Annotated in this window: 47 protein-coding genes and 3 pseudogenes; 7 read left to right on the top strand and 43 right to left on the bottom strand. The window is 38.3% G+C overall.

Annotation, left to right across the window (positions count from 1 at the left end; all coding sequences use genetic code 11):
- The 33 genes and pseudogenes from PCY71_RS14175 to tgt form a co-directional block, all read right to left on the bottom strand.
- Window positions 1-105: pseudogene (locus PCY71_RS14175) on the bottom strand (sigma-70 family RNA polymerase sigma factor); the annotation flags it as partial.
- A gap of 431 nt (window positions 106-536) precedes the next feature.
- Window positions 537-923 carry a 50S ribosomal protein L17 gene (gene rplQ / locus PCY71_RS14180; RefSeq protein WP_003071313.1) on the bottom strand — a complete coding sequence of 129 codons (387 nt, stop codon included), beginning with the start codon at window positions 921-923 and terminating at the stop codon, window positions 537-539.
- 11 nt (window positions 924-934) lie between these two features.
- Window positions 935-1873, bottom strand: a complete 939-nt coding sequence (locus PCY71_RS14185; protein ID WP_049493054.1) for a DNA-directed RNA polymerase subunit alpha — start codon at window positions 1871-1873, stop codon at window positions 935-937.
- Window positions 1874-1917: 44 nt separating this feature from the next.
- A complete protein-coding gene (gene rpsK, locus PCY71_RS14190; RefSeq protein WP_001118385.1) occupies window positions 1918-2301 on the bottom strand; it encodes a 30S ribosomal protein S11 in 384 nt (127 codons plus the stop codon).
- A 19-nt stretch (window positions 2302-2320) separates the two neighbouring features.
- A complete protein-coding gene (rpsM, locus tag PCY71_RS14195; RefSeq protein WP_002262317.1) occupies window positions 2321-2686 on the bottom strand; it encodes a 30S ribosomal protein S13 in 366 nt (121 codons plus the stop codon).
- 15 nt (window positions 2687-2701) lie between these two features.
- Window positions 2702-2818: a 50S ribosomal protein L36 gene (gene rpmJ / locus PCY71_RS14200; RefSeq protein ID WP_001808836.1), complete on the bottom strand. Its 117-nt coding sequence runs from the start codon at window positions 2816-2818 to the stop codon at window positions 2702-2704.
- A gap of 24 nt (window positions 2819-2842) precedes the next feature.
- Window positions 2843-3061 carry a translation initiation factor IF-1 gene (infA, locus tag PCY71_RS14205; RefSeq protein ID WP_001029883.1) on the bottom strand — a complete coding sequence of 73 codons (219 nt, stop codon included), beginning with the start codon at window positions 3059-3061 and terminating at the stop codon, window positions 2843-2845.
- A 116-nt stretch (window positions 3062-3177) separates the two neighbouring features.
- Entirely contained in the window at window positions 3178-3816 is a 639-nt protein-coding gene (locus PCY71_RS14210; RefSeq protein ID WP_003071318.1) for an adenylate kinase, read from the bottom strand.
- A 243-nt stretch (window positions 3817-4059) separates the two neighbouring features.
- Complete coding sequence (gene secY / locus PCY71_RS14215) at window positions 4060-5367, bottom strand: preprotein translocase subunit SecY (protein ID WP_301412793.1); 1308 nt, start codon at window positions 5365-5367, stop codon at window positions 4060-4062.
- A gap of 12 nt (window positions 5368-5379) precedes the next feature.
- Window positions 5380-5820 (bottom strand): 50S ribosomal protein L15, encoded by a 441-nt coding sequence (gene rplO / locus PCY71_RS14220; protein ID WP_006270493.1) that lies wholly within the window; start codon window positions 5818-5820, stop codon window positions 5380-5382.
- Between the two features lie 160 nt (window positions 5821-5980).
- A complete protein-coding gene (rpmD, locus tag PCY71_RS14225) occupies window positions 5981-6163 on the bottom strand; it encodes a 50S ribosomal protein L30 (protein WP_003029471.1) in 183 nt (60 codons plus the stop codon).
- A gap of 13 nt (window positions 6164-6176) precedes the next feature.
- Window positions 6177-6671, bottom strand: coding sequence for a 30S ribosomal protein S5 (gene rpsE, locus PCY71_RS14230; protein WP_006269137.1), 495 nt, complete (start codon window positions 6669-6671; stop codon window positions 6177-6179).
- An 18-nt stretch (window positions 6672-6689) separates the two neighbouring features.
- Window positions 6690-7046 (bottom strand): 50S ribosomal protein L18, encoded by a 357-nt coding sequence (rplR, locus tag PCY71_RS14235; RefSeq protein ID WP_003040651.1) that lies wholly within the window; start codon window positions 7044-7046, stop codon window positions 6690-6692.
- An 81-nt stretch (window positions 7047-7127) separates the two neighbouring features.
- On the bottom strand, window positions 7128-7664 hold the full coding sequence (gene rplF / locus PCY71_RS14240; protein ID WP_003071322.1) for a 50S ribosomal protein L6: 537 nt from the start codon (window positions 7662-7664) through the stop codon (window positions 7128-7130).
- Between the two features lie 351 nt (window positions 7665-8015).
- Window positions 8016-8414, bottom strand: coding sequence for a 30S ribosomal protein S8 (gene rpsH / locus PCY71_RS14245; protein WP_049493061.1), 399 nt, complete (start codon window positions 8412-8414; stop codon window positions 8016-8018).
- A 168-nt stretch (window positions 8415-8582) separates the two neighbouring features.
- Complete coding sequence (locus PCY71_RS14250; protein WP_001085699.1) at window positions 8583-8768, bottom strand: type Z 30S ribosomal protein S14; 186 nt, start codon at window positions 8766-8768, stop codon at window positions 8583-8585.
- 17 nt (window positions 8769-8785) lie between these two features.
- Window positions 8786-9328: a 50S ribosomal protein L5 gene (gene rplE, locus PCY71_RS14255; protein WP_003071324.1), complete on the bottom strand. Its 543-nt coding sequence runs from the start codon at window positions 9326-9328 to the stop codon at window positions 8786-8788.
- Between the two features lie 23 nt (window positions 9329-9351).
- Window positions 9352-9657, bottom strand: a complete 306-nt coding sequence (gene rplX / locus PCY71_RS14260) for a 50S ribosomal protein L24 (RefSeq protein ID WP_003071325.1) — start codon at window positions 9655-9657, stop codon at window positions 9352-9354.
- 76 nt (window positions 9658-9733) lie between these two features.
- Window positions 9734-10102 carry a 50S ribosomal protein L14 gene (rplN, locus tag PCY71_RS14265; RefSeq protein WP_003071326.1) on the bottom strand — a complete coding sequence of 123 codons (369 nt, stop codon included), beginning with the start codon at window positions 10100-10102 and terminating at the stop codon, window positions 9734-9736.
- Window positions 10103-10127: 25 nt separating this feature from the next.
- Window positions 10128-10388, bottom strand: coding sequence for a 30S ribosomal protein S17 (gene rpsQ, locus PCY71_RS14270; protein WP_003026542.1), 261 nt, complete (start codon window positions 10386-10388; stop codon window positions 10128-10130).
- A gap of 27 nt (window positions 10389-10415) precedes the next feature.
- Window positions 10416-10622: a 50S ribosomal protein L29 gene (gene rpmC / locus PCY71_RS14275; protein ID WP_003071328.1), complete on the bottom strand. Its 207-nt coding sequence runs from the start codon at window positions 10620-10622 to the stop codon at window positions 10416-10418.
- Between the two features lie 9 nt (window positions 10623-10631).
- On the bottom strand, window positions 10632-11045 hold the full coding sequence (gene rplP, locus PCY71_RS14280) for a 50S ribosomal protein L16 (RefSeq protein WP_003062852.1): 414 nt from the start codon (window positions 11043-11045) through the stop codon (window positions 10632-10634).
- A 3-nt stretch (window positions 11046-11048) separates the two neighbouring features.
- A complete protein-coding gene (gene rpsC / locus PCY71_RS14285; protein ID WP_003071330.1) occupies window positions 11049-11702 on the bottom strand; it encodes a 30S ribosomal protein S3 in 654 nt (217 codons plus the stop codon).
- Between the two features lie 12 nt (window positions 11703-11714).
- Window positions 11715-12059, bottom strand: a complete 345-nt coding sequence (gene rplV / locus PCY71_RS14290; RefSeq protein ID WP_003026550.1) for a 50S ribosomal protein L22 — start codon at window positions 12057-12059, stop codon at window positions 11715-11717.
- A 14-nt stretch (window positions 12060-12073) separates the two neighbouring features.
- On the bottom strand, window positions 12074-12352 hold the full coding sequence (gene rpsS / locus PCY71_RS14295) for a 30S ribosomal protein S19 (protein WP_000533765.1): 279 nt from the start codon (window positions 12350-12352) through the stop codon (window positions 12074-12076).
- 86 nt (window positions 12353-12438) lie between these two features.
- Entirely contained in the window at window positions 12439-13272 is an 834-nt protein-coding gene (rplB, locus tag PCY71_RS14300) for a 50S ribosomal protein L2 (protein ID WP_003071334.1), read from the bottom strand.
- A gap of 17 nt (window positions 13273-13289) precedes the next feature.
- Window positions 13290-13586, bottom strand: coding sequence for a 50S ribosomal protein L23 (locus PCY71_RS14305; RefSeq protein ID WP_003075202.1), 297 nt, complete (start codon window positions 13584-13586; stop codon window positions 13290-13292).
- Window positions 13586-14209: a 50S ribosomal protein L4 gene (gene rplD, locus PCY71_RS14310; protein WP_301412794.1), complete on the bottom strand. Its 624-nt coding sequence runs from the start codon at window positions 14207-14209 to the stop codon at window positions 13586-13588. The genes PCY71_RS14305 and rplD overlap by 1 nt, the downstream gene beginning before the upstream one ends.
- 24 nt (window positions 14210-14233) lie before the next feature.
- Window positions 14234-14860, bottom strand: coding sequence for a 50S ribosomal protein L3 (gene rplC / locus PCY71_RS14315; protein WP_301412795.1), 627 nt, complete (start codon window positions 14858-14860; stop codon window positions 14234-14236).
- A gap of 203 nt (window positions 14861-15063) precedes the next feature.
- Window positions 15064-15372, bottom strand: a complete 309-nt coding sequence (gene rpsJ, locus PCY71_RS14320) for a 30S ribosomal protein S10 (RefSeq protein WP_002894478.1) — start codon at window positions 15370-15372, stop codon at window positions 15064-15066.
- Window positions 15373-15887: 515 nt separating this feature from the next.
- Window positions 15888-17705 carry an acyltransferase family protein gene (locus PCY71_RS14325; RefSeq protein ID WP_301412796.1) on the bottom strand — a complete coding sequence of 606 codons (1818 nt, stop codon included), beginning with the start codon at window positions 17703-17705 and terminating at the stop codon, window positions 15888-15890.
- 179 nt (window positions 17706-17884) lie between these two features.
- Window positions 17885-18529: a uridine kinase gene (locus PCY71_RS14330; RefSeq protein WP_301412797.1), complete on the bottom strand. Its 645-nt coding sequence runs from the start codon at window positions 18527-18529 to the stop codon at window positions 17885-17887.
- 25 nt (window positions 18530-18554) lie between these two features.
- A complete protein-coding gene (gene tgt / locus PCY71_RS14335; RefSeq protein ID WP_301412798.1) occupies window positions 18555-19697 on the bottom strand; it encodes a tRNA guanosine(34) transglycosylase Tgt in 1143 nt (380 codons plus the stop codon).
- Between the two features lie 200 nt (window positions 19698-19897).
- Here tgt and PCY71_RS14340 point away from each other — a divergent pair, with 200 nt between their 5' ends.
- Window positions 19898-20743, top strand: a complete 846-nt coding sequence (locus PCY71_RS14340) for a DUF975 family protein (RefSeq protein ID WP_301412799.1) — start codon at window positions 19898-19900, stop codon at window positions 20741-20743.
- Window positions 20744-21000: 257 nt separating this feature from the next.
- Here the strand turns inward: PCY71_RS14340 and PCY71_RS14345 are convergent, their stop codons facing one another.
- The 6 genes from PCY71_RS14345 to PCY71_RS14370 all read right to left on the bottom strand — a co-directional run bounded on the left by PCY71_RS14345 (window position 21001) and on the right by PCY71_RS14370 (window position 31687).
- Window positions 21001-21495, bottom strand: a complete 495-nt coding sequence (locus PCY71_RS14345; protein WP_134971901.1) for a kinase — start codon at window positions 21493-21495, stop codon at window positions 21001-21003.
- Window positions 21496-21933, bottom strand: a complete 438-nt coding sequence (locus tag PCY71_RS14350; RefSeq protein ID WP_301412800.1) for a CoA-binding protein — start codon at window positions 21931-21933, stop codon at window positions 21496-21498. It abuts the gene before it with no gap.
- A gap of 166 nt (window positions 21934-22099) precedes the next feature.
- On the bottom strand, window positions 22100-24745 hold the full coding sequence (gene polA / locus PCY71_RS14355; protein ID WP_301412801.1) for a DNA polymerase I: 2646 nt from the start codon (window positions 24743-24745) through the stop codon (window positions 22100-22102).
- Window positions 24746-24838: 93 nt separating this feature from the next.
- The gene (locus PCY71_RS14360; RefSeq protein WP_301412802.1) at window positions 24839-29035 is read right to left on the bottom strand and encodes an NACHT domain-containing NTPase; all 4197 of its coding nucleotides are present in this window, start codon (window positions 29033-29035) and stop codon (window positions 24839-24841) included.
- Between the two features lie 187 nt (window positions 29036-29222).
- A complete protein-coding gene (locus PCY71_RS14365; RefSeq protein WP_301412803.1) occupies window positions 29223-29990 on the bottom strand; it encodes a Cof-type HAD-IIB family hydrolase in 768 nt (255 codons plus the stop codon).
- A gap of 2 nt (window positions 29991-29992) precedes the next feature.
- A complete protein-coding gene (locus PCY71_RS14370) occupies window positions 29993-31687 on the bottom strand; it encodes a PTS transporter subunit EIIC (RefSeq protein ID WP_219123604.1) in 1695 nt (564 codons plus the stop codon).
- 162 nt (window positions 31688-31849) lie between these two features.
- Here PCY71_RS14370 and PCY71_RS14375 point away from each other — a divergent pair, with 162 nt between their 5' ends.
- Entirely contained in the window at window positions 31850-32605 is a 756-nt protein-coding gene (locus tag PCY71_RS14375; RefSeq protein ID WP_003034801.1) for a MurR/RpiR family transcriptional regulator, read from the top strand.
- 61 nt (window positions 32606-32666) lie between these two features.
- On the opposite strand, the gene PCY71_RS14380 is transcribed toward PCY71_RS14375, so the two are convergent.
- From PCY71_RS14380 to PCY71_RS14390, 3 genes are all read right to left on the bottom strand, one after another.
- Entirely contained in the window at window positions 32667-33698 is a 1032-nt protein-coding gene (locus PCY71_RS14380) for a cell wall metabolism sensor histidine kinase WalK (protein ID WP_006270476.1), read from the bottom strand.
- A 1-nt stretch (window position 33699) separates the two neighbouring features.
- Window positions 33700-34386: a response regulator transcription factor gene (locus PCY71_RS14385; RefSeq protein WP_006270478.1), complete on the bottom strand. Its 687-nt coding sequence runs from the start codon at window positions 34384-34386 to the stop codon at window positions 33700-33702.
- Window positions 34387-34484: 98 nt separating this feature from the next.
- Complete coding sequence (locus tag PCY71_RS14390) at window positions 34485-37028, bottom strand: fibronectin-binding SSURE repeat-containing protein (protein ID WP_301412804.1); 2544 nt, start codon at window positions 37026-37028, stop codon at window positions 34485-34487.
- A 168-nt stretch (window positions 37029-37196) separates the two neighbouring features.
- On the opposite strand from PCY71_RS14390, the gene PCY71_RS14395 reads away from it, so the two are divergent.
- The 4 genes from PCY71_RS14395 to PCY71_RS14410 all read left to right on the top strand — a co-directional run bounded on the left by PCY71_RS14395 (window position 37197) and on the right by PCY71_RS14410 (window position 41469).
- Window positions 37197-37733: a histidine phosphatase family protein gene (locus PCY71_RS14395; RefSeq protein WP_037566115.1), complete on the top strand. Its 537-nt coding sequence runs from the start codon at window positions 37197-37199 to the stop codon at window positions 37731-37733.
- A 214-nt stretch (window positions 37734-37947) separates the two neighbouring features.
- Window positions 37948-39822: an NTP transferase domain-containing protein gene (locus tag PCY71_RS14400; RefSeq protein WP_006270515.1), complete on the top strand. Its 1875-nt coding sequence runs from the start codon at window positions 37948-37950 to the stop codon at window positions 39820-39822.
- Complete coding sequence (locus tag PCY71_RS14405; RefSeq protein WP_006270512.1) at window positions 39806-40729, top strand: DMT family transporter; 924 nt, start codon at window positions 39806-39808, stop codon at window positions 40727-40729. Before PCY71_RS14400 ends, PCY71_RS14405 begins: the two co-directional genes overlap by 17 nt.
- 35 nt (window positions 40730-40764) lie before the next feature.
- Window positions 40765-41469: a CTP--phosphocholine cytidylyltransferase gene (locus tag PCY71_RS14410; protein ID WP_039677814.1), complete on the top strand. Its 705-nt coding sequence runs from the start codon at window positions 40765-40767 to the stop codon at window positions 41467-41469.
- 57 nt (window positions 41470-41526) lie between these two features.
- On the opposite strand, the pseudogene PCY71_RS14415 reads toward PCY71_RS14410, so the two are convergent.
- Window positions 41527-41601, bottom strand: a pseudogene (locus PCY71_RS14415) (IS3 family transposase); the annotation flags it as partial.
- Between the two features lie 179 nt (window positions 41602-41780).
- On the opposite strand from PCY71_RS14415, the pseudogene PCY71_RS14420 reads away from it, so the two are divergent.
- Window positions 41781-42900: pseudogene (locus PCY71_RS14420) on the top strand (hypothetical protein); the annotation flags it as partial.

Below are 42900 nucleotides of genomic sequence, written 5' to 3' on the forward strand. Positions count from 1 at the left end.
CCCTTCTTGGTCCCAATCACTTAACTCCCACAGGTGGACATAATATTCCCGGCGACACTTCAGTACGATCCCTCTCACTTTGTCATACAACTCCTTGAAGTCCATTTCATAACCCTCCTTTTTTCTTTAGTATAACAAGGAGAGGAACATTTGACTTCCTTCTTTTCTCTTCCGACTTCTATTTGTGCCTTTCTGACAACCTTAGCTCAAGCGATTACACTTCTGGGATAAATTGTGAACGTTGAGAGAGAAGAGGTTATCTCTATATCGAAAAATTGTATTCATTCTCTCCATTTAAATTTATACAGTCCTCTATACGAATTTGTTTCTGCAGAAGAATCCTCACAGAGATTACGAAATTTAAATAACGCCTGCTTACGAAATTGCTTTTCCTATAAAAGCAATTTCGTAAACAAGCGTCTACGGTGATTATCATAAGATGAGTGTTCCCGCTAGGAAAATCCTAGCGGTAGACCAGAGCTAGACTAAGAGTAACTTGACTCCATCATCATAACACTCAACAAAATTGATAAAAATTATACTAATTCAATGATAGCCATTGGCGCTGCATCACCACGACGTGGTTCAGTTTTAAGGATACGAGTATATCCTCCTTTACGTTCTGCATAACGAGGTGCTAAATCAGAGAATAGTTTTTGAAGGGCAGTAGTTGAAGTATATTTTGCTGTTTCTTCATCATAGTTTTCTGATGCAATTTCATTACGTACATAAGCTGCTGCTTGACGGCGTGCATGCAAGTCTCCTCGTTTACCCAAGGTAATCATTTTTTCTACTGTTTTACGGATTTCTTTTGCACGAGCTTCTGTCGTCACGATTGATTCATTGATAATCAAGTCAGTGGTTAAATCGCGAAGCATTGCTTTACGTTGTGAGCTAGTGCGTCCTAGTTTACGGTAAGCCATGTTTTCCTCCTTTATTTATCGTTTTTTAATCCAAGACCGAGATCAGAAAGTTTTACTTTTACCTCTTCAAGACTCTTCCGTCCTAGATTTCTTACTTTCATCATTTCAGGTTCAGTTTTTTCTGTCAAATCAAATACAGTATTGATACCAGCTCGTTTCAAGCAGTTGTATGAACGAACTGATAAATCCAATTCCTCAATTGTACGATCTAACACACGATCATCTGAAACTTTTTCTGTTTCTTTCATTACATCGGTAGATTTTGCCACTTCAGTTAAATTAGTGAATAAATCCAAATGTTGCGTTAAAATACGCGCAGAAAGTCCCAAGGCATCTTCTGGAATAATCGTTCCGTCTGTCATGATTTCAAGAGTTAATTTATCAAAACCATCATTGCTACCAACGCGAGCTGGTTCAACTTGGTAATTAACCTTTTTCACCGGCGTATAGATTGAATCTACCGCAAGCGTTCCTACTGGTGCATCATCTTTTTTATTTTCATCAGCCGGCACATAACCACGCCCTACATTTACAGTCATAATAGCTTTTAAGCTAGCGCCTTCACCGATTGTAAAAAGATAATGATCAGGATTTACAATTTCAATATCACTATCTGTCAAAATATCACCGGCAGTAATTTCTGCAGGACCTTCAACATCCAGTTCAATCGTCTTTTCGTCTTCGACGTAAGATTTTACAGCAATCCCTTTGACGTTCAGAATGATTTGCATCACATCTTCACGGACACCTGGAACTGTATCGAATTCGTGCAATACACCTTCAATATTGATAGATGTTACAGCAGCACCTGGTAGAGATGCAAGAAGTACACGACGAAGTGAGTTCCCAAGCGTTGTACCATAACCACGTTCTAGTGGTTCTACTACAAATATGCCGTAGTCTTTATTTTCATCAATTTTTGTTATATTTGGTTTTTCAAACTCAATCATTTAGTTACTCCCTCTTAAACGAAAAGCAGTGTAATGGTTTATGATTATACACGGCGACGTTTTGGAGGACGAGCACCATTGTGTGGCACAGGAGTCACATCACGAATAGCTGTTACTTCAAGACCAGCGGCAGCAAGAGCACGAATAGCTGACTCACGACCAGAACCTGGACCTTTAACAGTAACTTCAACTGATTTAAGACCGTGTTCTTGTGCAGATTTTGCAGCAGCTTCAGATGCCATTTGGGCAGCAAATGGTGTAGATTTACGAGAACCTTTAAATCCAAGAGCTCCAGCAGATGACCAAGCAATTGCGTTACCATGCACATCAGTAATCATAACAATAGTGTTGTTAAATGTAGCGTGAATATGAGCAATACCAGATTCGATATTTTTCTTCACACGACGTTTACGTGTTGGTTTAGCCAAGACTTTTTACCTCCTTATATTATTTTTTCTTACCAGCAATCGCAACAGCTTTCCCTTTACGAGTGCGAGCGTTGTTCTTAGTGTTTTGTCCACGTACAGGAAGTCCACGACGATGACGGATTCCACGATATGAACCAATTTCCATCAAACGCTTGATGTTTAAGTTTACTTCGCGGCGAAGGTCACCTTCAACTTTGATAGCATCAACTTCACGACGGATAGCATCTTCCTGATCAGATGTTAAATCTTTCACACGAATATCTTCTGAAACTCCAGCAGCAGCCAAAATTTTCTTAGAAGTTGGAAGACCGATACCGTATACATAAGTAAGTGAAACAACTACACGTTTGTCATTTGGAATATCAACTCCAGCAATACGAGCCATTTTTTCTCCTTTCTATTATCCTTGACGTTGTTTGTGTTTTGGGTTTGCTGGGCAAATTACCATAACACGACCATTACGACGAATAACTTTACAGTATTCGCAAATTGGTTTGACCGATGGTCTTACTTTCATTTTTTATCCCTCCAAGTATTTCGATTATTTAAAGCGGTAGGTGATCCGTCCACGTGTCAAATCATATGGACTCATCTCGACAGTAACACGGTCTCCCGCTAAAATACGAATATAATTTTTACGAATTTTACCAGAAACTGTTGCCAAAATCTGATGTCCATTTTCAAGTTCAACCGTAAACATTGCATTTGGCATGGTATCAACAACCTTGCCTTCAACTTCAATCACATCGTCTTTTGCCACGCAAAAGCACCTCCCTAAATTTCGATTCGTTCCTCTGGACACAGAGGTAACAATTATAAGTCAGACTAATTCATTGTATCACTACTTGTCAAATATTGCAAGCTTGAAAAACGCTTTTATTTCAAATTCATCAAGACTTTTTCGATGTCAGCAAAGACTGCATCAATTTCTTGGTTACCTTGAATATCGTGAACCAAACCTTGAGCGCGATAATGATCAATAATCGGCTGACCTTGTGCAATGTTGACATCCAAACGACGTTTCACTGTTTCAGGTTTGTCATCTTCACGTTGGTAATAATCTTCTTCATTATAATCTGCTGGTGGATTAAATACTTTATGGAAAGTTTCTCCCGTTTTTTTATGAATAATCCGTCCACTCAAGCGCTCTAGTAGACTATTCGGGTCTACTTCAATATTGACAACCCCATCCAAAACAAGACCAAGGGCAGTCAATATCTCATCCAACGCATGAGCTTGCTCAATGGTGCGTGGGTAACCGTCTAACAAAAAGCCTTTTTCTTTAATATCATCTTGTGATAGTCGTTCTTTGACAATTCCATTGGTCACTTCATCAGGTACTAATTCGCCTTTGTCAATGTATGATTTAGCAAGTACACCCATTTCAGTTTGGTTTGCCATAGCTGCACGAAACATATCTCCCGTTGAAATATGTGCAACACCAAATTTCTCAACGATTTTGGCTGCTTGTGTTCCCTTGCCTGCGCCTGGCAAGCCCATAATCAAAAGATTCATAATCCTTCTCCTTTTTTGTTTTTAAACAAATCTATTAATTAACAGCATTTCATAAACTTATTTAAAAACAAAATAGAAAGAGTGGGACAGACTTCAGAAAATCTATGATTTTCGATTTGCTCTCCCACCCCGCAACATAGTTGATTCAAGATGAAAACAAAAGCTCATTTTCATCATCAACCATTGCGTTCGTTATTTAACGCAAATTGCTTTTCAAGTTAAAATATCTTTCTTTACTTTATTCTATTCTGTTGTATTCATAAAGCCAGTATATTTTCTCTTTAGAAGATAACCTTCAAGTTGTTTCATCCCTTCAATACCAGTCGCAATAATAATCAACAAACTAGTACCACCCAAAGCAACAGCATCTGTCAATCCAAATAAATCCTTGGCTAAAATCGGTAAAATCGAAATAAAGCCTAAGAAAAGTGAACCAACTGTTGCCAAGCGACGAAGCAGCTTGGACATGTATTCTTCTGTACCTTTACCCGGACGGACACCATGAATATAGGCACCGCTCTTTTGCAAATTTTCCGCAGTTTTCTCTGGATTGATTTGTACAAATGTATAGAAAAATGTAAACAAAATAATCAAGAGAGCATACATTGCGATGCCGCTGACTGTCGTCGTCGCAAACAACGACTGCGCCACTCGAACCCACTGTGCGTTGTGGCCTGTAGCTGTCAAGAATTGGAAGATAGCTGCAGGTGCAGCTGTGATTGAACTTGCAAAGATAACCGGAATAACACCAGCCGGATTGACTTTTAAAGGAAGATACGAACTAGAAGGCGCCCCTTGAGCAATCTTTGTATACTGAATTGGAATTTTATATTCTGCCTGTTGAACGAATGTTGTAAAGTAAACAATAAGTAAAACGGCTATAAGCAGAATAGTAACAAAAATGATAGAGGAAGTAATACGGCTGCTCGGTATATTAACAAAGTAGTCTACATATATACTTTTAATCATTCCTGGGATTGCTGCTACGATACCTGCAAAGATAATCATAGAAACACCATTACCATACCCTTTATCTGTAATTTGCTCCCCTAACCAGGTCACAATCATAGAACCCGTTGTTAAAAGAAAGCCAATTAGCAAATACGTTTGCCAGTTAGGTGTTGCTACTAATTTTGCACTCGATAAGGTATGGAAACCTGCTGTAATACCAATAGATTGAACAAATGCCAAAACTAAGGAAATATAGCGCGTTGCTTGATTTAACTTTCTTCGTCCAACCTCGCCTTGTTTTCCCCATTCTACAAATTTAGGTAAAATATCCATTTGGAGTAGTTGTACAACAATGGATGCGGTAATGTAAGGACTAACTCCCAATGCAAAAACTGAGAAATTCCGCAATGCATTACCTGAGACAAGACTAAGCATGTTTAGAAAGGAAAGCCCATTAAGAGCTTGCAAGCTTTTGGCATTAACACCCGGAACAGTAATCGTCGTTCCAATTCTAAATACTAATACAATGAAAATTGTAAATAGAATTTTAGAACGGACTTGTTTAATTTTTAATGCATCTTTTAATAGTTTAAAAAACATAGGTCACCCCACTTAGATGACTTCCGCTGAACCACCTTTAGCAGTGATAGCTTCTTCGGCTGATTTAGAAAATTTAGCTGCTTTAACAGTCAATTTCTTCGTTAATTCACCATTACCAAGAATCTTAACACCAGATTTTTCAGCTTTTACAATTCCTGCTTCAACAAGAACAACTGGAGTTACTTCTGTTCCATCTTTAAAAACATTCAATTGATCAAGATTGACAATTGCATATTCTTTACGATTGATGTTTAAGAAACCACGTTTTGGCATACGACGGAACAATGGTGTTTGTCCACCTTCAAAGCCAAGACGAACTTTTCCACCACTACGAGCTTTTTGACCTTTTTGACCGCGGCCAGAAGTTTTACCATTACCTGATGAAGTACCACGACCAACACGATTGCGGACTTTACGAGAACCTGTAGCAGGTTGTAATTCATGAAGTTTCATTATTATTTTCTCCTCTTTTGTAAAATGCTAGCGCTCGCAGCAGGGAAAAGGTGTCCCTACTGCAAACTCGCCTATACACATATTTAGTTTTAAGGGCTGAGAAATTTCTCCCATCCCCTAATTTATTTTCAAGTTAAAGTTTTGCAGCAAAAATTTTTGCTTACTTTACTTCTTCAACAGTTACCAAATGAGAAACAGCTGTAATCATACCACGAACGGCAGCATTGTCTTCTTTGATAACTGAGCTGTTCAATTTGCCAAGTCCAAGTGCTACAACAGTTTTACGTTGTGACGGGATGCGTCCAATTGGAGACTTAGTCAAAGTAATTTTAATTTGAGCCATGTTATCCCCTTTCTTATGCCAAGTCAGAAACTGAAATACCACGAAGGGCAGCAACTTCTTCAGCGCGTTTTAATTGTTTCAAACCTTCAACAGTTGCACGAACAATGTTGATTGGAGTGTTAGAACCAAGCGATTTAGATGTTACATCTGCCACACCTGCCAATTCGATAACGGCACGAACAGCGCCGCCAGCAGCAACTCCAGAACCTTCTACAGCTGGTTTCAACAATACTTTAGCTCCACCAAATTCTGAAAGAACTTCGTGAGGAATTGTTGTGCCAACCATTGGTACTTCAATCAAATTTTTCTTCGCATCTTCAACTGCCTTGCGAATAGCTTCTGGTACTTCTTGAGCTTTACCAGTACCGAAGCCTACACGACCATTACGGTCACCGACAACTACAAGAGCTGCAAAACGAAGACGACGTCCACCTTTAACAACTTTAGTAACACGGTTAATCGCAACTACGCGTTCTTCAAGTTCAACTGCATTGTCTTTAAATGCCATTTTCTAGTGTCCTCCCTATTAGAATTTCAATCCGTTTTCACGAGCTGCATCAGCCAAAGCTTTTACACGTCCGTGATAGAGATATCCACCGCGGTCAAACACCACTTCAGAAATACCTTTAGCAACTGCACGTTCAGCAACGAGTTTTCCAACAACAACGGCTTGTTCAGTCTTAGTTCCTTTTGAAACTTCTTTGTCAAGAGTTGAAGCGCTTGCGAGCGTTACACCCGCTACGTCATCAATTACTTGAGCGTAGATGCCTGTATTAGAACGAAAAACGTTCAAACGTGGGCGATCAGCAGTTCCAGAGAGTTTTCCGCGAACGCGACGATGGCGTTTTTGGCGGACTTTGTTTTTATCTGGTTTCGAAATCACAATTTTCACCTCTTAATTTTATTGTGTGCCTAAGCACAAAGTTGGAAATAATTATTTCGGTTGAAGAACAACCGTTTAACATTATTTACCTGTTTTACCTTCTTTACGGCGAACAAATTCACCAACGTAGCGGATACCTTTACCTTTATATGGTTCTGGAGCACGCAGACTACGAATGTAAGCAGCAGTTTGCCCTACCACTTCTTTTGAAATTCCACTCACAACAATAGTCGTTGGATTTGGAAGTTCAAAAGTAATACCTTCAGGAGCTTCTACTTCATCTGGATGCGATTTACCAACTGAAAGCACAAGCTTTTTCCCTTGAAGTTGAGCACGGTAACCAACCCCGCGCATTTCAAGTTCTTTCTTGAAGCCTTCTGAGACACCATGAACCATGTTGTTCAAAAGGGCACGAGTTGTTCCGTGAATTGTTTTCATTTCTTTTGTATCGTTTGGACGGTGAAGTGTTAATTCTGTTCCTTCCACACGGATTTCAATATCTTTTGAGAACGTACGAGTGAGTTCTCCTTTAGGTCCTTTTACAGTTACTACGTTGTCCTTGTTGGTCAATTCAACACCAGCAGGCAATGGAATAACTTTATTACCAATACGTGACATGTTATTTTTCTCCTGTTAGATTATCAAGCCGCAAAGCGACTAGTTTTCACGGGACTTTATGATTGAATACTTCAACCATAAAGTTAAACTATAGGTTTCAACTCCTTGATACTGTCAAATCAGCTTAGCTAATTGGATCCACACAGAAATCTATGTGAACAAAATAAAATTGTCTATGTCCATCGAACCGTCACCAATTTTCCTATTTTCACTTTGGTCTCTGTTGTGCTTAGCATCATGATTTGAGTTCGAGCTAAGAACTTGTGAAAAAGATAAGTTTGCTTTGGAGCATTGCTCCCGAATCAAACTTCCTATTTTCACTGCATTCTTTTAACGCTCTCATATCATAAATTACCAAACGTAGGCGATTACTTCCCCACCAACATTCTTTTGACGTGCTTCCTTATCGGTCAACAAGCCTTCAGATGTTGAAATGATTGCAATTCCAAGTCCATTTAAAACTTTTGGAAGATCTTCACGTTTTTTATAAACACGAAGCCCTGGAGTTGAAATACGTTTCAAACCAGTGATTACTTTTCCACCGTTTTGATCGTATTTCAAGAATACACGAATAACACCTTGTTTGTTATCTTCAATGTACTCAACGTTTTTCACAAAACCTTCGCGTTTAAGAATTTCAGCAATTCCTTTTTTAATGTTTGAAGCAGGTACTTCCAACACTTCGTGTTTTGCTTGGTTCGCATTACGAATACGTGTTAAAAAGTCTGCAATTGGGTCAGTCATAACCATTTTTATTTTCTCCTCTTACTAGTAGTTTGAAGCTTTCACTTGCTAGTTAATACATGATACAGAGAGCGTGACAGCTTTGGCAAAAAAGACCAATTTGCTTTGGAGCATCGCTCCTGCATCAAACTTTCTATTTTTACTGCGTTCTCTTAACGCTCTCACATCATAATATTACCAAGATGCTTTGGTAACGCCTGGAATTTGTCCTTTGTATGCCAATTCACGGAAGCAAACACGGCAAAGTTTAAATTTGCGGTAAACAGAATGTGGACGACCACAACGTTCGCAACGAGTGTAAGCTTGCGTAGAGAACTTCGCTGGGCGTTTGTTCTTAGCAATCATTGATTTTTTAGCCAATTTATTTACCTCCTAGATTATTTTGCAAAAGGCATTCCAAGGCCTGTAAGCAATTCACGTGATTCTTCATCGGTGTTAGCAGTTGTTACGATAACGATATCTAGACCGCGTGTCTTATCAACATCATCAAAGCTAATTTCTGGGAAAATCAACTGTTCTTTCACACCAAGTGTATAGTTTCCACGTCCATCAAATGATTTTGTTGGAACTCCGTGGAAGTCACGAACACGTGGAAGCGATACAGTAACCAATTTATCCAAAAACTCATACATACGTTCACCACGAAGAGTTACTTTAGCACCGATCGCTACACCTTCACGAAGACGGAAGCCGGCGATTGATTTTTTAGCTTTAGTAATAAGTGGTTTTTGACCAGAGATCAGAGCAAGCTCTTCAGCAGCTTTTTCAAGATTTTTAGCGTTTGAAACAGCGTCACCAACACCCATGTTCAAAACGATTTTATCCACTTTTGGCACAGCCATAACAGATGAGTAGTTGAACTTTTCAGTCAAAGCAGGAACTACTTCATTAAGATATTTTTCTTTTAAACGATTAGCCATTATACTTCTCCTTTCCTTCGTGATTAGTCAAGCACTTCGCCTGATTTTTTATTGTAACGAACTTTTTTGCCGTCTACAAACTTGTAGCCAACACGCCCTGCAACACCATTTTTGTCCAACACTTGAACGTTAGATACATGGATTGGTGCTTCTTTTTCTACGATAGCACCTTGAGGGTTTTCATTATTAGGCTTTTGGTGTTTCTTGATGATGTTTACACCTTCAACAACAACTTTATTTACCTTTGGAAGTGCGGCAATGACTTTGGCTTCAACACCTTTGTCCTTACCAGCAATCACGCGAACTTTGTCGCCAGTTTTTACAAACATTGGTTTCTCCTTTGATTTCTTACGCCTTGATGGGCACCCTATCTAATCAAAGATAGGGGACTTAGTTTGTTTGAGATTAAAGTACTTCTGGGGCAAGTGACACAATCTTCATGAATCCACCTTCACGCAATTCACGTGCAACTGGACCAAAGATACGAGTTCCGCGAGGAGTTTTATCATCACGGATAATCACTGCAGCGTTTTCGTCGAATTTGATGTATGAACCATCTTTACGACGAGCACCTGATTTAGTACGAACGATAACCGCTTTTACAACGTCACCTTTTTTAACCGTACCACCAGGAGTAGCTTGTTTTACAGATGCAACGATGACATCACCAATGCTAGCGAATTTGCGTTTTGAACCACCAAGAACTTTGATTGTCAAGATTTCGCGGGCACCGCTGTTGTCAGCAACTTTCAAACGAGTTTCTGTTTGAATCATTTAAGTTTTCTCCTTTCAGGTAAGATTAGATAATAACAGCTTCTTCTACAACTTCTACAAGACGGAAGCGTTTTGTAGCTGAAAGCGGACGAGTTTCCATGATACGAACGATGTCGCCTTCTTTAGCGATGTTATTTTCATCATGTGCTTTGTATTTTTTAGAGTAGTTAATACGCTTACCATAGACTGGGTGGTTACGTTTAGTTTCAACTACAACTGTGATTGTTTTATCCATCTTGTCAGAAACAACGCGTCCAACAAGAGTTTTACGTTGATTACGTTCCATTTTAGAATTTCTCCTTTCCCAAGTCTATTACTTAACTTCTGATTGAACAGTTTTGATACGAGCGATTTGTTTTTTCACTTCTTTCAAGCGTGCGGTTTGTTCTAATTGACCCGCTGCTGCTTGGAAACGAAGTTCAAACAATTCTTTCTTTAATTCATTTTCACGCTTCGCGAGTTCTTCTTGAGAAAGACCACGAAGTTCTTTAACAAATTCTTTTACTTCATTAAGTTTCATGCCTTCTCCTTATTCAGCTTCACGTTTTACGAATTTTGTTTTAACTGGTAATTTGTGGCTTGCAAGACGAAGGGCTTCACGAGCAACTTCTTCTGATACACCAGCGATTTCAAACATCACTTTGCCACGTTTAACGGGTGCAACCCAACCTTCTGGAGCACCTTTCCCAGATCCCATACGCACACCGATAGCTTTGGCAGTGTATGATTTATGTGGGAAGATTTTAATCCAAACTTTACCACCACGTTTCATGTAACGCGTCATAGCGATACGGGCAGCTTCGATTTGGCGGTTTGTGATCCAATGGCTAGTAGTTGCTTGAAGACCATATTCTCCAAATGCTACTTCTTTACCACCTTTAGCTTCACCGCGCATTTTACCACGAAATTCGCGACGGTGTTTAACACGTTTAGGTACTAACATTGGTTATTTACCTCCTTTAGTGTTTTTACGAGCCGGAAGAACTTCTCCGCGGTAAATCCAAACTTTAACACCAAGTTTACCGTAAGTAGTATCTGCTTCTTCCCAAGCGTAGTCAATATCTGCGCGAAGTGTGTGAAGTGGAACAGTTCCTTCAGAATATCCTTCTGCACGAGCGATATCTGCACCGTTCAAACGACCAGATACTTGAGTTTTAATCCCTTTAGCACCAGCACGCATAGTACGTTGGATAGCTTGTTTTTGAGCTCGGCGGAAAGCAACACGTTGCTCTAACTGGCGAGCAATACCTTCACCAACAAGATGAGCATCTAAATCTGGTGATTTGATTTCAATGATGTTGATGTGGACTTGTTTTCTAGTCAATTTGTTAAGTTTTGCACGAAGTGCATCAACGTTTGCACCACCTTTACCGATAACCATACCTGGTTTGGCAGTGTGAAGGGAAACATTTACTTTGTTTACTGCGCGTTCGATTTCAATAGTTGAAACAGCTGCGTCAGCTAATTCTTTTTGAATGAATTTACGGATTGCAAGATCTTCATGAAGGTAATCCGCGTATTCTTTTTCAGCATACCATTTGGCATCCCAGTCACGGATGATACCGACACGCATACCTATTGGATGTACTTTTTGACCCACGATTTTACCTCCTTATTTTTCTGCAACAACCACTGTGATGTGGCTAGTGCGTTTGTTGATTGGTGAAGCTGAACCTTTCGCACGTGGACGGAAACGTTTCATGGTTGGTCCTTCGTTTGCGTAAGCTTCAGATACTACCAAGTTTGCTTTTTCCAAACCAAAGTTGTTTTCTGCGTTAGCGATTGCTGAATTGAGCACTTTTTCGATAATGCCAGCAGCTTTGTTTGGAGTGAATTTCAAGATTGCGATTGCGTCAGCGACATCTTTCCCACGGATATTGTCCAAAACCAGACGAGATTTGCGAGGGGAAACGCGCACTGTACGAGCCATTGCTTTAGCTGAAGTAATTTCTGCCATGTCCTTCTCCTCTCTTATCTACGTGTCTTCTTATCGTCAGCTGCGTGACCCTTGTAAGTACGAGTTGGCGCAAACTCACCAAGCTTGTGACCTACCATGTCTTCCTGAATATATACAGGTACATGCTTGCGGCCGTCATAGACTGCGATTGTATATCCGATGAAACTTGGGAAGATCGTTGAACGACGTGACCAAGTTTTGATGACTTTTTTCTTTTCGTCGTTGGCTTGAGCTTCAACTTTCTTCATCAAATGCTCATCGACGAAAGGTCCTTTTTTAAGACTGCGTCCCATTTTTATATTTTCTCCTTTAAAATAAGTACCACAGCGGCCTGCGCTGCTAAGCAGCGCTACCGAGCTGGCGGATAGATTGTTTTAGATTATTTCTCGTTGCGACGACGAACGATGAGTTTGTCAGATTTCGCTTTTTTATTACGAGTTTTAAGTCCAAGAGCAGGTTTGCCCCATGGAGTAGATGGCGCTTTACGACCAACTGGTGCTTTACCTTCACCACCACCGTGCGGGTGATCGTTAGGGTTCATTACAGAACCGCGAACTGTTGGGCGAATACCTTTCCAACGGCTACGTCCTGCTTTACCAAGATTAACCAAACCGTGTTGTTCATTTCCGACAACACCAACTGTGGCACGGCAAGTGCCAAGAATCATACGAACTTCACCAGATTGAAGACGGACAAGGACGTATTTCCCTTCTTGTCCCAACACTTGAGCAGAAGCTCCGGCAGCACGTACTAATTCACCGCCATGACCTGGTTTCAATTCAATATTATGAATCAATGTACCAACTGGGATATTAGCGAGTGGAAGAGCGTTTCCGACTTTGATATCTGCTTCTGGTCCAGAAACGATGCGTTGGCCAACTTCAAGGCCCTTAGGAGCGATGATATAAGCTTTTACACCATCAGTGTAATGTACAAGAGCGATATTCGCTGAACGATTTGGATCGTATTCAATTGTTTTAACGACTGCTTCAACACCATCTTTATTGCGTTTAAAGTCAATTAAACGATAGTGGCGTTTGTGTCCGCCGCCTTGGTGACGAACAGTGATACGACCGTTGTTATTACGACCGGCTTTGTTGTTCAAAGAAACAAGCAAAGTTTTTTCTGGAGTGCTCGTTGTGATTTCGGCAAAATCCAAAGAAGTCATATTACGGCGACCATTTGTAGTTGGTTTATAAACTCTGATTCCCACGATATTTCCTCCTTAGATTATTCTGCTTCAGCACCAAACAACTCGATTGCTTTAGAATCAGCTGTAAGAGTGATGATAGCTTTTTTAGTTTTATTTGTAAAACCAGTATAACGCCCTACACGTTTTGCTTTTGGTTTTACATTGATTGTGTTCACGTTTGCAACCTTTACTCCATCAAAAGCGGCTTCAACTGCTTGTTTGATAAGAAGTTTATGAGCACGAGTGTCCACCTCAAATACGTATTTACCTTCTTCAAGAAGAGCCATTGAGCTTTCTGTAATGATAGGCTTTTTGATTACGTCATACAAATTCATTATGCAAGAACCTCCTCGATTGTAGAGATAGCTTCTTTAGTAACAAGAAGTTTGTCGCTATTTACGACGTCAAGAACACTTGCAGTTGTTGCAGTTGCAACTTTTACATTTGGAAGGTTACGAGCTGAAAGTGCAGCAAATTCATTTCCTTCTTCAAGAATTACAAGTACTTTTGAGTCAATGCTAAGCGCAGCAAGTACTTTCGCAAACTCAGCAGTTTTTGGAGCTGTAAATGAAAGGCTGTCTACAGCTACGAATTTGTTTTCAGCAACTTTTTCAGAATAAACTGATTTAAGTGCCAATCTACGAACTTTTTGTGGAAGTTTGTAGGCGTATGAACGAGGAGTTGGACCAAATACGGTACCACCACCACGCCATTGTGGAGAGCGAATAGAACCTTGACGCGCACGTCCAGTTCCTTTTTGACGCCATGGTTTGCGTCCGCCACCTGATACTGCAGAGCGGTTTTTAACAGCGTGAGTTCCTTGACGAAGACTTGCACGTTGACTGATGACAACATCAAATACAACTGATTCATTTGGTTCGATACCAAATACTGCATCGTTAAGAACTACTTCACCAGCTTCTTTACCAGTTTGGTCAAATAATTTTACGTTTGCCATTGTGACTGATTTCCCCTTTCCTTATTATTTACCAGCTTTAACTGCTGATTTGATCGTGATAAGAGATTTCTTAGCACCAGGTACGTTACCTTTGATCAGGATAACGTTTTTCTCTGGAACAACTTGTGCAATTTCAAGGTTTTGAATTGTTACACGATTTCCACCCATACGACCTGCCAAGTGTTTATTTTTGAAAACACGGTTAGGCGCAACTGGTCCCATTGAACCAGGACGACGGTGATAACGAGAACCGTGAGCCATTGGCCCACGAGATTGACCGTAGCGTTTGATAACACCTTGGAAACCTTTACCTTTTGAAGTTCCTGTTACATCAACAACATCGCCGGCTGCGAAAGTGTCAACTGTAATTTCTGCACCAACTTCTAAGCCTTCAATGTTTTTGAATTCACGAATGAAGCGCTTAGGAGCCGTGTTAGCTTTTGCTACATGTCCTTTAGCAGGTTTGTTGCTCAATACGTCACGAAGGTCATCAAAACCAACTTGAACTGCGTTGTAACCATCTGTTTCAACTGTTTTCACTTGAAGAACAACGTTTGGAGCTGCTTCAACAACAGTCACAGGGATTAATTCGCCAGCTTCAGTGAAGATTTGAGTCATTCCCACTTTTTTCCCTAAGATTCCTTTTGTCATGAGAAAATGTTTCCTTTTCTATAGTTTTTTCAAAAAGTTTTTAACGAGCGTTTTTTATGCTCAAGATTAAGATACCAAGGGCGTCAAGAGCGAAGCGAAAATAGAAAACTGACGCCGTGTTCGATGAACACTAGGAAGTTTATCTTTTTTGCACGGCTCTTAGCCTGTGTTCAATTTCATTTGAACGATTTCTTAATATTTGATTAAAGTTTAATCTCTACGTTCACACCACTTGGAAGATCCAATTTCATCAAAGCGTCAACTGTTTTTTGAGTTGGGTTAATGATGTCGATCAAACGTTTGTGCGTGCGCATTTCAAATTGTTCGCGAGAATCTTTATATTTATGAGTCGCACGAATGATTGTGTAGAGGCTGCGTTCAGTTGGAAGTGGGATTGGACCTGCAACTTCAGCACCTGTACGAGTAGCAGTTTCTACGATTTTTGCAGCCGCTGTGTCAAGTGTACGATGTTCGTAAGCTTTCAAACGGATGCGGATTTTTTTGTTTGCCATCTTTTTCTCCTTTTTCGTCTATTTAAGATAATAGGCTAGCTCCACAAGAAAACCGACAGGCGATCACGTGGCAATGCAACCGAGCGTGTCGCAACCTCTTGCATCAAAGCTATAGACTGTTTTTCACAGCACCATAATATCTTAACACAAAGAACCAAGCATTGCAAGGGATTTGAGCAAGTTTTTTAGTTTTTTTATTTGAAAGCGTTCCCCTTTCTTATTGAGCTTTTACTATCTTCTGAAAAAGCAAGAGATTAAATATAGAAATCTTTATTAGTCGTAAGTACCAACACAAAAAAATCAAGTCTCATTTAAAATGAGGCTTGACATTTACAAATCATTTTTTCTTTAATCTGAATAAGTAGAATTGCTTGGATAAGAAGACAATCTGCCCCTTCCACGCTTAAAGTCAGTTTGTTTCCTACATGCTTAGTTGAAAGGCTTGCACAGATTTTTAACTACTAGGATAAATCGAATGATCAATACAAACTTGCACTTCCCCATGCACTAAGAATTTACTTGTGCTTTACAGGCCCATCCGCTGCTTTTGTGACAGCCTTTTGAATTTCCTGCGCATAGAGTCGACCACCTGCAGCAATTGTGTCGGCATCTTCTCCAAAGTGGATATGATCACTACCTACCCAGATTTCTGGGTGCTGCTTGGCAGTAGTGTTCCAATCGGCAATGGTGACGTAAGCATATTTCTTGGCTAACTCTCTGGCATATTGCGCATGTTTTTCGGCGACAGGATTGTCATATTTGTCTGAATTACCATCGTAAGGAGTTACCAGAATAAGCCGATGTCCCTTCGGTAGGGTCTTGACCAACTCATTCAGTTCTTCTTCGTAGTTAAAGACAACATTAACACCGGTTGCTACCACGACGGTCTTGAGCAGACCACCAGCTGCGGCATTATTGCTCATAATTTCGCGAGCCTGAGCTGTATTGCGACTGCCTTGAGCATCAACTTGTGCATCCGGCAGGACTTCCTTCAGCGGAGTACTAGCCCGTAAGGTAACGGAGTCACCAATAATCGTCACACCATCTGCAATATTGTAACTACTAGCTTCTCCTTTTTCTGCAAGACTTTTAGTCCGATTTAGCTTGGTGTCAGCCTGATGAAGACCATTGACTAGCATATCTGTCTCAAATGCCCCAATCTTCGGAGCAAGTCCGATAGCCAGCAGGCTGATAAGAAGCAAACCTACGGAACTCATTGCCAAGACCTTTTTCAACTGCGTAAAATGCAAGTCCCAACCGAGAAAAGCAGGGGACTTCCCAGCAATGATTGGCTCAATAACATAAAAGGACAGTCCAGCAAAAGCAAGAGAAAGAAGACTTGTTAACATCACTGCAGGCAGATTGCCCATCAGCTGTGAAAAAATCGTGTAGAAAGGCCAATGGAAAAGATAGATTCCATAACTCGTATCAGCAATCACTGTCAAAACTAGCGGTTCTTTTAGGTCAGGAGTCTTCTCATGCAAGACCCGTGTAGCCAATATCATAGCCGCCGCTGACAAACTAGCCAAAAGAAAACCAAGCAAATAGGTAAAAAGCGAATCAAACTTGATCCAAAGCATCATCACGCCTAAGAGACCCGCTCCCGCCGCAAAGACCAGACAAGCCTCTCGCAAAGACCAGGAGCGAATTATTTTCTTTAACAGGCCTGTCATCTGTTTGATACCGGTCAAGGTCGCTAGGATACTGCCGACAAAGAAAGGATAAATGTGAGTCCAGGTCGAGAAATAAAGCCCCGAAAAACTGAATCCTAAAAGGCTGCCAATAAACATACTGAGAAAGCTGATAAGAAAGCCCAACGAAGACAGCAAAAAGATACTGCCCCTCAACTGACCGGCTGTTTTGCAATATTTGGCTAGGAACCAAACAGCCAGTCCCCAAAGTAGATAATAATGAACCTCTACAGCCAGACTCCAGTTATGGACAAATAAATGTGGAATAAACTGAGCCTCGTAGCTTCCACCTGTCATCATTTCGTAAAAGTTAGTCACAAAGCCCATGACTGCTGCAATCTGCGTTCCAATACCGGCTACAAAATCCCGCCGAATCAAAAAGGTAAAGGGCATGACCACCAATACCATGACGATGACAGGGGGAACAATCCGATAAAAACGCCGTCGAAAGAAGGCTAGAAGCTCTATTTTTTTACTCTGAGAAAACTCATCAATCAAGAGCGCTGTAATCAGAAAACCTGAAAAGGTGAAAAAGACATCAACACCGAGAAATCCCCCAGGAAATAATTTTTGAAAAAAGTGATACAAGAGAACCAGCAATAAGCCTGTCACTCGAACCATTGAAAACCATTTGATACGCATATTTCTCCTAAATCCTTTTCACTACTGCTACAGACCGACCAACTCCCGCAAGCCTACATCACTGCTGAGTCAAGCAAGCCAAAAATTCTGTTAATTGCTGCATTTAGCAACGTTGCTATAAAATCTATTTTATTCTATTTTACCAAAAAATAAGCCAAAAAAACAAAAGACCTGGAATTTTATTTTCCAAGTCCATTGCTTATTTTATCTATTCCAAAGCCCTCTTCAGTCTGGCTGATGAGAAAATCAGCCTCTTCCTGATACATTTTATAGTAGTGTTCATATTGCTGGCGGCGGCTGGTGTGCACTTGCCGAATCCAGTGCACATCGCGACCTCGAACGGCTGTATCTCGAGCCAAGCGGCGCTCCAGCTCTGTCCCCTCATCCGTGTGAAAGCAAATAGATAAATCAAACAGATTCTTTGGTAAAAAAGCTGCTGACATGCCTTCTACTATTAAAATCGGCTTTTGAGCTGACAAGCGGAGGCTGGATGCCCAAGCTGTACCTATCGTCAAGATATCCAGACCAGACTGCAAAGCACGAATATCTCGTTCTAGACTACTGAGCTCATGAACAGCCGGGAGATAGGCTGTTACTTTTTGATGAGGAAAATCCTTAGAACTGAGTAAATCTCGATACTCTCCAACAATTACGTAAGGATCTGTTGCCAGCAGATTGGCTCGTTCCTCACCCAGAATTAGTTGGAGTTTTCGAGCGAAAGTTGACTTGCCTGAAGCACCATGACCGTAAATACGCAGGGTATGTTTTTGGTCGTTTGACAGATATGCTGTCAATCTTTCCAGCAATTTTTCTTCATCAGACATAGTTTATCCTTTCAAATAAAATTTCTTAAAAATTCCTCTTGGATCGATTGTAGCCGTAACGCTCGACAAAGTCTTCACGAAATTCTAGTAGATTATCATCTAAAATAGCTTGACGAACCTTTTTCATCAGATTAACCAAGAAATAAAGATTATGATAGCTAGTTAGACGCAAGCCAAATGTTTCATCAGCTTTTAGTAAATGACGAATATAGGCTCGTGTATAATTTTTACACGTATAACAATCGCAATCATGATCTAGTGGTGTAAAATCTTCTGCAAACTGAGCATTCTTAATCACCAAGCGTCCTTCGCTGGTCATACAGGTGCCGTTTCGGGCAATCCGAGTTGGCAGGACGCAATCAAACATATCAACGCCCCGAATCACACCGTCTATCAAACTATCCGGCGCTCCAACTCCCATGAGATAGCGAGGTTTGCTTTCGGGCAGCATAGGCGTTGTGAAGTCTAGCACTGCATTCATCTCTTCGTGAGACTCTCCGACAGCTAGTCCACCGATAGAATAACCTGGAAAATCCATGCTGACCAAATCATGCGCCGATTGACGACGCAGATCTTCAAAACCAGCTCCCTGCACAATCCCAAAGAGTCCTTGATCGTGAGGGCGACTGTGAGCTTTAAGCCCACGCTCTGCCCAGCGACTCGTCCGCTCAATGGATTTCTTGACATAATCATACGGTTGGTAGAACTGCGGGCATTCATCAAAAGACATCATGATGTCACTTCCCAGATTGTTCTGAATAGAAATCGCTTTTTCTGGCGACAAAAACATCTTAGAGCCGTTGAGGTGATTTTTAAAGGTCACACCTTCTTCTGTGATATTGCGGCTGTCTGCCAAGGAATAAACCTGAAAACCGCCGCTATCCGTTAGAATAGCTTGATCCCAGTTCATGAACTTGTGCAGCCCACCCGCACGAGCAATCAGCTCATCACCCGGTCGCAACCAGAGATGGTAAGTATTGGCCAAGATGATACCAGAGCCCATTTGCTTGAGCTCCTCAGGAGATTGAGTCTTGACCGTAGCCTGAGTGCCGACCGGCATAAACATAGGTGTTGGAAAGGTGCCATGAGGTGTGATAATCTCTCCCAAGCGAGCACCTGTGTGCTTTTCTTTTTTAATCAAACGATACTGAATCGGTGAATTTGACATTTTTACCTCCGATGCTGGGAAAAACAGTCCCAGATCTTCATTCTATAGTGTGTGAGTTTCACTTGCTCACAACATCCTGTATGATTTTATCAAAAAAAAGAGGAAAGATAAAGCAGTAATTTTTTCAAAAGGTTTTCTGCCAGCTATGATTAACTTGACTCCAAAATATGGTATAATATGTTTCAAATTAGGAGGCAAATATGAATTTAAGTGAATTGCGGGCAGAGGCTCGTCGTATCCAACGTCAAACCAAAGGTATCTATGCACTCTTTTTAGTACCAATTCTAACGGCGATTATTTCCGTTGTTTACAATTATTCTTCAGATACCTTTTCCAATAATATCTTACAATATGGCATTCAAAAGACGATTGTCCACGGAATCAATCGTTCTCTTTTCCCAATCGCGATTAGTTTTATCGTATCCTTCTTTTTGACGGCTACTTTTTGGACCTTACTGGAAGTCATTCGTGGAAAACGGCAAGAGGTGCATTTTACAGATTCAGTTCGGACTTTTGATAGTAAAGTAATTGGTCCTGTTTTCATGACACTTTTGCTCAAACGTGTATTACTATTTCTGTGGAATATTTTCGTCTGGATTGGAAGCGGCATGATGATTCTGGCTAGTTTTAGTGTCATAAAACTCCTCCCCAATTCTCAAGCTCTCTCACAAAATACTGCACTTCAAACAACTGTTGGGACATTGTTACTTTATATTCTAATCGGTTTTATTTTGATGGTAATCGGTATTATTATTGCACTTCCTCAATATTACGCTTATTCGCAAGTAGAATTTATTCTTTGTGATACATTAGAAAACCAGAGCTATGAGAGCGCCTTTAAAATCATCCGTGCAAGTCGCCAAATGATGAAAGGTTATAAAGGAAAGCGATTTGTTCTTGATTTAACCTTTATCGGTTGGTACTTACTAAGCGCCATTACTTTTGGCATTGCTTCCATTTACGTTTATCCTTACGTTTATACAGCTCAATCTCTTTTCTATGAAGCTGTGCTAAAGGAACAAGATCAGACTCCAATTTTTTATTAATTTCTTGCATGAAACAATTGGCAATCCAACAAAAGACTTGAACAAACTGTTCAAGTCTTTTGAGTTGTATCCATTTTTCGTAAAGTGATTCAGCTAAAGTGTCATATTGCAAACTTTATATGAAAAAAGCCACCAATGGGTGACTTTTATTAGGGAGATTATTATGAAAAAGTTTAGGATTTCTATCAAATAAAGTTAGGAGGTCTTCATTTGATAAACATAGTATAACCAAGTTAGCTTAAATCAACCTTAATTTTTTATAACAAATTGATATTTTTTGAAATTTTTTGAAAAGCATCTTCCAGCGAAACCTGATCTGTAAATATCGCTTCCTCCCAACCCAAAAAATCACATTCTTTCCACCAACGTTTCATATCAGCTGGACTAAAGTCTGCTTTCTTGTTCCTCGTTTGGTGACGGCGAACTGTCTCTTCAAACGTTAAATCATAATAGTAAGACAGAACTTTTGGATAAAATAGAGTATGCAATTTTTCTAGCATTTGCCCATAAATATCTGTTTCATAAAAACCTTCAACGATAACCAACAAATCTCGCTCATAGTCATAGCGGGCGATCGTTTCTGTCAAAGAGATTGATAGATTGCCCGGCTTGACCTTTTCTTTCAGCATATCACGACGAACGATATCTTGTGAGATGAGCAGCGTCTTTCGACCATAGTATTCTTGCAATTTCTTTGCCAAACTCGTTTTTCCTGAACCAGAATTACCTCTGATAATCACCAATGTTGCCATTTATTCTCCGAAAATTAGACGGGTGTGCTCCTGCTTGATACAGCGATCCATGACAATATCATCCCGACCAGCTGCCCGCAGAATCTGCTCCGCTTCTTCATTCTCCAAACCCAGTTGAACCCAGAAAATCTTGGCATCTGCTTCCAGAAAATCACGCGCCACATCTGGCAGAAATTCACTGCGACGATAAATATCTACAATGTCAATAGAAAAAGGAATGTCCTTTAGACTAGCATACACAGTCTCGCCTAGAATTTTCCTACCAGCTGCTCGTGGATTAATCGGAATAATCCGATAGCCTCTCTCTTGCATCTCTTTGGATACACGATGGCTAGTTGCCTCCTCACGATCCGACAAGCCAACAACCGCAATCACCTTGCTATTTTTTAAATACTGTTTGATAACCCCATCGCTGGGATTTTGAAAATGATAGGTCATAAAATTTTCTCCGTAATCTTTCATGTATCGTGAGCCATACCGTCCCTTTTTGAACCAGAAACACAAATATTTTATAAAGTTGATGTCTTTGCCTTGAAAGTTTCTGATCTGAACTGAACACAGCTAAAAAATCAGAATGATATAGCTCTTTGGGGTACTTTTGATTCTACTTCGCTTCATACCAGGTCTTGCCAGCACTTTCGTCCGCTTTCAAGGGTACAACAAGTTCAATGGCAGATTCCATGATGTCTTTGACCAGCGTTTTGATAGCGGTCAGTTCGTTTTCAGGTACTTCCAGCACAATTTCGTCATGAACTTGCAGCAACATCCTAGTTTTAAAATTCCTATCTGTCAGAGCTTGATCCAGCCGAATCATAGCAATTTTGAGAATATCAGCTGCACTGCCCTGAATCGGCGAATTGATTGCTGTTCGTTCTGCAAATCCTCGGACATTGAAATTACGAGAATTAATATCTGGAATCTCCCGACGACGGTGGAAGAGAGTTTCTACATAGCCTTTATCTCGAGCCTCTCGTACCACATTTTCCATATAATTCTTAATTCCAGGATAGCGTTCAAAATAAGTATCAATATAAGATTTAGCTTCTTTACGGCTAATCCCCAGATTGTTGGCAAGTCCAAAATCAGAAATCCCGTAAACAACACCAAAGTTGACAGCTTTAGCATTACGGCGATCATTTGGTGTCACATCCTCTGGCTTTTCAATACCAAAAACCCGCATAGCTGTCGAAGTGTGAATATCAGCTCCATGTCTGAATGCTTCAATTAAATGTTCATCACCCGAAATATGCGCCAAAACGCGCAGCTCAATTTGTGAGTAGTCGGAACTGAGCAAGACACTATCCTTCCACTCCGGCACAAAAGCTTTCCGAATTAAGCGTCCTTGCTCCAAACGAATTGGAATATTTTGCAGATTGGGATCCACGCTAGATAGTCTTCCTGTCTGGGTCAAATCTTGAAGATAACGAGTATGAATCTTTCCATCTGCTAAAATCCAATCCTGTAGCCCCATAACATAGGTTGATTGAATTTTAGCAATTTGCCGATAGTCCAAAATCTTCTCCACAATCGGTGCAATCGGTGCCAAACGTTCCAATACATCTACTGCCGTAGAGTAGCCTGTTTTGGTTTTCTTAGTGAAAGATGTTGGCAGACCCAGTTTTTCAAAGAGAATGCCTCCCAACTGTTTAGGCGAATTGATATTAAACTCTTCCCCTGCTAAGTCATAAATTTCCTGAGTTAGTCGAGCTAAAACTTCCTCATTTTCAGTCTGCATCGTTTGCAATGTTTCGCGCTCTACCTTGATACCAGCAATTTCCATCTTAGCAAGGACAAAAGCTAGCGGCTGCTCCATTTCGTACAGGAGATTAAGTTGATCGTGCTGACGTAGCAAGTCCGTCATAGGCTTTTCCGTTTCAACGAGAACTGTGACTTTTTTGGCTAGATGGCTCAATAAAATAGCTTTTTCAGGCAATGCCCGCTTAGCTCCTTTTCCATAAACCACTTCATCTTCAACGAGTCTAGTCTTGCCATAAAGATTAGCAATCGTTGCAATTTCATTGTTATCAACGGTCGAAAGAAGGTACTTAGCTAAACGACTATCAAACGCTGGTTGCGAAAGCTCAATGCCTAAGCGACTGAGTAAGACTTTAGAGCGTTTAAAGTCATAAACCTTCAAGGCTGTATTTTCCAGAAATTCTTTGAAAACCGGCTGCTGCAAAAGACTGATGTCCTGACTGGCATAAATCTGCTGTGAATTTCCCCAAGCAAAGCCAACCATCTCGTCTATGTGGTAATTGTCCCCCAACATTTCAAAGTAGAAAAAACCGTCTGCACTGAGCATTTCTGGACAAACTTCCGTCACTTCTTCAAAAGTAATGTCAGTCGTTTCCTCTGGATCTATCTCTGCTTCTAGCGCTTGCTTAAATTGTTTAAAGCCCATCTCGTCATAGAACTTGCTCAGGGTCTCTATCTGCGGACCCTTATAAACCAAATCATCCAGCCCGATTTCAATCGGAGCTTGAGTGTCAATAGTGACAAGCTTTCTAGACAAGAAAGCTATTTCCTTATCCTTAATGAGATTTTCCTTCATCTTAGACTGCTTCATTTGGTCAATGCTGTTATAAATGCCTTCCAGAGAACCATATTCCAAAAGAAGCTTGAGCCCCGTTTTCTCTCCGATTTTAGTCACACCGGGAATATTATCTGATTTATCGCCCATTAAAGCCTTGAGGTCAATAAATTGAACAGGATTAATTCCCATCTTTTCCATCAAGTAGGCTGGAGTGAATTCTTCGAACTCAGCCACACCTTTCTTGGAAATCTCCACCACGGTATTATCATCCGTCAGCTGAATCAAGTCTTTATCGCCGCTGACAATGGTCACATCGTAAGGCACAGCTATCTTTTCAGCCATCTTATCCAAGGTTCCGATGATGTCATCTGCCTCGTACTGAGCCAAGTCGTAGTAGCGGATGCCTAAGTAGTCCAGCATTTCTCGGATAAAGGGCAGCTGCTCCCGAAATTCATCCGGTGTCTTGGCCCTACCAGCCTTATAGTCGGCGTACATCTCGGTCCGGAAGGTCGTCTTGCCAGCATCAAAAGCTACCAAGATATGAGTCGGCTGCACGCGCTCCATCAAGTGATTGAGCATGAGATGGAAGCCATAGATGGCATTGGTGTGCAGACCCGATGGACTCTTGAAACGGTCGATTTGATTATAAAGCGCAAAAAAAGCGCGAAAAGCAACGGACGAACCGTCGATTAATAATAACTTGTTCTTTTTTTCCATAGGTTTATTATAACACACATCAAGCAACACCCAAAAGTCATAAATTTCGCATCCTTCATATAAAATAAAATCTTAAATCAAGTTTCACTTAATTTAAAAATCAGTACCCCCTAGTTTCTGCTCAGCTAAATCAATATCTGATTGAATTTCAGAATTAACCATCCAGAAAAAGCCCTTCCAGCGACTGTAATATTGTTCTCGCGGAGATTCCGTAAAGTATTGTTTTTCTCCAACAAAATCCCAAAATATGCTTAAATCATTTTCTTGTAAAAATTTATCAAGATAATCTTTTCTGATAATTAATCCATTTATAGAATTTGTTAGTTCACCATCAAAAGCTACTAAGTCTCCATCTTGACTAAAAAAATATCCATCATACTTCCTCTGAACTAAATGTAACTTGTCAAGCAATTCTGGGCAAGGAATATCGAATGAAATAGTTTCTTTTTTAGAAGCATCATATTCTTCTTCCCAGCAAAAATGAATATGGGCAGGTAAAAGTTTGGCAAGAGTCTTTTTTACTTTAACAGTAACATGCTCTTCTTTTTCAACAAGTTCAATCTCTTCGCCAGACTGAATGAAATCAAAAACTTTTTGACGTTTAATTTCTTCCTCATCAGTTTCTACATTATAGTTGAACCAAAAATCTCCTACAAATTCTTTCACACCTGGTGACCATGGGAACTCTCTGTTATATATCTGATATAAAGATGGTACTTCAGCCGGCATTCCTTTTTTGAACATCTCCTTATCTTCAAAATTAGATTTTAAAGAGTCAAATTCACTGTTTTTTACAAAATATGCTTTAACAATTCTCCACATTCTCTGATGACCTTCACAAAACCATGAAAATGCACCAGAAGCTTCATCTTTTTGGTTTTTAATTTCTTTATGCTGATAAAGCAATGTCCATTCTGTCCCATCATTATCTTTATAAGTTAAAGGCATATAAAACAAACTTGTTTTGTGTAAAATCCACTCAATAATTTGTTGATTATTAACTCCTGTATCTTCAATAAAGTTTTCATTATATTCAATATTGAATTTCGGAAGTGATTCTAAAGGCAGCATGAAATGACAATTTAAAGTAGGATCAAAATCTCTAACATAAGGTTCCCAAGCACCTTTATATTCTTCATCAGATGAGTTGCCCCAACCCTTTAACTTATGAAAGTCTGAAACCCTTGCTAGAATATTATAAAATGCAATCCATTGGTATTTCTTTCCAATTCTCTCAATAGTGTGATTTCTTCCTCTATCAAGAGGGTGTCCACATGAAATGTCATATTCAGTAAACAATTCATCTGAATATCCCAACTCATCTCGAATATATTGCATTGCATAATGATATAGATTCTCAATGTCAACGTTCTTGAACCGATTTAGTGCTGATTGGAAAGTATATCTTCCAAAATCACCGTACATACCGACACCTTCTGGTCTCATAGAAGTATCTATTCTGTCAAAGCCTCCTCTTTTACTATCCGAGCTACTATAGGTACTAGGAGTGACAATAGGAATCGGCTTAGAATTATACGGAGGAATTATATTTAAACGGTCTATTTTGGCACTATTTCTAGGAAATTCAATTAAAAATCTTTCAATAACCAATCTCGCATAATCCCTCAGTAAAATATCTGGATAGTTGAATTTTTTATCAAATATACTTGAATAGATAAATTCTGCTAAGGATTGAAACTCATTTTCATAAGGGGTTTCTTTTTTAGTACAGGCACCAAAAACAATTCCATATAATCTTTGAATAATGTAAGGATCATTAACTGTTTCAAATTTTTGTAATAGATATTCACTAAACTCGAAATTATTCTTTAAAATTTCAATCATTGCTTTTGAGGTTATATCACGTAATCTTCTATTGGAAGAAGCTAGCATCCATGTGAATAATACCAAAAGTAACTTAATTTTCTCTTTCGAAAGAGAATCAATATTATTGCCTTCATCAAACAGGCAAATCAATTGAAAAACTCTCTCATATTCATTTGTTAAATTATTAATAAATGGCAACCAAAAACTGTCACGTTTATTTAACTTCTTTGGAAAAAGAATTTCATGTAAGAACTCTGAATTTATAGAGCTGTTTTCTTTAATCGCATTTTCGATTAAAACATTGAAAACATCTTGATAATTTGTAGGGTATTTATTTGCAATATTTCTAAAGAGCTCTCTATTTACTGTATCTACTGGTCGCCAAGAAAAACTCTTTAAATATCTATTTGCTAAATCATAACAATCATATTCGTTAGAAATCTTTTCAATCAATTTTATACAGTCTTCATCATATTTTTTAAAATAGAAACAAGATACAAAGAGAAAAGTATCTATGTTATTGTTATTTTGAATCTCTCCATTTTCGATTTTCAATAACTCTTTTTCAAGATAAGACTCTAATTCTTCCTTTTTAAACGAAAACTCCATAATCTTTTGAGCTTTAAGATAATCCTCTAATAGATTATACCCAAAGGAATACACTTCTTTATCTTGACGTACATTGCCAATCATTAGACCTGACTTAAGCAGAAAGGAAAGGAAGTATGGTTTACTTTGAATGCCGTAATATGACCAAAAGTTCATTTGAAATAGATCTTCCTCGATAAGATAATTATTACTATTACTAAGTTGACATTCGGCAATTTCTAATAATAATTTTTTTAATATTTTACCCGAATCCGGAATACCTAAAGCTTTCTGAATTTCTTCATCAATTAGAGTAATAAAACGCTCAAACATTTGAAAAAGATTTAATTCCTCTCCATTATATGTTTTACAGAATAAAGTTAAAAACAACGGATTCGTCATCTCATAGTTTAATAACTCAGATGGCGAAAATGGAATATTGTGAAAATTTAGAAACTCTTTAATTGCTACTACAGAATCATCTCGAAAACCATGATGCGTAATTCTTAAAAGTTCCCCACTTTTTAGTCGTTCTATCATATTTTCTTCAAAAACGAGTTTTTCATATCCTGTTCTCACAGACAGTACAAGTTTAATATGTTTTCGCCTGCATATTTCTGAAATAATCGTTGATAATCCATTCTTCCACACACTTCGATTTGGAGTCTCATTAATTGCATCAATAAAAATATATATGTGCTGATTCTCAATCTCCCCCAGAATATCCAACATATCTAAGAATTCACGGAATCCATAATCAAATTCAAATTTCTCCATAATTTGTTTAGAAATATCACTAGTAGATAAATAGTGATGGCCTAACAAAAGAAGTGCATACCCATCCTCACTCATTGTCTCCTTTACAGAATTTGCGAGTAATTGAGTTTTTCCCATACCAGCTTCTCCAGTTACAACAAGCATTTTATCATTAATCAGAGCCTCTTCTTCTTTTGAACAACCAAAGTAATATAAATAATTTATCAATCCATCTATATCACGTACCTGACTGAAGATTTTATTATGACTCTCTTGAGACAAATCGCTAGTTTGACCTATTTTAGTTTTTAGTTCTTTCCTATTTTTAGCTAATTCTTCAAGTTCTGACTTAAAACTTCGATTAATCTTGGCATTCCAATCTAAACACTCATCAATATTTTCAATTGTTACATCTCCTAAGCTATTAATAAATTCCTTAATTTTAAGAATTATCTGACTTTCTCTTAAGTTATAAAGCGTATCTAGCTCTTTGATGAGTTCTGTTTTTTTACTATTAATTTTATCAATAGCTTTTTGATTCCTAGTAAAAAGATGAATTTTTTCATCCATTCCGATCTCAACATTGAACCTTGGATTATACCTCATACCTAATGAATCAAATGATAATTGATTATAGGTTACAAACCAATCCCTCGTTATGATGTGATTCTCAAAAAAGAAGGATTGTAAATCTGTATACTGCGAAACCTGAGTTAGTATTTCATTATTACTAATAACTCTTAGTTCAATATCTACACTCTTCAAAGTTGATTCAATTCTTTTATAACTTTGACTTGTTAATGTTAAATCCTTATTACAGTAAAGATAGAAGACATCAAGTTGATCAACATATCTCCCGATAGTTTTGTTTACTGATTTTAGAATTTGAGAATAATCTACTCTACCTAAAAAATATTTTGACTGAAAAGCAATCGTTCTTTTCACTTTAGGACTATAAATAGGTGAAACTTCAATACCTGGATGATTTGGACTTGAAGTTAAGACGTGAGTGTTATCTAAAAATTGCCTTTTAAATAATATTCTACATAATTGTTCAAAAGTATCTGTTACATCACTATGTATACATTCAAAATTGCTCCAAGATGTTTTCTTTTTCATTACTAATAATAACTTCTCCTTGTTATGATCGTTATGTCGTAATTATAATATAAAAAACATCAAATTCCCATAAAATGCATAAATAAAACCTAAAAAATCACTCGCCTTCTCCAAAAGAAAAAAGCAGGCTAGACTGACAGTAAATCAGTTCTAGTCTGCTTTTGTTTTTTTATTTTAAATCCTAAACTTATAAGCTCAGCAATCCCTCCAAATGCTTGACGGCGTCTGCGAAACTGTCGACTATGTAGGTGGCAGCCGCTTGAACAGTGGCTGGGGCATGTGCCATGCAATAGGAAATATCGGATTTTTCAAACATCGAGATGTCATTTCCAGAGTCGCCAAATGCCACAACTAGTTGATAATGCTTTTTCAAAAGCTGTAAACCACTACCTTTTGAAACATCTTTCGCAGTCACTTCTATCCGAGTGCTCCCTGATTGATAGACTTCTAAGTGGGGGAAATGTTCTTTTAATTCTTTTACATAGACAGACGTTTTCGCTGCTTCTGGACGAATGTTAAACTTGTAAATCTGACGTTGCCGAACCAGATCATAAGGATTTTCCAAGCAAAGAATGGGCATATTCCACAAACGCCGATTGTCCTCATGGTCAAAGTTGCCAATTCTCTCTTCGCCATCAAGTGCATCAAAAACGAGTTTTTCTTTTTTGAGGTAGTCTAACAAGGCCTGTACATCTGCTGATGCCAACTTTTGAGAAAATAATATATTCCCATTTTCAGCAATCATGGCGCCGTTAAAGCCGATTGCATAGCTTAAATGAAGCTGATTACGTTGCGTAATGTAGTTGATTTCCTTGACAGAACGACCCGTAGCAATAGCGAAGTCACTGTAACGTGTCAACTTTTGATAAGCTTGCCAGTCTACTGAATTAACATCAACAGAATTTTTCACAAAAGTTCCGTCTAAATCTGTTACACATAAAATCTTATGTGCCATGGCTATTCCTCTAAACCTAGAATGTCTTGGATTTCCATTTTGAGAACATTGGCATAAGCGCCATAGATAGATTGCATTTGCATGCCATTTTCAGCAAAACCAAGTGCTTCATATTGGTTGACAATCGTATCCTTATCCACTAATGATTTGTCCTTGACATCAATCCGCAAACGAGTGATACAAGCATTGACATCAACAATATTTTCCGGACCACCGTGGGCTGCAATCAAACCGAGAGCCTGTTGGTGCGTTTTTTCTTGCTTGCTAAGTTCTTTCCCTTCAGATTTTTCTGGAGTAGGTGTTGTATCCTGTGGAGCTGCTTGACCGACATTTTGAATCTTCAAGCCATATTTACCACGCGCTTCTTGCTTACTTGCCAATTTGACTTCATCCGTATCTTCTCGACCTGGAGTCTTAAAGTTGAATTTCAAAATCATAAATTTAAAGACATAGTAATAAAGGAAGAAATAAGGGATACCTACTAAGAAGACGAGCCACCAGTGCGTTTTAGGTCCTTGCAACACACCGTAGATTACAAGGTTAATGAAACCATGTCCAGTAGGAGTTGCTACACCAGCACCCAGCATGTGCATAACAAACAAAGCAGAACCTGCCAAAACAGCGTGCACAGCGTAAAGCATTGGTGCCACAAAAAGGAAAGTAAATTCGATTGGCTCTGTAATACCAGTCAAGAATGAAGTTCCGGCTGCTGCAAAGAGAAGCGAACCTGCTACTTTACGTTTTTCTGGAGAAGCTGTCTTGTACATAGCATAAGCAGCACCAGAAAGACCGAACATGAAGTAAACAAACTTACCACCATTGAAACGCGTAATAGATGGGTCAATAGACTTGATTGAAGAATCCGCTAAAGAAGCAAGGTAGGCATTGACCGTACCAACGACATGGTTCCCACCAATTGTCCATGAGCCACCAAGCTCTGTCGTACGGACCGGCCAGTTGAGACCATGGTGCAAACCAAACGGCAAGAGAGCCCGCTCAATCAATCCATATAAGAAAGTGCCAATCGGGCCTGACTTCAAAACGAGGATAGACACTGCGCTAATGCCTGCTTGAATAGTCGGCCAAATAAAGAAGATTGCAACGGCTACAAAGGACATCGCCACCATAGTGACAATTGGTACGAAACGAGGTCCACTGAAGAAACCAATCATGGTTGGCAATTCTTGTTTCACAGCCCATTTGTGAATGAAGTAAACAGAAACCCCAACGATAATCCCTCCAAACACACTGAGGTCCATGGTTTGAATTCCTAGAACCTTTGTCTGCATGGCATTTGACAGGGCAAGTTTGGCTGCACCGCTTGATAAGTTAGCAGTATTGACTAGCCTTCCACTGATTTTCAACAAGAAATTCAAAACATTGTGCAAAACAAGAAAACCTAACAAACCAGATAAAGCTGCCGACCCTTTTTCCCGTTTTGCAAGACCAACTGAAACTCCGACTGCAAAAATAACAGGTAAGTTGCTAAAAGCTGTACCACCAAGCGCAATGAAAAATTTCATGACAAATTGAAAAACTGCATTGTTCAAAAATGGGAACATCTTGAGTGTGTTTTCATTGGTAAAAGCTGTACCAATACCTTGAATAATCCCTGCACCGGGCAGTACCGAAACAGGGAGTAAGAATGAGCGTCCAAATTGCTCAAAGGCAGAGATAAATTTATTCTTCTCTTTCATTTTTTTGCTCCTTGTATTTTTCTGTTTTCATTTTAACAAAAATAAACGCGAAAACGTTTTTTTAGAAAGAAGTTTCTATCTTGCATAATTTTGACTATTTCGGTAAAATTTTACTAAGTAGAAAACGTTTTTCTAAAAACAAGGTTTTAGAAAAGAGGCTTTATGTTTCTAAAAAATTTAAAACAACACTATGATCGATTGTCTGTAAATGAGCAGGAAGTCATTGACTACCTCATGCGTCAGAAAGAAGTAGAGACAATCACATTAAAGACCATTGCAAACGAACTTTTTATTTCCTCTTCCACTGTCATTCGTGCTTGTAAAAAATTAGGCTATCAAACTTATAATGAATTACGCTATGATTTACGCTTATCAAAAGAACTAAAAAAAGAGCAAGCCAAGTCTGAACGAACTTCTTTTGAGCAATTAAAAGAACAGGTACAAGTCGAATTTGAACACACCGTATCCATCTTGTCTGAACAAGATTTTCAGATTTTTGCGGCTAAAATTCTTTCAGCTAGAAGGATCTTCTGCATCGGAGTAGGATCTAGTTACATGCCTATGAGTGATTTTAACCGAAAACTCAAACTTATCAATATTTGGTCCAATGATTACTTTGAGCAATACAGCATTGACCGGATTAAAGACATTGCTACACCAAAAGATGTGATTATCGTCTTTTCACTCGGTGGCAGCAATAAAGACGTCAACCACAGTATCTTACAGGCAAAAGAACAAGGGGCAACTGTTCTTACAATCACCACTTTAGGAAACCATCTTCTCGCTAAAATCAGCGATCATATGATTTTTGTCTATGATGCACCAAAAAAACGCGAAAAATTACGTTCGCGTTTAATGTTCAATTTAGTTGGAAATCTTCTCTTTGAAGTCATTCTAGCTGAGCAACAAACAAACTAATAAAAACAAAGAGTGAGATAAACCGGAAATGTTCATTTTTCTAGTCTATCTCATTTTCATTTTATAAATCTAATACAAGCGAAAAACTACTACCTTGTCCATACTCACTTTGCACGAAAATATCACCACCCAATTGGCGTGCCAATTCACGTGCGATATAAAGCCCTAGACCGTGCCCGCCTGTTTTCATATTGCGCGAGCTTTCCACTCGATAAAGGCGCCTGAAAATCTTGTCTAAATCTTCTGGTTTGATGCCCTGTCCTTCATCCGTAACACTGACAGTCAAACGCTGACTTTCGACAACTGCATCAATACTTAACTTTGTTCCTGCCTCTGAATACTTAAAGGCATTGCTGACAAGATTGAGAATAATTCGTGATAACTTGTCATAGTTGCTAATGATCTTTGCCGATGCTGGCTGCACAGAAATTTGAATATCTCTCTCCTCTTTATCAATAGCCAGCTGAAATTCTGACATAATATCAATCAGTAGCTTATCCAGAAAAATCTCTTCTTTTTCAAGCGGCGCATTTGGCTGATTCATTGTATTCAGGGTAATGAAACTCAATTCTTCCACTAGTTTATTCAAGCGATCAGTCTGGCGACTGATAGTTTTTAGATAATGTCGCTGCTCATCTGCTGCAATCACACCGTCTAGCATTCCTTCCACGCTTGCCTGAATGGAAGTTAAAGGAGTCTTGATATCATGCGATAGTTGTGCAATCATCAAACCCTTTTCCTTCTCACTTTCTTCCAACGAAGTAAAGGTACTTTGCAAGTGTCTTGACATATTATTAAAGGCATCTGCCAGCTCTTTAAATTCAGTTGGATTTTTTATATCATTTACTGTTGCAAACTTCTTGTCAGAAATTCCTTTTATGAGCTGTTTTAATTTATCCAAAGAGAGAAAGACACGGCTCAACAGCAAAAGGCTAACCAATGCCCCTGTAATACTAGCCAGAATGCTAATACCAATAATAAAATAAATATCACTTTTTGAAATCAGCATGGTGTTGACAGACCAGATGATTGCAACAACCGTGATCGTTGTGGAAATGAGGTATCCCACAATAATAAAGTGTTTTAATTTCATTTTAAACCTCTATCTTATACCCTAAACCCCAGACGGTCTTAATCGTGGGCGTTTTTTCAGTACTGAACTTAGCTAAATCCTGCCGCAGAGCATGAATGTGTACGTTTAGCGTATTGGTGTCATCCACAAAATCTTCTCGCCAAACTTTTTCGTATAATTCTGTCTTTGAAAATACACGCTGAGGATTACTAGCAAGAATCCATAGTAGTTCAAACGATTTAAGGGTCATTATCAATAGTTGTCCGTGAACTGTCACTTTGCGTGTTTCATAATTTATCTCTAAATCTCCTAGTTGGAGTTTTTCATCTGCTCCCGCACTACGGTGAATGCGACGTAGGATATTATTGACTCGTAAAACCAATTCCCGCGGACTAAAAGGCTTGGTAATAAAATCATCCGCGCCCATACTGAGAGAATAAATCTTATCTGGCTCAGATGTTTTAGCTGTAATAAAAAGGAAAGGCTGGTCTGGAGCAAGATATTGTATTTCCCCAATCAGATCATAGCCATCCATATTAGGCATCATAATATCTGTAATTATCAAATCAATTGAATATTTCTGAAACAACTCTAAAGCTTCTTGTCCATCATGCGCCACATTGACTTCATAACCTGCCTGTGTTAAATAACGCTTGTTAATCTCGGTAATCTCTACTTCATCATCTACTAACAAAATTCTCTTTGTCATATCCTTACCTCTACTGTGAAAAATAGTGTTATACCATGAAAAAGTATAACACTATTCCTATACTTGATTCAAGCATTATCGCTCACAAAGTGTGAGGCTTATTTCTTTTCTCTGCGTTTCATTCCGACAAGTGCTAGAATAGCTGCTGAGCTTAATCCAAGAAGCCCTAGAACTGTCAAACCAAGAGAAGATTTTTGACCTGTATTAGGAAGCGATTTTTTACTTGCCCTAGCTTGTCCACCTTTTGAAGATGTCGCAGAAGGTGTTCCGCCTTTATTTGAATGCTCGTTTCCATCATGTTCTGCTTTTTTGCCCTGGTCGTGTGTTTGACCATTTTGACCTGGTTGTGATTTTTCTGGCTTAGCTTCTGCTTTCTTTTCACCTTTTAGGTTAATTGTGACAGATTTGGTTGCAATGACATTGCTTAAGTCAGCTTTGCCATCTTTTGCACCATAGACTGTAACAGTTGCTTTATACGAATGTGTTCCATTGGCTTTTAACTGTTCTAACAGAGCTTTGTCTTGTTTACCTGCTGCATTACCGTCCAATGAAACTTGGTAGAAATATTGGCCTTTGCCTAAGCCCGCCAGTGGCAATAGACCTGGATGCTTCGCTGTGCCATTATCTGACCATGATGCTCCGTTTGATGATTTGAGCAGAAGACGAGTCAACATGCCATCACCACCAAAGAGTTCATACGGAATCACTTGGTTGACACCGGCTGTAAATGGACCAGGATGGTTCGCATTCTGTAAGAAGGAAGCTGGAACATCTGTACTTTCTTTAATGTTTTCTAAGACGGATTTCTTAATTTGGTCCGCTGTTGTTGTGCCATTTAAGTTCAATTTTACTTGACGAGTCGCAATTACATTGTTCAAATCAGCCTTGCCATCTTTTGCACCGTAAACTTTAACAGTTGCAGTATAAGTATGAGTTCCGTTGGCTTTTAGTTGATCTAAAAGTGCTTTGCCTTGTTTGCCTGCTGCATTACCGTCCAATGAAACTTGGTAGAAATATTGGCCTTTGCCTAAGCCTGCTAGTGGCAATAGACCTGGATGATTCGCTGAGCCATTATCTGACCATGGTGCTCCGTTTGATGATTTGAGCAGAAGACGAGTCAACATGCCATCACCACCAAAGAGTTCATACGGAATCACTTCATTCACACCAGCTGTAAATGGACCAGGATGGTTCGCATTCTGTAAGAAGGAAGCTGGGACATCTGTATTTTCTTTAATGTTTTCTAAGACGGATTTCTTAATTTGGTCCGCTGTTGTTGTGCCATTTAAGTTCAATTTTACTTGACGAGTCGCAATCACATTGTTCAAATCAGCCTTGCCATCTTTGGTTGCACCGTAAACCTTAACAGTCGCAGTGTAAGTATGAGTGCCGTTGGCCTTCAGTTGGTCTAAAAGTGCCCTACCTTGTTTGCCTGCTGCATTGCCATCCAATGAAACTTGGTAGAAATATTTGCCCTTTGGAATGCCTGCAAACGGAGGCAAGCCTGCATGATTTGCTGTGCCATTATCTGACCATGGCGCTCCATTTGAGGATTTGAGTAGAAGACGCGTTAGCATCCCATCACCACCAAAGAGTTCATACGGAATCACTTCATTCACTCCAGCTGTAAATGGACCAGGATGGTTCGCATTTTGTAAGAAGGACGCTGGGACATCCGTACTTTCTTTAATATTTTCTGAAATAGATTTCTTCGCTTGTTCTAATGAAGGATCTGCTTTAGATTTCAAACTATTAAGGTTAATCGTCACTTGACGAGTCGCAATCACATTGCTCAAGTCAACTTTACCATCTTTTGAACCATAAACTGTTACGGTAGCGGTGTAACTTTGTGTACCGTTCGCTTTCAATTGATCCAACAATTCTTTATTTTGCTTGCCTGCTGCATTTCCTCCAAGTGATACCTGATAAAAATACTTACCCTTCGGAATGTTAGCAAAAGGAGGCAAGCCTGCATGATTTGCTGTGCCATTATCTGACCATGGTGCTCCATTTGAGGATTTGAGTAGAAGACGTGTTAACATCCCATCTCCACCAAAAAGTTCATACGGAATTACTTGGTTCACACCTGCTGTAAAAGGTCCTGGATAAGTAGCATTATCAAGGTAAGAGGCAGGAACATTGATATTACTTTTAATATTATCTAAAACTGATTTTTTCGCTTGATCCAATGAAGAATCCTTCTCTTCCTTTGAAGTAGCTTCTTTTACTACTTTTTCAGTTGCTTTTTGAATTTCCTTAGCAGCCTCTGCAATCGTTTTGCCAACTTTGTTTTCTTTTGTAACTTCTTGCTTTTCTTGAACTTTCTTATCTGGTGCTTGATTTGTTTTTCCAGCTAATTCTTGTGAAGGCTTCGTTGTATCTGGCGTTGCTTGCTTTCCAGCCGTTGCTTTTTTAGTTTGCTTTGTATTAGCATCTACTATCGGCTTTTGCAAATCTGTCGAACTATTTGAAGGGGTTGTTGTCACCACCTTGTTTTGCGAACCAACTTGTGCATTTACAGGATTACTAATGAGAATAAAGAATCCGCTTGCCACAACAACCGAAGCTACACCCACACTCAGGCGGCGAATAGACCATTTGGTATATCTTTCATGATTTGGACGATGATTTTTGGCAACCATATTATTACTCCTTTAATTTATTTTTAATGGTTGACTAAAGTATACCAAGCCCCTATTAACCATCCGTAAGGAAAAGTTAAAATTTTTCTTAAATAGGAGTTATTATTTCATTATGTTAAAAAAATAATGAACTATCAACAACATTTCTTTTTTGATACAATATTATTTATGAAAAACACATATTACTTAATCCGCCATGCACATTCTATTTATAGCCCCGACGAATGGAGTCGTCCTTTATCACAAAAAGGACAAGCTTCTCTTTCGCAATTAAACATGTTAGAAAGCAAACCTATTTCTGCTATTTATTCCAGCCCCTACAAGCGGGCAATTGAAACCGTTGAGCCTTTGGCTCAAACATTGGGACTTTCTATTCAGCTGGACAAACGCCTGATTGAACGAAAATTAAGCAGTCAAAGTATTTCCGACCAAGCATTTGAAGCTACTCTGAAACAACTTTGGAAAAATCCTGCTATTTCTCTACCGGGCGGTGAATCCAATCTCACAGCTCAAAAACGAGTCCTGTCTTTTCTACAAGACTTAGAAAAACTGCATCAAAACGAACACATTATCATTAGCTCACACGGAAATCTGGTTTGTATCCTACTCAACTATTTTGATGATACCATCAATTATAACTTTTGGAAACAACTGCCTATGCCGGCTGTTTTAGTATTGAAGGATGATAAAATTTACTTGCAATGAAATTTAAGCCTATTTTATTTTCTATAAATAATTACATGTTTTTACTAGTGAAATTCTTAAATCAGATAAAAAGGATTTAAGAATTTTTATTTTACAAATATATTCTTTCACCACTGCTTTCTGGTATATTTTTTCCAAATTAATAAAAGTATTGACAAAAGTTTAAAATAAGATTACAATATAATTGTTCAAAAAATGAACAAAGGAGTGCGCCATGAATGACTTGTTTACTGTTTTATACGAACTCAATCAAAATAGATACTTGTCTCAACGAGAAATATCAGATAAAACTAATATTTCTCTGGGAAAAATTAACAATATCCTTAAATTATTAGAAGAAGAAAACTACTTGTTAATCGAAAAGAGAAAAAAGAATATTTATCATTTGACTGAAGCTGGCTTACAGCTATTGGAACGTTTCTTAAGAGAAGAACAGCAAAAAAAAATTTCATTGAGCAATGATAAAAAAGTTATCACGAATGCTGTCATCCTATTAGCTGGACAAGCACAAGAAATTAATATTCCTGTTGGATTACTACCTCTAGATAATGAAACCATTTTAGATAGAAGTATTCAATTATTGATTTCATCAGGTATTACCAATATCGTATTAGTTGTAGGTTTTGCCAAAGAAATGCTAATTCCGATTGAAAAAAAATATCCTCAGATACACATAGTTGTTAATCAACAATTTAAAACGACCGGAACAATGGCCTCTTTAGCAAAAGCAAAATCCTTTATAAATGATGATTTTTTACTGATTGAAGGAGATCTAGTATTTGAAGAACGTGGCTTGACACGACTTCTTCATTCTAACGATACTAGCAGTGTTTTAATTACTAGTGTCCGAGAAAATTATGATGAAGCTATGGTTGAAATTCAAGGAGAACAAATTTCTAAGATAAGCAAAGATATCCATCAATTTAATCATATTGATGGAGAGATGATTGGAATGTCTAAATTCTCTTTTCCTTTTTTTGAAAAAATGTTAACTATTTTTTCAAAAAATGAAAATCCTCTTGTTAATTATGAGTATATCATGATGGATGTTGCTAGAGATTATCGTTTAGGATATGTCCGCGTAGATGATTTTATCTGGGGAGAAATTGACGATCAATCACAGATAAAATCTGTCACACAAATCATTTACCCACGCATTCTTCAAAAAGAAAAACGATTAGAAATTGATACTGTTCGCACGTTCATAAAAGATAAACTAGATGTTACAGATAAAGATATTGATTTATTAGAAAGTGCCGGTGGCATGACCAATAAAAATTATAAGGTCATTCTAAATGGACAATCCTTTATCGTCCGAATTGCTGGAAATGGGACTGATCGCTTTATTGATCGTACAGCTGAAAAAGAAAACAGCATCATTGCTCAAATTTTGGGACTTGATGTCGAGACAACTTATTTTGATGCTGAAACAGGAACTAAAATTAGTCAATTTATCACAGGTGCAGAAACACTGAATCCAGTAACAGCGGCTTATCCTAAAAATATGGAATTAACAACTAATTTACTGAGAAAACTACATCATTCTGGTTTAGAGTTCAGTAATGAATTTAATGTATTTAGAGAAATTGAAAAATATGAGCATTTAGCAGATGAAATGGCTGCCACTTATTATGAAGGATACCAGGTCTTACGACCTCTCGTTTTATCCTTGGAAAAAGATTTATTAAAAATGGGAATTGAAAAAAAACCATGCCATATTGATACTGTACCAGAAAATTTTGTTAAAGATAATCAAGGAAAAACTTTTTTAATTGACTGGGAATACTCTGGAATGAATGACCCTGTATGGGACTTAGCGAACCATAGTATTGAATGTAATTTTACAAATGCTCAGGAGCAACAGTTACTAGAAACTTACTATCAAACCAAAGAACTTCCTCCACTGATTGAATTAAAAGTTCTTGCTTATAAAATTTGTTCTGATTTTGTCTGGTCAGCTTGGACAATTTTTAAAGAAAGTAGAGGTGATAACTTTGGTAGTTATGGAAAAGACCGTCTGGAGCGCGCTTGGAAAAATATGACCTTGTATCAAGAAAAAAGAGAGGATTATCATGAACTCTTATCGTAAAGGAATTTTCAGTGGTTTATTATCGGGACTACTATGGGGAGCAGATACAGCCTTTAATGGATGGGTGTTACTCGCCGTTCCATTTTCATTGGTTGACAAACGTTTAGTGGCTGCATCGTTACTTCTAGCTTTTTTCCATGATCTATTTTCTGCTTTATATTTAACACTTTTGCAGGGTATAAAAGGTGAACTACGAACGACTATTTCAAAATTCAAACTCAAAAGTGCTTTATTTGTAATGTTTGCTGCTTTATTTGGCGGTCCTATTGGCATGCGTGCTTATTTATATGCCATTGATACAATTGGAGCTGGATATACTGCAAGTATCTCCGCTCTATATCCAGTTGTAGCTGCCGTTTTAGGAGCTCTATTTTTAAAGGATTATTTAACCAAAAAAGGGTGGATAGGACTGCTTCTATCTGTACTAGCTATCAGTATATTAGGATATTCTCAGCTTAACTCTTTAAATGAACAAGCAGTTTGGGGGTTCATCGCGGCCTGTATTTGTGCTGGCGGTTGGGCATCAGAAAGCGTTATTTGCGCCTATGGTATGAAAGATGATATTACTCCAAAAGAAGCACTGTTCATACGGCAATGGGTATCCAGTATCGTTTACTTTTTCTTTATCGTTTTTGAAGGACATGCTTTGTTTAATTTTTACAGCGTATTAAGTCGTCCTATTACTTTTGCTATCATCGCTTTAGCGCTTATCGGTACTACATCCTACCTTTTCTACTATCAAGCTATTGATACAATCGGACCCGTCAAAGCAACAGGAATGAATGTCACCTACTCCATCTGGGCTATTATTTTTAGTATCTTACTAATTGGTGGACATTTTGACATAAAGTTGATTTTATGTAGTATCATGATTATCATCGGTACTCTTTTCATCTCAAAAGAGTGAACCATAACATTGTATAAATCAGAAAGTAGGTTATTATGAGAGCTATTATTTTAGCTGCTGGCATGGGAACTCGTCTCCGACCAATTACTCTAACGACTCCCAAATCTTTAATCAAGATAGGAAACGAAACCTTGATTGAACGACAAATCCATTTCTTACGAGAAAAAGGCATAGATGAAATTATTATTGTTACAGGTCACTTAGCCGAAAAATTTGAATTTTTAAAAGATAAATATCAAGTAACTTTAGTACATAATGACAAATATGCTATTTATAACAATTTTTATACAATGTATTTAGTCAAACAGTATCTATCAAATACTTATGTTATTGATGCCGATAATTATTTAGTTGATAATTTTTTGTCAAACAATCTAGAAACTTCTACTTATTTTTCTGCTTATAAAACAAATTTTAAGCAAGAATGGGTTCTTCACACCAATAGTGATTCTTTTGTGACAGATATCACTATTGAAGATGGAGAAGGACCTATTATGTGCGGAGTTTCCTATTGGAATTCTACAGATGGTGCTTTATTACAAAAAGCAATTGAAAAAAAATTTGAGTTAGGAAATTATGCAGATATTTATTGGGATAATATCGTTCTAGATCAGCTCCCTAACTTAAACGTTAAAATCCAATCTATTTCCCATAACAGTATTTTTGAAATTGATAGTCTAGAAGATTTGCAACATCTACATAATGTATTAGGATACTCCCAATATCAAAGTGATAAATAACGAATTCTTACAGAAAAAGAAGCAGAAAACTGTGTGCTGACTCCAAAATAATTGTTGAAAGGATTTGGTTTTGTATTGAACAGGACTCAATCCTTTTAATTTTGTTTTGATTCGCTTGTGATTGTAAGAATCAGCCTTAAAATAATAGTCATCATCTAAACGCATCCTCTTTACCAAACAACTATAGATTTGATTAAAAATTCTCTTCTTAGTTAAATATAATTTTTACATATAACTTACAAGAAATACAAAAAACAAATTGAAACACATGATATAATAAATTATATTATAAATTTAAAGGAAATATTACTATGTCTAAAATGAAAAAAGCTACACTTATTATTGGTGGAGTCAGTTTGGCATTTTTAATGTCAGCGACTCCTGCATCAGCAATCACATCTCCAAATACTGCAGAGTTGGTACAACATAAACAGAACAATATAAATAAAGATATCACTATCAAAGTTTGGAAAACAGAAGATGAAGTTAAGTCTGGAAAGCCTTTATTTACTTATAGAACAAAATTCAAAGGAGAATTAGAGCAAAATTATATCTCTGAAATTTTAAAAAATATGAAAGATGATATCCTATCCAAAAAATTGTTACGCTCTTATGGATATGATGCAGGAACTAAAGATTTTCACTTTTTTCTTACTGATCTAGGTGGTCTAAATATCGGAGATAGTGAGCGTACCCCTTATAAAATCGAAATAAAAACAAATAAGGACGGTACAAAATATCAAGAAGTGAGTTACACTACCCCTACAACAACTCCTCACTATTATTATACTGATAAAACGGGGAAAGAAGTAAGTGGCAAAACCATAGTCTCTCCAGACGATGCCGCCTATGATACCTATCTTAATAAAAAACCTACTCTATTAATCAAGGATGGTAATCTTATAGAACCCCTTTCCATTTTAAAGGAAAATCAACAAAAAGTTTTCAATATTAAGCAAGGGAAAGACTTCTCAGTCTATGTAGGTTATGGAAAAGATGTTCAAATCGACTGGGAACAAGTTCGGAAACAGTTACCCGCAGGATTGACAGTTACTAAACCTGACAGTGATCAAACAACCAAAATAACCGGCTCTCCTAAAAAAGTAGGAAACTACACTGTTCCAATTACACTAAGATTACCGAAAAAAAATAAAGTTACCGAAAATACTACTGTCAAACTCGTTTTCAATATTCAAGGAAAAAAGAATAGTTGGGGACAGGACGCTAAAGGTGATTGGTTCTACTACAAAGCTGATGGCACTCTAGCGAAAAACCAATGGATTAACAATACCTATTGGGTTGGTCAAGATGGAAAAATGGCGAGAAACTCTTGGGTTGACAATGGAAAATACTATGTAGGAGCTGATGGTAAATGGGTGAAAGACGCTCATAAACCTGGCTGGCATAAAGATGCCAAAGGCGATTGGTTCT

The sequence above is a fragment of the Streptococcus sp. SN3 genome (assembly GCF_030439905.1).

Coding starts and splice junctions, on each gene's coding strand:
- PCY71_RS14360 (WP_301412802.1), bottom strand. CDS start 29,035: ATGAAAAAGAAAACATCTTGGAGCAATTTTGAATGTATACATAGTGAT.
- PCY71_RS14370 (WP_219123604.1), bottom strand. CDS start 31,687: ATGAAAGAGAAGAATAAATTTATCTCTGCCTTTGAGCAATTTGGACGC.
- rpsE (WP_006269137.1), bottom strand. CDS start 6,671: ATGGCATTTAAAGACAATGCAGTTGAACTTGAAGAACGCGTAGTTGCG.
- rplC (WP_301412795.1), bottom strand. CDS start 14,860: ATGACAAAAGGAATCTTAGGGAAAAAAGTGGGAATGACTCAAATCTTC.
- PCY71_RS14410 (WP_039677814.1), top strand. CDS start 40,765: ATGAGAGCTATTATTTTAGCTGCTGGCATGGGAACTCGTCTCCGACCA.
- rplE (WP_003071324.1), bottom strand. CDS start 9,328: ATGGCTAATCGTTTAAAAGAAAAATATCTTAATGAAGTAGTTCCTGCT.
- rplP (WP_003062852.1), bottom strand. CDS start 11,045: ATGTTAGTACCTAAACGTGTTAAACACCGTCGCGAATTTCGTGGTAAA.
- PCY71_RS14375 (WP_003034801.1), top strand. CDS start 31,850: ATGTTTCTAAAAAATTTAAAACAACACTATGATCGATTGTCTGTAAAT.
- rplO (WP_006270493.1), bottom strand. CDS start 5,820: ATGAAACTTCATGAATTACAACCTGCTACAGGTTCTCGTAAAGTCCGC.
- PCY71_RS14405 (WP_006270512.1), top strand. CDS start 39,806: ATGAACTCTTATCGTAAAGGAATTTTCAGTGGTTTATTATCGGGACTA.
- rpsQ (WP_003026542.1), bottom strand. CDS start 10,388: ATGGAACGTAATCAACGTAAAACTCTTGTTGGACGCGTTGTTTCTGAC.
- rplN (WP_003071326.1), bottom strand. CDS start 10,102: ATGATTCAAACAGAAACTCGTTTGAAAGTTGCTGACAACAGCGGTGCC.
- rpsH (WP_049493061.1), bottom strand. CDS start 8,414: ATGGTTATGACTGACCCAATTGCAGACTTTTTAACACGTATTCGTAAT.
- rplD (WP_301412794.1), bottom strand. CDS start 14,209: ATGGCAAACGTAAAATTATTTGACCAAACTGGTAAAGAAGCTGGTGAA.
- tgt (WP_301412798.1), bottom strand. CDS start 19,697: ATGTCAAATTCACCGATTCAGTATCGTTTGATTAAAAAAGAAAAGCAC.
- PCY71_RS14395 (WP_037566115.1), top strand. CDS start 37,197: ATGAAAAACACATATTACTTAATCCGCCATGCACATTCTATTTATAGC.
- PCY71_RS14305 (WP_003075202.1), bottom strand. CDS start 13,586: ATGAATTTGTATGACGTAATCAAAAAGCCTATCATTACAGAAAGCTCA.
- rplV (WP_003026550.1), bottom strand. CDS start 12,059: ATGGCAGAAATTACTTCAGCTAAAGCAATGGCTCGTACAGTGCGCGTT.
- PCY71_RS14185 (WP_049493054.1), bottom strand. CDS start 1,873: ATGATTGAGTTTGAAAAACCAAATATAACAAAAATTGATGAAAATAAA.
- PCY71_RS14365 (WP_301412803.1), bottom strand. CDS start 29,990: ATGGCACATAAGATTTTATGTGTAACAGATTTAGACGGAACTTTTGTG.
- PCY71_RS14400 (WP_006270515.1), top strand. CDS start 37,948: ATGAATGACTTGTTTACTGTTTTATACGAACTCAATCAAAATAGATAC.
- rpsS (WP_000533765.1), bottom strand. CDS start 12,352: ATGGGACGCAGTCTTAAAAAAGGACCTTTCGTCGATGAGCATTTGATG.
- PCY71_RS14390 (WP_301412804.1), bottom strand. CDS start 37,028: ATGGTTGCCAAAAATCATCGTCCAAATCATGAAAGATATACCAAATGG.
- PCY71_RS14330 (WP_301412797.1), bottom strand. CDS start 18,529: ATGTCTGATGAAGAAAAATTGCTGGAAAGATTGACAGCATATCTGTCA.
- PCY71_RS14380 (WP_006270476.1), bottom strand. CDS start 33,698: ATGAAATTAAAACACTTTATTATTGTGGGATACCTCATTTCCACAACG.
- rpmJ (WP_001808836.1), bottom strand. CDS start 2,818: ATGAAAGTAAGACCATCGGTCAAACCAATTTGCGAATACTGTAAAGTT.
- rpsM (WP_002262317.1), bottom strand. CDS start 2,686: ATGGCTCGTATTGCTGGAGTTGATATTCCAAATGACAAACGTGTAGTT.
- PCY71_RS14345 (WP_134971901.1), bottom strand. CDS start 21,495: ATGGCAACATTGGTGATTATCAGAGGTAATTCTGGTTCAGGAAAAACG.
- rplF (WP_003071322.1), bottom strand. CDS start 7,664: ATGTCACGTATTGGTAATAAAGTTATTCCATTGCCTGCTGGTGTTGAA.
- PCY71_RS14385 (WP_006270478.1), bottom strand. CDS start 34,386: ATGACAAAGAGAATTTTGTTAGTAGATGATGAAGTAGAGATTACCGAG.
- rplQ (WP_003071313.1), bottom strand. CDS start 923: ATGGCTTACCGTAAACTAGGACGCACTAGCTCACAACGTAAAGCAATG.
- PCY71_RS14340 (WP_301412799.1), top strand. CDS start 19,898: ATGAATTTAAGTGAATTGCGGGCAGAGGCTCGTCGTATCCAACGTCAA.
- rpsJ (WP_002894478.1), bottom strand. CDS start 15,372: ATGGCAAACAAAAAAATCCGCATCCGTTTGAAAGCTTACGAACATCGT.
- rplX (WP_003071325.1), bottom strand. CDS start 9,657: ATGTTTGTAAAAACTGGCGACAAAGTTCGCGTGATTGCTGGTAAGGAC.
- PCY71_RS14350 (WP_301412800.1), bottom strand. CDS start 21,933: ATGACCTATCATTTTCAAAATCCCAGCGATGGGGTTATCAAACAGTAT.
- PCY71_RS14210 (WP_003071318.1), bottom strand. CDS start 3,816: ATGAATCTTTTGATTATGGGCTTGCCAGGCGCAGGCAAGGGAACACAA.
- rpmD (WP_003029471.1), bottom strand. CDS start 6,163: ATGGCTCAAATTAAAATTACTTTGACTAAGTCTCCAATTGGACGCATC.
- secY (WP_301412793.1), bottom strand. CDS start 5,367: ATGTTTTTTAAACTATTAAAAGATGCATTAAAAATTAAACAAGTCCGT.
- polA (WP_301412801.1), bottom strand. CDS start 24,745: ATGGAAAAAAAGAACAAGTTATTATTAATCGACGGTTCGTCCGTTGCT.
- PCY71_RS14325 (WP_301412796.1), bottom strand. CDS start 17,705: ATGCGTATCAAATGGTTTTCAATGGTTCGAGTGACAGGCTTATTGCTG.
- rpmC (WP_003071328.1), bottom strand. CDS start 10,622: ATGAAACTTAATGAAGTAAAAGAATTTGTTAAAGAACTTCGTGGTCTT.